This is a genomic window from Brachybacterium huguangmaarense, assembly GCF_025725725.1.
In the GTDB taxonomy this organism is placed as follows: domain Bacteria; phylum Actinomycetota; class Actinomycetes; order Actinomycetales; family Dermabacteraceae; genus Brachybacterium; species Brachybacterium huguangmaarense.
In genome coordinates, this window is sequence record NZ_CP107020.1 from 2,557,749 (window position 1) to 2,614,481 (window position 56,733).

53 protein-coding genes, 1 tRNA gene and 1 riboswitch (2 of these 55 running past the window's edge) are annotated in these 56,733 nt (G+C 73.7%); of the genes, 43 read left to right on the forward strand and 11 right to left on the reverse strand.

The window, feature by feature from the left end:
• From sucB to BRM3_RS11750, 3 genes are all read right to left on the reverse strand, one after another.
• Window positions 1-384: the 5' portion of a 2-oxoglutarate dehydrogenase, E2 component, dihydrolipoamide succinyltransferase gene (gene sucB / locus BRM3_RS11740; protein ID WP_263593488.1), read on the reverse strand. It extends 1,407 nt beyond the left edge of the window; only the first 384 of its 1,791 coding nucleotides appear in the window; the start codon lies at window positions 382-384; the stop codon falls past the left edge of the window.
• 25 nt (window positions 385-409) lie between these two features.
• Window positions 410-1,819 (reverse strand): dihydrolipoyl dehydrogenase, encoded by a 1,410-nt coding sequence (lpdA, locus tag BRM3_RS11745; RefSeq protein ID WP_263593489.1) that lies wholly within the window; start codon window positions 1,817-1,819, stop codon window positions 410-412.
• A gap of 114 nt (window positions 1,820-1,933) precedes the next feature.
• Window positions 1,934-3,388 (reverse strand): leucyl aminopeptidase, encoded by a 1,455-nt coding sequence (locus BRM3_RS11750; protein ID WP_263593490.1) that lies wholly within the window; start codon window positions 3,386-3,388, stop codon window positions 1,934-1,936.
• A 115-nt stretch (window positions 3,389-3,503) separates the two neighbouring features.
• On the opposite strand from BRM3_RS11750, the gene BRM3_RS11755 reads away from it, so the two are divergent.
• The 10 genes from BRM3_RS11755 (at window position 3,504) to BRM3_RS15090 (ending at window position 15,842) form a co-directional block, all read left to right on the forward strand.
• Window positions 3,504-3,863 carry a hypothetical protein gene (locus BRM3_RS11755; protein ID WP_263593491.1) on the forward strand — a complete coding sequence of 120 codons (360 nt, stop codon included), beginning with the start codon at window positions 3,504-3,506 and terminating at the stop codon, window positions 3,861-3,863.
• The gene (locus BRM3_RS11760; RefSeq protein ID WP_263593492.1) at window positions 3,863-4,315 is read left to right on the forward strand and encodes a hypothetical protein; all 453 of its coding nucleotides are present in this window, start codon (window positions 3,863-3,865) and stop codon (window positions 4,313-4,315) included. The genes BRM3_RS11755 and BRM3_RS11760 overlap by 1 nt, the downstream gene beginning before the upstream one ends.
• A gap of 24 nt (window positions 4,316-4,339) precedes the next feature.
• The gene (locus BRM3_RS11765) at window positions 4,340-5,419 is read left to right on the forward strand and encodes a quinone-dependent dihydroorotate dehydrogenase (RefSeq protein WP_263593493.1); all 1,080 of its coding nucleotides are present in this window, start codon (window positions 4,340-4,342) and stop codon (window positions 5,417-5,419) included.
• A gap of 29 nt (window positions 5,420-5,448) precedes the next feature.
• Window positions 5,449-6,813 carry a replication-associated recombination protein A gene (locus BRM3_RS11770; protein WP_263593494.1) on the forward strand — a complete coding sequence of 455 codons (1,365 nt, stop codon included), beginning with the start codon at window positions 5,449-5,451 and terminating at the stop codon, window positions 6,811-6,813.
• 151 nt (window positions 6,814-6,964) lie between these two features.
• The gene (gene rpsD, locus BRM3_RS11775) at window positions 6,965-7,591 is read left to right on the forward strand and encodes a 30S ribosomal protein S4 (RefSeq protein WP_263593495.1); all 627 of its coding nucleotides are present in this window, start codon (window positions 6,965-6,967) and stop codon (window positions 7,589-7,591) included.
• A 114-nt stretch (window positions 7,592-7,705) separates the two neighbouring features.
• Window positions 7,706-10,396: an alanine--tRNA ligase gene (gene alaS, locus BRM3_RS11780; protein WP_263593496.1), complete on the forward strand. Its 2,691-nt coding sequence runs from the start codon at window positions 7,706-7,708 to the stop codon at window positions 10,394-10,396.
• Entirely contained in the window at window positions 10,393-10,947 is a 555-nt protein-coding gene (ruvX, locus tag BRM3_RS11785) for a Holliday junction resolvase RuvX (protein ID WP_263593497.1), read from the forward strand. The genes alaS and ruvX overlap by 4 nt, the downstream gene beginning before the upstream one ends.
• The gene (gene mltG / locus BRM3_RS11790; RefSeq protein ID WP_263593498.1) at window positions 10,944-12,140 is read left to right on the forward strand and encodes an endolytic transglycosylase MltG; all 1,197 of its coding nucleotides are present in this window, start codon (window positions 10,944-10,946) and stop codon (window positions 12,138-12,140) included. Before ruvX ends, mltG begins: the two co-directional genes overlap by 4 nt.
• On the forward strand, window positions 12,137-13,003 hold the full coding sequence (locus BRM3_RS11795; RefSeq protein WP_263593499.1) for a shikimate dehydrogenase family protein: 867 nt from the start codon (window positions 12,137-12,139) through the stop codon (window positions 13,001-13,003). Before mltG ends, BRM3_RS11795 begins: the two co-directional genes overlap by 4 nt.
• 142 nt (window positions 13,004-13,145) lie before the next feature.
• Window positions 13,146-15,842 carry a S8 family serine peptidase gene (locus BRM3_RS15090; protein ID WP_318152408.1) on the forward strand — a complete coding sequence of 899 codons (2,697 nt, stop codon included), beginning with the start codon at window positions 13,146-13,148 and terminating at the stop codon, window positions 15,840-15,842.
• A gap of 104 nt (window positions 15,843-15,946) precedes the next feature.
• Here the strand turns inward: BRM3_RS15090 and BRM3_RS11810 are convergent, their stop codons facing one another.
• On the reverse strand, window positions 15,947-16,420 hold the full coding sequence (locus BRM3_RS11810) for a tRNA (cytidine(34)-2'-O)-methyltransferase (protein WP_263593500.1): 474 nt from the start codon (window positions 16,418-16,420) through the stop codon (window positions 15,947-15,949).
• 127 nt (window positions 16,421-16,547) lie between these two features.
• Between BRM3_RS11810 and BRM3_RS11815 the strand changes: the two genes are divergently transcribed.
• Window positions 16,548-16,633: transfer RNA gene (locus BRM3_RS11815), tRNA-Leu, on the forward strand.
• A gap of 288 nt (window positions 16,634-16,921) precedes the next feature.
• Here the strand turns inward: BRM3_RS11815 and BRM3_RS11820 are convergent.
• Window positions 16,922-18,181, reverse strand: coding sequence for a YibE/F family protein (locus tag BRM3_RS11820; RefSeq protein ID WP_263593501.1), 1,260 nt, complete (start codon window positions 18,179-18,181; stop codon window positions 16,922-16,924).
• 78 nt (window positions 18,182-18,259) lie between these two features.
• Between BRM3_RS11820 and BRM3_RS11825 the strand changes: the two genes are divergently transcribed.
• From BRM3_RS11825 to BRM3_RS11835, 3 genes are read left to right on the forward strand one after another with little or no spacing between them, the layout of a single operon-like run.
• Window positions 18,260-19,522, forward strand: a complete 1,263-nt coding sequence (locus BRM3_RS11825; RefSeq protein ID WP_263593502.1) for a phospholipase D-like domain-containing protein — start codon at window positions 18,260-18,262, stop codon at window positions 19,520-19,522.
• A 14-nt stretch (window positions 19,523-19,536) separates the two neighbouring features.
• Complete coding sequence (locus BRM3_RS11830; protein WP_263593503.1) at window positions 19,537-20,499, forward strand: Gfo/Idh/MocA family protein; 963 nt, start codon at window positions 19,537-19,539, stop codon at window positions 20,497-20,499.
• The gene (locus BRM3_RS11835; protein ID WP_263593504.1) at window positions 20,490-21,467 is read left to right on the forward strand and encodes a Gfo/Idh/MocA family protein; all 978 of its coding nucleotides are present in this window, start codon (window positions 20,490-20,492) and stop codon (window positions 21,465-21,467) included. Before BRM3_RS11830 ends, BRM3_RS11835 begins: the two co-directional genes overlap by 10 nt.
• A 37-nt stretch (window positions 21,468-21,504) precedes the next feature.
• Here BRM3_RS11835 and BRM3_RS11840 read toward each other — a convergent pair whose 3' ends face one another.
• Window positions 21,505-22,008: a prepilin peptidase gene (locus tag BRM3_RS11840; protein WP_263593505.1), complete on the reverse strand. Its 504-nt coding sequence runs from the start codon at window positions 22,006-22,008 to the stop codon at window positions 21,505-21,507.
• A gap of 75 nt (window positions 22,009-22,083) precedes the next feature.
• Between BRM3_RS11840 and BRM3_RS11845 the strand changes: the two genes are divergently transcribed.
• The gene (locus tag BRM3_RS11845; RefSeq protein ID WP_263593506.1) at window positions 22,084-22,605 is read left to right on the forward strand and encodes a DUF6328 family protein; all 522 of its coding nucleotides are present in this window, start codon (window positions 22,084-22,086) and stop codon (window positions 22,603-22,605) included.
• A gap of 21 nt (window positions 22,606-22,626) precedes the next feature.
• Here BRM3_RS11845 and BRM3_RS11850 read toward each other — a convergent pair whose 3' ends face one another.
• Window positions 22,627-22,863, reverse strand: coding sequence for a DUF5703 family protein (locus BRM3_RS11850; RefSeq protein ID WP_263595457.1), 237 nt, complete (start codon window positions 22,861-22,863; stop codon window positions 22,627-22,629).
• Between the two features lie 139 nt (window positions 22,864-23,002).
• Between BRM3_RS11850 and BRM3_RS11855 the strand changes: the two genes are divergently transcribed.
• The 3 genes from BRM3_RS11855 to mshC are packed head-to-tail and all read left to right on the forward strand — an operon-like array spanning window position 23,003 to window position 25,520.
• Complete coding sequence (locus BRM3_RS11855; RefSeq protein WP_263593507.1) at window positions 23,003-23,341, forward strand: DNA primase; 339 nt, start codon at window positions 23,003-23,005, stop codon at window positions 23,339-23,341.
• A gap of 6 nt (window positions 23,342-23,347) precedes the next feature.
• On the forward strand, window positions 23,348-24,226 hold the full coding sequence (locus BRM3_RS11860) for an undecaprenyl-diphosphate phosphatase (protein ID WP_263593508.1): 879 nt from the start codon (window positions 23,348-23,350) through the stop codon (window positions 24,224-24,226).
• A 25-nt stretch (window positions 24,227-24,251) separates the two neighbouring features.
• A complete protein-coding gene (gene mshC / locus BRM3_RS11865; RefSeq protein WP_263593509.1) occupies window positions 24,252-25,520 on the forward strand; it encodes a cysteine--1-D-myo-inosityl 2-amino-2-deoxy-alpha-D-glucopyranoside ligase in 1,269 nt (422 codons plus the stop codon).
• 34 nt (window positions 25,521-25,554) lie between these two features.
• On the opposite strand, the gene BRM3_RS11870 is transcribed toward mshC, so the two are convergent.
• A complete protein-coding gene (locus BRM3_RS11870) occupies window positions 25,555-26,445 on the reverse strand; it encodes a PAC2 family protein (protein ID WP_263593510.1) in 891 nt (296 codons plus the stop codon).
• Window positions 26,446-26,617: 172 nt separating this feature from the next.
• Here BRM3_RS11870 and BRM3_RS11875 point away from each other — a divergent pair, with 172 nt between their 5' ends.
• From BRM3_RS11875 to BRM3_RS11950, 16 genes are all read left to right on the forward strand, one after another.
• Window positions 26,618-27,709, forward strand: a complete 1,092-nt coding sequence (locus BRM3_RS11875; RefSeq protein WP_263593511.1) for a site-2 protease family protein — start codon at window positions 26,618-26,620, stop codon at window positions 27,707-27,709.
• Between the two features lie 101 nt (window positions 27,710-27,810).
• Window positions 27,811-28,914 carry a tRNA (adenine-N1)-methyltransferase gene (locus tag BRM3_RS11880; protein WP_263593512.1) on the forward strand — a complete coding sequence of 368 codons (1,104 nt, stop codon included), beginning with the start codon at window positions 27,811-27,813 and terminating at the stop codon, window positions 28,912-28,914.
• Window positions 28,915-28,951: 37 nt separating this feature from the next.
• On the forward strand, window positions 28,952-30,547 hold the full coding sequence (gene arc / locus BRM3_RS11885) for a proteasome ATPase (protein WP_263593513.1): 1,596 nt from the start codon (window positions 28,952-28,954) through the stop codon (window positions 30,545-30,547).
• Entirely contained in the window at window positions 30,540-32,270 is a 1,731-nt protein-coding gene (gene dop / locus BRM3_RS11890; RefSeq protein ID WP_263593514.1) for a depupylase/deamidase Dop, read from the forward strand. The genes arc and dop overlap by 8 nt, the downstream gene beginning before the upstream one ends.
• Window positions 32,267-32,455 (forward strand): ubiquitin-like protein Pup, encoded by a 189-nt coding sequence (locus tag BRM3_RS11895; RefSeq protein WP_263593515.1) that lies wholly within the window; start codon window positions 32,267-32,269, stop codon window positions 32,453-32,455. Before dop ends, BRM3_RS11895 begins: the two co-directional genes overlap by 4 nt.
• Before the next feature lie 4 nt (window positions 32,456-32,459).
• Window positions 32,460-33,818, forward strand: a complete 1,359-nt coding sequence (pafA, locus tag BRM3_RS11900) for a Pup--protein ligase (protein WP_263593516.1) — start codon at window positions 32,460-32,462, stop codon at window positions 33,816-33,818.
• Window positions 33,819-33,895: 77 nt separating this feature from the next.
• Window positions 33,896-34,834, forward strand: coding sequence for an FKBP-type peptidyl-prolyl cis-trans isomerase (locus BRM3_RS11905; RefSeq protein WP_263593517.1), 939 nt, complete (start codon window positions 33,896-33,898; stop codon window positions 34,832-34,834).
• A 30-nt stretch (window positions 34,835-34,864) separates the two neighbouring features.
• Entirely contained in the window at window positions 34,865-35,245 is a 381-nt protein-coding gene (locus BRM3_RS11910) for an FKBP-type peptidyl-prolyl cis-trans isomerase (RefSeq protein ID WP_263593518.1), read from the forward strand.
• Between the two features lie 10 nt (window positions 35,246-35,255).
• A complete protein-coding gene (locus BRM3_RS11915; protein WP_263593519.1) occupies window positions 35,256-37,361 on the forward strand; it encodes a primosomal protein N' family DNA-binding protein in 2,106 nt (701 codons plus the stop codon).
• A 50-nt stretch (window positions 37,362-37,411) separates the two neighbouring features.
• Entirely contained in the window at window positions 37,412-38,371 is a 960-nt protein-coding gene (gene fmt / locus BRM3_RS11920) for a methionyl-tRNA formyltransferase (protein WP_263593520.1), read from the forward strand.
• On the forward strand, window positions 38,368-40,002 hold the full coding sequence (locus BRM3_RS11925) for an RsmB/NOP family class I SAM-dependent RNA methyltransferase (RefSeq protein WP_263593521.1): 1,635 nt from the start codon (window positions 38,368-38,370) through the stop codon (window positions 40,000-40,002). Before fmt ends, BRM3_RS11925 begins: the two co-directional genes overlap by 4 nt.
• Window positions 39,999-40,670 (forward strand): ribulose-phosphate 3-epimerase, encoded by a 672-nt coding sequence (gene rpe / locus BRM3_RS11930; protein ID WP_263593522.1) that lies wholly within the window; start codon window positions 39,999-40,001, stop codon window positions 40,668-40,670. Before BRM3_RS11925 ends, rpe begins: the two co-directional genes overlap by 4 nt.
• A 76-nt stretch (window positions 40,671-40,746) precedes the next feature.
• Window positions 40,747-40,867, forward strand: a riboswitch (FMN riboswitch).
• A gap of 100 nt (window positions 40,868-40,967) precedes the next feature.
• Complete coding sequence (gene pnuC / locus BRM3_RS11935; protein WP_263593523.1) at window positions 40,968-41,672, forward strand: nicotinamide riboside transporter PnuC; 705 nt, start codon at window positions 40,968-40,970, stop codon at window positions 41,670-41,672.
• Between the two features lie 78 nt (window positions 41,673-41,750).
• Window positions 41,751-42,014 (forward strand): phosphoribosyl-ATP diphosphatase, encoded by a 264-nt coding sequence (locus BRM3_RS11940; RefSeq protein WP_263593524.1) that lies wholly within the window; start codon window positions 41,751-41,753, stop codon window positions 42,012-42,014.
• Window positions 42,015-42,120: 106 nt separating this feature from the next.
• Window positions 42,121-42,978, forward strand: coding sequence for an ATP phosphoribosyltransferase (hisG, locus tag BRM3_RS11945; protein ID WP_263593525.1), 858 nt, complete (start codon window positions 42,121-42,123; stop codon window positions 42,976-42,978).
• Between the two features lies 1 nt (window position 42,979).
• Window positions 42,980-43,450 carry a PH domain-containing protein gene (locus tag BRM3_RS11950; RefSeq protein WP_263593526.1) on the forward strand — a complete coding sequence of 157 codons (471 nt, stop codon included), beginning with the start codon at window positions 42,980-42,982 and terminating at the stop codon, window positions 43,448-43,450.
• A gap of 40 nt (window positions 43,451-43,490) precedes the next feature.
• Here the strand turns inward: BRM3_RS11950 and BRM3_RS11955 are convergent, their stop codons facing one another.
• The gene (locus tag BRM3_RS11955; protein WP_263593527.1) at window positions 43,491-44,609 is read right to left on the reverse strand and encodes a DUF3866 family protein; all 1,119 of its coding nucleotides are present in this window, start codon (window positions 44,607-44,609) and stop codon (window positions 43,491-43,493) included.
• Window positions 44,610-44,688: 79 nt separating this feature from the next.
• On the opposite strand from BRM3_RS11955, the gene BRM3_RS11960 reads away from it, so the two are divergent.
• The 9 genes from BRM3_RS11960 to BRM3_RS12000 all read left to right on the forward strand — a co-directional run bounded on the left by BRM3_RS11960 (window position 44,689) and on the right by BRM3_RS12000 (window position 55,616).
• Window positions 44,689-46,710, forward strand: a complete 2,022-nt coding sequence (locus tag BRM3_RS11960; protein WP_263593528.1) for a WYL domain-containing transcriptional regulator — start codon at window positions 44,689-44,691, stop codon at window positions 46,708-46,710.
• Between the two features lie 98 nt (window positions 46,711-46,808).
• Entirely contained in the window at window positions 46,809-47,114 is a 306-nt protein-coding gene (gene tatA / locus BRM3_RS11965; protein ID WP_263593529.1) for a Sec-independent protein translocase subunit TatA, read from the forward strand.
• Window positions 47,115-47,194: 80 nt separating this feature from the next.
• Complete coding sequence (gene tatC / locus BRM3_RS11970; protein WP_263593530.1) at window positions 47,195-48,061, forward strand: twin-arginine translocase subunit TatC; 867 nt, start codon at window positions 47,195-47,197, stop codon at window positions 48,059-48,061.
• Window positions 48,058-49,008, forward strand: a complete 951-nt coding sequence (locus BRM3_RS11975) for a diacylglycerol/lipid kinase family protein (protein WP_263593531.1) — start codon at window positions 48,058-48,060, stop codon at window positions 49,006-49,008. Before tatC ends, BRM3_RS11975 begins: the two co-directional genes overlap by 4 nt.
• Complete coding sequence (locus BRM3_RS11980; RefSeq protein WP_263593532.1) at window positions 49,005-51,872, forward strand: DEAD/DEAH box helicase; 2,868 nt, start codon at window positions 49,005-49,007, stop codon at window positions 51,870-51,872. The genes BRM3_RS11975 and BRM3_RS11980 overlap by 4 nt, the downstream gene beginning before the upstream one ends.
• Window positions 51,869-52,597 (forward strand): amidohydrolase family protein, encoded by a 729-nt coding sequence (locus BRM3_RS11985; RefSeq protein WP_263593533.1) that lies wholly within the window; start codon window positions 51,869-51,871, stop codon window positions 52,595-52,597. Before BRM3_RS11980 ends, BRM3_RS11985 begins: the two co-directional genes overlap by 4 nt.
• On the forward strand, window positions 52,594-54,255 hold the full coding sequence (lnt, locus tag BRM3_RS11990; protein ID WP_263593534.1) for an apolipoprotein N-acyltransferase: 1,662 nt from the start codon (window positions 52,594-52,596) through the stop codon (window positions 54,253-54,255). Before BRM3_RS11985 ends, lnt begins: the two co-directional genes overlap by 4 nt.
• Window positions 54,252-55,010 carry a polyprenol monophosphomannose synthase gene (locus BRM3_RS11995; protein WP_263593535.1) on the forward strand — a complete coding sequence of 253 codons (759 nt, stop codon included), beginning with the start codon at window positions 54,252-54,254 and terminating at the stop codon, window positions 55,008-55,010. Before lnt ends, BRM3_RS11995 begins: the two co-directional genes overlap by 4 nt.
• 72 nt (window positions 55,011-55,082) lie before the next feature.
• Complete coding sequence (locus tag BRM3_RS12000; protein ID WP_263593536.1) at window positions 55,083-55,616, forward strand: FxsA family protein; 534 nt, start codon at window positions 55,083-55,085, stop codon at window positions 55,614-55,616.
• Between the two features lie 109 nt (window positions 55,617-55,725).
• On the opposite strand, the gene BRM3_RS12005 is transcribed toward BRM3_RS12000, so the two are convergent.
• Together BRM3_RS12005 and BRM3_RS12010 are read right to left on the reverse strand one after the other, a co-directional pair.
• Window positions 55,726-56,076, reverse strand: a complete 351-nt coding sequence (locus BRM3_RS12005; RefSeq protein ID WP_263593537.1) for an RNA polymerase-binding protein RbpA — start codon at window positions 56,074-56,076, stop codon at window positions 55,726-55,728.
• Between the two features lie 101 nt (window positions 56,077-56,177).
• Window positions 56,178-56,733, reverse strand: the 3' portion of a protein-coding gene (locus tag BRM3_RS12010) for a glycerophosphodiester phosphodiesterase family protein (RefSeq protein WP_263593538.1). Its footprint extends 239 nt past the window's final position; only the last 556 of its 795 coding nucleotides appear in the window; its start codon lies beyond the right edge, outside the window; its stop codon occupies window positions 56,178-56,180.

The following is a 56,733-nucleotide window of genomic DNA, read 5'->3' on the forward strand; positions in this document are numbered from 1 at the left end:
GGCGGCGCCCGAGTCGGCCTGGCCCTCGCCAGGCTTGCTCTCGGAGCCCTGGGGCGCCTCCTCGTCGGTGGACGGGGCGGTCGTGTCGTCGGAGGCGAGGTTCTCGCCCGCGCCGCTGCCGGAGTCGTCCGCGGACGACGCGCCGGAGCCGTCGCCGATGACGACGAGGTCGGCGCCGACCTCGGCGTCCTCGTCCTCCTCGACGAGGATCTTCTCGATCGTGCCCGCGACGGGCGAGGGGATCTCGGTGTCGACCTTGTCGGTCGAGACCTCGAGCAGCGGCTCGTCGACCTCGACGGTGTCGCCGACCGCCTTGAGCCACCGGGTGACGGTGCCCTCGGTGACGGATTCGCCGAGGGCCGGCATCTTCACGGTTTCGGACATGGTGTTCTCCTCCTGCGGGGGCGGCTCAGGCGTGGGCGTGCAGCGGCTTGCCGGCGAGCGCGAGATGCGCCTCGCCGAGAGCCTCGTTCTGGGTGGGGTGGGCGTGGATGAGGGCGGCGACGTCCTCCGGGAAGGCCTCCCAGTTGACGATGAGCTGGGCCTCGCCGATCTGCTCGGACATGCGCGAGCCGATCATGTGGATGCCCACGACGGGGCCGTCCTTCTCGCGCACGAGCTTGACGAAGCCCTGGGTGCCGAGGATCTGGGACTTGCCGTTGCCGCCGAGGTTGTACTCGTAGGTCTCGACGCCGTCGTCCCCGAACTGCTCCTTGGCCTGCTTCTCGGTGAGGCCGACGGAGCCGAGCTGGGGCTCGCAGTAGGTCACGCGCGGGATGCCCGACTCGATGATCGGGGCCGGGTTCAGGCCCGCGATCTGCTCGGCGACGAAGATGCCCTGCTGGAAGCCGCGGTGGGCCAGCTGCAGGCCGGGCACGATGTCGCCGACCGCGTAGACGCCCTCGACGCTCGTCTGCAGGGTGTTCTTGTCGGCCAGGACGAAGCCGCGGTCCATCTCGACGCCCTGCTCCTCGTAGCCCAGGCCCTTGGTGTTGGGGCCGCGGCCGACGGCGACGAGCAGGTAGTCGCCCTCGAAGGTGGTGCCGTCGGCGAGGGTCACCGTGACACCGGAGTCGGTCTGCTCGGCCTTCTCGAAGAAGGTGCCGAGGGAGAACTTGATGCCGCGCTTCTTGAAGGCGCGCTCGAGTGCCTTGGACAGCGACTCGTCCTCGTTCGCGGCGAGGTGGGGCAGGCCCTCGACGATCGTGACGGACTCGGCGCCGAGCGACTTCCAGACGCTCGCGAACTCGACGCCGATGACGCCGCCGCCGAGGATGATCGGGTTCTTGGGCAGCTGCGGCAGCTGGAGGGCGACCTCGGAGTCGATGATGCGGCCGCCGAGCTCGAGGCCCGGGAGGGTCTTCGAGAAGGAGCCGGAGGCGAGGACGATGTTCGTGCCGGTCAGCTCGCGGGTGCCGCCCTCGGTCTCGACCGTGACGGTGCGCGGGCCGGTGAGGCGCCCGAAGCCCTCGACGTACTCGATGCCCTTGGCCGCCTTCACGAGGCCCTGGAGCCCCTTGTAGAGACGGCCCACGATCTTGTCCTTGAACTTCAGGACCGAGTCGACGTCGATGGACTCGACGTTCATGGTCACGCCGACCTCGGCGCCCTCGGCCGCGGTGTCGGCGACCTCGCCGACGTGCAGGAGGGTCTTGGTGGGCACGCAGCCGCGGTGCAGGCACGTGCCGCCGAGCTTGTCCTTCTCGACGATGGCGGTGCGCAGTCCCAGCTCGGCCGCCCGCAGCGCAGCGGCGTAGCCGCCGCTGCCGGCGCCCAGGATCACGAGGTCGAAGTTCTGGTCAGTGGTCTGTTCCGCCACGTTCGTGCTCCCTTGAGATGTGAGGGGATGTCGGGACCATGCTAGGGCACAACCTGCGCGCACGAACGCCCGTCCCCGCGTTCGGGTCCGGGGGTTCGTGCACCTGGGCGGCGGTCAGGCGGCGCGGTCGGCGAGCACCTGCAGCACGGTGCGCACGCTCATGCCCGTCGCCCCCTTGCCCATGTAGCCCAGCGGGCTCGAGGCGTAGGCCGGGCCGGCGATGTCGAGGTGGGCCCATTCGGTCTCGCCGACGAACTCGCGCAGGAAGATCCCGGCGGTCAGCGCGCCGCCGGCCCGGTCCCCGACGTTGCGGAGGTCGGCGACGAGGCCGTCGAGGTCCGCACGCAGCTCGGAGGGGAAGGGCAGCGGCCAGAACGGCTCCCCGGCGGCCTCGGAGGCGTCGAGGACCGTGCGGCGCCCCTGCTCGGTGCCCATCACGGCGGCCGTGCGCTTGCCGAGCGCGACCACGGCGGCGCCCGTGAGCGTCGCGACGTCCATGACCAGGTCGGGCGCGTCGGCGACCGCGTCGACGAGGGCGTCGGCCATGACCATGCGGCCCTCCGCGTCGGTGTTGAGCACCTCGACGGTGGTGCCGTTGCGCATTGTCACGACGTCGCCGGGGCGCTGGGCGCCGCCGCCGGGCAGGTTCTCGGCGAGCGCGAGGTAGGTGGTGACGTGCACGGGCAGGCCGAGGGCCGCAGCGGCGACGGTCGCCGACAGCACGGTCGCGGCGCCCGTCATGTCGGAGGTCATCTCGTCCATCCCGGCGGCCGGCTTGAGCGAGATGCCGCCCGAGTCGAAGGTGATGCCCTTGCCGACGAGCGCGACGTGCTGGGACGCGTCCGCGGGCCGGTAGTCCAGACGCACGAGGCGCGGCGGGCGCACGGAGCCCTGGCCGACGCCCACGATGCCGCCGTAGCCGCCCTCGTCGAGCTGGTGCTCGTCGAGCACGGTGACCTCGACGGGGAGGTCGGCGACCGCGGCGGCGGCGCGGCGCGCGAACTCCTCGGGGAACAGGAGGTTCGGCGGGGTGTTGACGAGGTCGCGCGTGAGGTTCACGGCGTCGGCCACGATCCAGGCGCGGTCGAGCGCACCCTGGACGGTCGACGCGTCCTGGGCGCCGAGCACCTCGACGCGCTCGAGCGCGGACCGGGCGTCCGCGGTCTTGTGGGCGGTGAAGGCGTAGGCGCCCAGCAGGGCGCCCTCGGCCGCGGCGGCGAGCTGCTCGTCGGACGCGCCGGGCACGGCGAGCGCGGCCGAGCCGGAGCCCGCGAGCGCACGGGTCGCGGCGCCCACGGCGCGTCGCAGGTCCTCGGCGGGCACGTCGGCCAGCGCGGAGGCGCCGAGACCGGTGAGGACCACCGAGGCGGCGGCCAGTCCCGCGGGGGCGGGGATGCGGCGCACCTCGTCGAGGGTGCCGCGCAGCCCGATCGCGCCGGCCACGGCGGTCAGGGACTCGGGACCCAGCACGCGGGGGCCGGCGTCGCCGTGGCCCGTGAGGACCGGGAGGATGAGGACATCGGCGGTGACGTCCTCGACGGATGTCGAGGTCAGAGAGATATCAGCCATGCGTTTATCGTAGGGGAGGCTGTCGGCGCCCGGGTCCCGGGGAGACGGCCGCCGGTCGCGGATCCGTCGGCCGGCTGGCGCACGAGGTCCTGCGGGGCGGGAGCGGACGGTCGATGTGACGGTGCTCGTGATCGCGACGTACGTCGTGTGCGCCCTGACGGCGCTGCTCGGCGTCTACTACGTCGTCAAAGATCTCGCCGCGGACCTGGTCCTGCTCGGGGGCTGCGCGCTGCTGCTGATCGTCTGGGGCGTGCAGGCGTCCGTGCTGGCCGTGCACGATGCGACCGGCGGCGTCGTCGAGGACCCGATCACCCTCTACGGCTACCTCCTGAGCGGCATCGCCCTGCCCGCGGCGGGGATCTGGCTGGGCTTCGGAGAGCGCAGCCGCTGGGGGAGCGCGGCGATCCTGATCGTGGCCGTGACCATGGCGGTGCTCGAGCTGCGCCTGCCCCAGATCTGGCCGGGAGGCTTCTGATGACCCGACGTCCCACCCGCGCCCCGGCACGCCGCGGCGAGCGCGGCTTCGCGACCGTCCTGATCGCCCTGTACGGCGTGCTCGCCTTCGCCGCGACCGGTCGCGCGGTCTACGAGGTCGCCGTCAAGTTCGGCGAGGCCCCGCTCTCGTATGTGCTCTCGCTCGTCTCCGCGGTCACCTACGCGGTCGTGACGGTGCTGCTCGTGCGCCGCGGCGGAGACTCCCGCGCGGCGCTGTACGTGTGCCTCTTCGAGCTCGCGGGCGTGCTCGTGGTCGGCACCCTCACGGTCGCCGCTCCCGGCCTCTTCCACGCCCACACGGTGTGGTCGCAGTTCGGCGTGGGCTACGGGTTCTTCCCGGTGCTCCTGCCCGTCGTCGCGATCTCCTATCTCCTGTGGCGTCGCCGCGCCGTGCGCGCCGGGCTCGGGGACGGACGGCCCGTCCGGGCCTGAGACGCCGTGACGTACCGTGAGCGCGTGAGCCGCAGCCCCTATCGCGTCCTGTTCGACCTCGTGCTGTCCCGCCTCGATCCCGAGCGCGCCCACCACCTGACCGTCGACGCGCTGCGCGCCGCCCAGGCGGTGCCCGGAGGGCGCGCCGTGCTGCGCCGCGTGTTCGGCCACGGCACCGGCGACGCCGCGCCCCGCACCGTGCTGGGCGTCCGCCACGGCAACCCCTTCGGCCTCGCCGCGGGCTTCGACAAGGACGCCGAGGTCGCCCTCGCGCTGCTCGACCTCGGCTTCGGCCACGTCGAGGTCGGCACCATCACCCCGCGCCCCCAGAGCGGCAACGACCGCCCCCGCTCCTTCCGGCTCGTGCCCGACGAGGCGCTCATCAACCGGATGGGCTTCAACAACGAGGGAGCCGAGGCGGCGGCGCGACGCCTGCGCCGCGTCCGCGCGACCCGCCGGGGCCGCGACGCGGTGATCGGCGTGAACATCGGCAAGAACAAGACGACGCCGCCCGAGCGCGCGGCCGACGACTACCGGATCGGCGCCCGCGTGCTCGGGCCCTCCGCGAGCTACCTCGCCATCAACGTCTCCTCGCCCAACACGCCCGGTCTGCGGGACCTGCAGAGCGTCGACGCGCTGCGCCCGATCCTGCGGGCGGTCACCGAGGAGGCCGCCGTGGTCGGCCGCCGGCGCGGGCGGGCTCTCCCGGTCCTGGTCAAGATCGCCCCCGACCTCCACGACGAGGACCTCGTGTCGATCGCCGAGCTGGTCCAGGAGGTCCCGCTCGCCGGCGTGATCGCGACGAACACGACCATCGCGCGGCCCTCCTCGCTGCGCACCGACCGCAAGCGCGTCGAGGCGATCGGCGCGGGCGGCCTCTCGGGCCCCGTGCTCGCCGACCGCTCGCGCGCCGTGCTGAAGCTCCTGCGGGACGCCCTCGGCCCCGACCCGGTCCTGATCAGCTGCGGCGGGGTCACGACCGCCGAGGACGTCCAGGAGCGCCTCGAGGCGGGCGCCGACCTCGTGCAGGGCTACACGGCGCTCATCTATCAGGGGCCGTCGTGGCCGGGCAGGATCGCGCGCCGGCTGCGCCCCGCGCCCTGAGCGTCCGACCCCGCGCCTACCCTGGAGACATGGACGACGACCTGTTCTCCCTGGCCGGCGACGCGCCGGCACCGCGCACCCTCGGCGATCGCAACCGCGACCACCGGGCGCCGCTCGCGGTGCGGATGCGGCCCCGCAGCCTGGACGAGGTCGTCGGCCAGCACGCCGTGGTCGGCGAGGGCTCGCCGCTGCGGAGGCTGATCGCCGCCGACGACTCCCGCACCTCACCGGCCTCCGTGATCCTGTGGGGGCCGCCCGGCACCGGCAAGACGACGCTCGCTTACGTGGTGGCGGCGTCCGGCGACCGGGAGTTCGTCGAGGTCAGCGCGGTGCTCGCGGGCGTCAAGGACATCCGCGAGGTGGTCGACGCGGCACGTCGACGGCTGCGCACGACCGGGCGCGAGACCGTGCTGTTCGTCGACGAGGTGCATCGCTTCTCCAAGTCGCAGCAGGACGCGCTCCTGCCGAGCGTCGAGAACCGCTGGGTCACCCTCATCGCGGCCACCACGGAGAACCCGTACTTCTCGGTGATCTCGCCCCTGCTGTCCCGCTCGATCGTGCTGACGCTCGAGTCCCTCGACCGGGAGGACCTCGACCGTCTCGTCGATCGCGCCCTGGGCGACGAGCGCGGCCTGGCCGGGGCCGTGACACTCACCGACGCGGCGCGCGAGGCACTCCTGCGCCTCGGGGGCGGTGACGCCCGGCGCATCCTCACCTCGCTCGAGGCGGCCGCCGCCGCGGTGCTCATGGACGGCGGCACCGAGATCGACGACGAGGCCCTCGCCAAGGCCGTCAACGTCGCCTCGATCCGCTACGATCGCGCCGGCGACCAGCACTACGACGTGACGAGCGCGTTCATCAAGTCGATGCGCGGGAGCGACGTCGACGCCGCCCTGCACTACCTCGCACGCATGATCGTCGCGGGCGAGGACCCCCTGTTCATCGCCCGTCGCGTGGTGATCGCCGCGAGCGAGGAGGTCGGCATGGCCGATCCCACCGCGCTCCAGGTCGCGGTCGCCGCGATGCAGGCGGTCCAGAACATCGGCATGCCCGAGGGGCAGCTGGCCCTGGCCCAGGCGGTCATCCACATCGCGACCGCCCCGAAGTCCAACGCCGGGACCGTCGCGATCTCCGAGGCGATCGCGGACGTGCGGGCCGGGCGTGGCGGGGCGGTGCCCGCGCATCTGCGCGACGCCCACTACTCCGGCGCCACGAAGCTCGGGCACGGCTCGGGCTACACGTACGCCCACGACGCTCCCCACGCGGTCGCCGCCCAGCAGTACGCCCCCGACGACCTCGTGGGCACGGACTACTACCGGCCCAAGCCCTACGGGGCGGAGGCCGACGTGACCCGGCGCGTCGAGGTCCTGCGGCGCATCACCCGGGGCGGCTGACTGTCCTGGTGCCGGGTGATGCACTCCACAGCGGCGCGCACGTGACCTGCGGCGTCGTCGGTTGAGCGGGGCAGGGGCGTCCGGTAATGTTCCCGGATGAATCCGCGGCTGCCTTTCTTGGATTCATTGCGTTCGAACAGAGGTTAACTTCGTGACCAACGTCACCCGTGCGCGTCGTCAGGCGCGCCTCTCCCGAGCCCTCGGGCTCCCGCTGACCCCGAAGTCCGTCAAGTACTTCGAGAAGCGCCCGTACCCCCCGGGCGAGCACGGCCGTGCCCGTCGTCGGACCGAGTCCGACTACGCCGTCCGTCTCCGCGAGAAGCAGCGTCTGCGCGCCCAGTACGCGCTGCGCGAGAAGCAGATGCATCGCGCCTACCTGGACGCCCGCAAGGAGTCCGGCCTGACCGGTGAGTCGATGGTCGAGCTGCTCGAGATGCGTCTGGACTCCCTCGTGCTCCGCTCGGGCTTCGCCCGGACCATCCTCCAGGCCCGCCAGGCCGTGACCCACCGTCACGTGCTCGTCGACGGCAAGATCGTGGACCGCCCCTCCTTCCGCGTGAAGGTCGGCCAGACCATCCAGATCAAGCCCAAGAGCCAGGCCATGGAGCCCTTCCAGATCGCCGCCGAGGGGGGCAACGCCGACGTGCTCGCGTCGACCCCGTCGTACCTGTCGGTCGAGCTCCCCGAGCTCAAGGCGAAGCTCGTCTCCCGTCCCAAGCGCGCCGAGGTCCCCGTGACCTGCGAGGTGCAGATGGTCGTGGAGTACTACGCCCGCTGATCCCAGCATCATCGGCGAGAGCCCCGGCAGCCGTACTCCGGTACGCTGACCGGGGCTTTCGCGTCCACCACGCCCCGCACGCCCCTCGCCAGGGCACCAGGAAGGACAACCCTCATGCGCACATCCGAGGTCCGCCGTCGCTATCTCGACTTCTTCGCGAAGAAGCGCCACGAGATCGTGCCCAGCGCCTCGCTGGTCTCCGCGGACCCGTCGATCCTGTTCACCGTGGCCGGCATGGTGCCGTTCATCCCCTACATCGTGGGAACCGAGCGCGCCCCCTGGCCGCGCGCCGCGAGCGTGCAGAAGTGCATCCGCACCAACGACATCGAGAACGTCGGGCGCACGACCCGCCACGGCACGTTCTTCCAGATGGCGGGCAACTTCTCCTTCGGCGACTACTTCAAGGAGGGGGCCATCGACTTCGCGTGGGAGCTGCTGACCTCCTCCCTCGAGGACGGCGGCTACGCCCTGGACGGCGACCGCCTGTGGGTCACCGTCTGGGAGCACGACGAGGAGTCCTACGACGTGCTCACCCGCAGGATCGGGATGGACCCGCGCCACATCGTCAAGCTCACCCGCGAGGAGATCTTCTGGTCGACCGGGCAGCCCGGCCCCGCCGGCCCGTGCGCCGAGTGGCACTACGACCGGGGCCCCGAGTTCGGCCCCGAAGCGGTCGGCGGCACCGTGGACCCGGGCGGCGACCGCTACCTGGAGATCTGGAACCTCGTGTTCGACCAGTTCCTGCGCGGCGAGGGCTCCGGCAAGGACTACCCGCTCCTGGGCGACCTCGAGCAGACCGCGATCGACACCGGGCTGGGCATCGAGCGGCTCGCCTACCTGCTCCAGGGCAAGAACAACATGTACGAGATCGACCAGGTCTTCCCGGTCATCGAGAAGGCCCAGGAGCTGACCGGCAAGGTCTACGGACGCGGCGGCGAGGACGACGTGCGCCTGCGCGTCATCGCCGACCACGTGCGCAGCGCCATGATGCTCGTCTCCGACGGCGTGCGCCCCGGCAACGAGGGCCGCGGCTACGTGCTGCGCCGCCTGATCCGTCGTGCGGTGCGCTCGATGCGCCTGCTGGGCTACGACCGCCCGTCGATGTCCGAGCTGCTGGGCGTCTCCGTGCGGGTGATGGCCGAGTCCTACCCGAGCCTCGAGACCGACTTCGCGCGCATCTCGGACGTCGTCCTCGCCGAGGAGGACGCGTTCCGCCGCACCCTCGAGACCGGCACCGCGATCTTCGACCAGGTCGCCGGCGGCGTGAAGTCCTCCGGCGGCGCGACGGTGTCCGGCCAGGACGCGTTCCGCCTGCACGACACCTACGGCTTCCCGATCGACCTGACCCTCGAGATGGCCGAGGAGGTCGGGCTCCGGGTCGACGAGGAGGGCTTCCGCTCCGCGATGGCCGAGCAGCGCGACCGCGCCCGCGCGGACGCGGCCTCCAAGAAGACCGGCCACACCGACACGGCGCTCTACAACCAGCTGCTGAGCGCGCGCGGCGGCGAGAGCGTGCCCTTCCTCGGCTACACCGACGACACCGCGGCGGCCACCGTCGAGTCGGTGCTGCTGGACGGCCGGCTGGTCCAGCGCGTCGAGGCGCCCGCCGAGGTCGAGGTGATCCTGGACCGCACCCCGTTCTACGCGGAGATGGGCGGCCAGCTCGCCGACCGCGGCCGCATCTCCCTCGAGGGCGGCGGCATCGTCGAGGTCGACGACGTGCAGGCTCCGATCAAGGGGCTGACGGTGCACCGCGGCCGCCTCGTCGAGGGCGCCCTCGAGCAGGGCAGCCCCGCCATCGCGAGCATCGACGTGATGCGGCGCGGCGCGATCGCGCGCGCCCACACCGCGACCCACATGGTCCACAAGGCCCTGCGCGAGGAGCTCGGCGAGAACGCGACCCAGGCGGGCTCGGAGAACTCGCCGGGACGTCTCCGCTTCGACTTCCGCTTCGGCTCGTCCGTGCCGCGGTCCTCCCTCGAGCAGGTCGAGGGGCGCGTCAACACGCTCCTGCAGGACGAGCTCGAGGTCACCGATCAGCAGATGCCGATCGACGAGGCGCGCGCCGCAGGGGCGATGGCCCTGTTCGGCGAGAAGTACGGCAACGTCGTGCGCGTCGTCTCGATCGGCGGGGACTGGTCCAAGGAGCTGTGCGCGGGCACGCACGTGCGCTCGACCGGCTACCTCGGCACCGTCCAGCTCATGGGCGAGGCGTCGATCGGCTCGGGCGTGCGGCGCATCGACGCCCTCGTCGGCCAGAACGCCTACCGCTTCCAGGCCAAGGAACACGCGCTCGTCTCCCAGCTCAGCGAGCTGATGCGGGTGAGCGCCGACGACCTGCCCGAGCGGGTCCGCTCGCTCACCCAGCGCGTCAAGGACATGGAGAAGCAGCTCGCCGCGATGCGCGGCGCCCAGCTGCAGGCGCAGGCGGGCACGCTCGCCGCGCAGGCGATCGAGACGGCCGGCGTCCGCCTGCTCGTGCACGACGCCGGTGAGGGCGTGGGCGCGGGGGATCTGCGCACCCTCGTGACGGACCTGCGGTCGCGGCTCGGCGACGACCTGCCCGCCGTGGTCGCGGTCGCCGGGTCCGCCGACGGCCGTGCCGCGCTCGTGGTCGCGACCAACGCTCCGGCGCGCGAGGCGGGCCTCGCGGCCGGCGCCCTGCTGCGCACGGGCGCCGAGGCGATGGGCGGCCGCGGCGGCGGCAAGGACGACCTCGCCCAGGGCGGCGGCGGAGACCCCGAGCGCTCCGGCGCCGCGCTCGACGCGGTGCGCGCGGCCGTCACGGCGGCAGGGGAGCGGTGACCGGCACGGCGCACGAGGCCGGCGGCGCCCCGGCACGCTTCACGCGCCTGGGCGTCGACGTGGGCGACGTGCGCGTCGGCCTGGCCCGCAGCGACCTCGACGGGCTGCTCGCGACGCCCGTCGAGACCCTCGCGCGACCCGACGCGGCGCGTCGCGTCGCCGAGGTCGCGGCGGCCGAGGAGGCGCGTGTCATCATGGTCGGGCTGCCGCGCTCCCTCGACGGTCACGAGGGCCCGGCGGCGCACAAGGCGCGGAGCTTCTGCGACGAGCTGGCGCCCGCGCTGGACGCGGTCGGCAGCCCCGCCGCGATCCGCCTCATCGACGAGCGTCTGACGACGGTGTCCGCGCATCAGGCGCTGCACACCTCGGGCCGGCGCGGGAAGAAGCACCGCAGCGTGGTGGACCAGGTCGCGGCAGTCATGATCCTGCAGCAGGCGCTCGACGCCGAGCGGGCGACGGGACGCGAGGCCGGTGAGACGTTCGTCCGCACCCCTGCCGGTGCGGACGCCCCTTCCGCGGGGACGAGCCCCCAGGACCAGGAGACCGCATGACGAACGACGACGAATCGCTGCTGGACGAGCTCGCCGGCGCCCACGACGGGGACCACCACGACGAGCACGACCAGCACGAGGACGGCCACGCCGCCCCGGCCAGGGGCCGGCGCCGCGGCGACCGGCATCGTTCGCCCCTGCGCGCGATCCTCCCCGTCCTGCTCGTGGTCGTCGTGCTGCTCGGCGCCGGCATCGGCGGCGTCTACGGCTACCGGTGGGTCACCGGCAACGTCTCCGTGCAGAAGGAGGAGACCGACTACCCGGGCCCCGGCACGGGCGAGGCGACGATCGTCGTGCACGACGGCGACTCCGGCGGCGACATCGCCAAGTCCCTCGTCGAGGCCGACGTCATCAAGTCGACGGGCCCGTTCACGACGCAGTTCGCCAACAGCCCCGACGCCTCCTCGATCTCCCCGGGCACCTACCGGCTCAAGAAGCAGATGAGCTCCTCGGACGCCCTCAAGCTGCTGCTGGATCCGTCGAGCCGGGCCGGCACGCGCGTGACGATCCCCGAGGGCATGCGCATGTCGGCGATGTTCGAGAAGCTCTCGTCGTCCACGGGCATCCCCGTCGCCGACTTCGAGGCCGCGATCAAGGACTACACCGCGCTCGGCGTGCCCGCGAACCCCGCCAACAGCCCCGAGGGCTACTTCTGGCCCGGCACCTACGACGTGCCGGAGGACGCGACCGCGGCCGACGTGCTCACGATGATGGCCGGGCGCATGCAGGACGAGCTCGCCAAGCGCGGCGTCAAGCCCGAGGACGAGCACCGGGTGCTGACCCTCGCCTCGATCGCCGAGAAGGAGGCCCGGTCCTCCGACGACTACGGCAAGGTCGTCCGCACGATCGACAACCGCCTGGCGGGCGTGGGCGAGGCCGGCGGCAACCCCATGCGCCTCCAGCTCGACTCGACCGTCGCGTACGCCTCGGGCAAGAACACGATCTCGACGACGCCCGAGGAGCGCGCCTCGGACTCCCCGTACAACACGTACGTGCACGACGGCCTCCCGATCGGCCCCATCTCCAACCCGGGCGGTGCGACGATCGACGCCGCGCTCAACCCGCCCGACGGCCCATGGCTGTACTGGGTCACCGTCAACACCGACACCGGCGAGACCAAGTTCGCGGCGACCAAGACCGAGCACGACGCCAACGTCCGGGAGTGGCAGGAATGGGCCAAGACGAAGGGATGAGCGTGCCGCGGACGCCCGCCGCTCCGCGGCGCTTCGCGGTCGTCGGCTCGCCGATCGGCCATTCCCTGTCGCCGGTCATGCATCGCGCCGCCTATGCGGCCCTCGGCGTCGAGGACGCCTCCTACGACGCCCACGACGTGCCCGAGGGCCATCTCGCGGCCTTCCTCGAGGGGCCCGTGGGGGAGGACCTGACGGGCCTCAGCGTGACGATGCCGCTCAAGCGCGAGGCCTTCGCGATCGCGACGGAGCGCGATGCGACGGCCGAGGCGCTCGGCATCGCCAACACGCTCGTGCGCCGCGCCGACGGATCCTGGCGCGCCGAGAACCACGACGTGCACGGGATCGTCGCCGCCATCGCCGGCCTCGGGGCCCCCGCTCCGAGGACTGCGACGGTGATCGGCTCGGGGGCCACCGCGCTCAGCGCCGTCGCGGCCCTCGCCGAGCTCGGCGCGCACGACCTCTCCCTCACCGCCCGCCGGGAGGCGGCCCTCGAGCCGCTCGTCGCGCACGCGCGCGCCCTCGGCATGCGGACCCGGATCGAGCCCTGGGCCACGCGCACACGCACCCTCGAGGTCGACGCGGCCGTGTGCGCCCTGGCCCTCCCCGGCGCCCAGGACCTCGCCCGCGAGCTGCGGGAGGACCCCGCCGCGCCCCGTCCGGCCGTGCTCATGGACGTGCTCTACGACCCGTGGCCCGCCCCTGTCGCCGCGGTCCTCGGACGGCGCGGGAGCGCCGTCGCGAGCGGCGTCGACATGCTCGCCCATCAGGCACGACGACAGGTCGAGTCGATGCTGCCGGTGCCGCGCGCCCCCCTCGAGCCGATGCTCGAGGCGGCCTGGGCCGCGCTCGCGGCGCGCGCCTGACGCCGGGTCACGAAAGGGCAAAGACTCGGGCGAGGCGGTCCCCGCTCCGGCCGATCCGTGGTGTGATGCCGAGCACGTGCCTGTCCTGCGACGGGCGCTCCCGGGTCCCCCCGCCCGGGTCTCATCCCCCAGGAGACTCCTCATGTTCGGACATCCCGTGCGCCTCGTGCGCAGGCAGCGCCGAGGCGCCCTCGCGGCCGTCGCCGGCGCCGCCCTGATCGCGGCGGGCCTCGTCGCGCCGCCCGCCCTCGCCGAGGACGACGTCACCGACCTCGGCACCGCCTCCGACCACGGCGCCGAGGCGCCCGCGCTCGACGACACCCGCCTCGACGGCTCCGACACGGCCGTCAGCGGCAAGTACCTGGTGCAGGTCGCCGGGAGCCCCGAGGCCCAGGGCGGCGCCCGCTCCCGCCTGCAGTCGGCCCAGCGCGACGTCGCCGACGACGCGGAGGCCGCCGGCATCGACCTCGCGGTCGAGACGACCTACACCCGCGCCTGGAACGGCATGGCCGTCGCGGTCGACGACGCCGACGTCGGCAAGCTGCGCGCCCTGCCGGGCGTCGAGGGCGTGTTCCCCGTGCTCCAGGTCGCCCTGCCCGACGAGCACGACGCGTCCCCGCAGGACGAGTACGCCAATGCCATGACCGGCGTCGACCAGGTGCAGAAGGTCGACGGTCTCGACGGCAGCGGCATCACCGTCGGCATCATCGACTCCGGCGTCGACTACAACAACCCGGACCTGGGCGGCTCGGGCACCGACGACGAGCGGCGTGACTTCCCCAACGCGCGGGTCACGATGGGCTACGACTTCGTCGGCGACGACTACGACTCCTCCCAGGACGGCGCCGCGCACGCCCCGCGACCCGACGCCTATCCCGACGACTGCGGCGGCCACGGCTCCCACGTCGCCGGGATCGTGGGCGCCGAGGGCGAGGTGACGGGCGTGGCCCCGCACGTCTCGCTCGCCTCCTACCGGATCTTCGGCTGCGAGGGCACGTCGAGCTCCGACGTCATCCTCGCGGCGATGGACCGCGCGTACGCCGACGGCGTCGACGTGGTCAACATGTCCCTCGGCGCCTCGTTCATGACGTGGGGCGACTACCCGACGGCGCAGGTCGCCGACGAGCTGACCGCCAAGGGCGTCGTCGTGGTCGTCTCCGCGGGCAACGAGGGGGAGTCCGGGACCTTCTCGGGCGGCGCCCCCGGTGTCGCCTCGGACGTCATCACGGTCGGCTCGGTCGAGAACTCCCACGCCCGCAGTCCGTACTTCACGGTCGGCAAGACCAAGATCGCGTACACCGCCGCCACGGCGGCGCCGGCGCCGCCCACGAGCGGCAAGGCGCCGCTCGTGTCCGCCGGGCCCGAGTCCGCGGACGCGGCGGCTCCCGTGCTGGGCTGCGACCCGGCGACCGTGCCCCGGGCGACCGGCACGAAGCAGGCGCTGCTCGTCAAGCGCGGCACCTGCTCGTTCTACGACAAGGCGAAGAACGCCCAGGACGCCGGCTACGCCGCGCTCGTGATCCACAACAACAGCGCCGGCGTGATCGCCGCGACCGTCGAGGGCGCCGAGCCCATCACGATCCCCGTCGTGACCATCACGCAGGCCGACGGCGCGCTCCTGCAGGAGCGCATCGCGTCCGGCTCGCCGAAGCTCACGTGGGCCGCCGACCAGGTGGTGCTGCCCAACGCGGGAGCCGGTCTGATGTCGTCGTTCTCGTCCTACGGCCTGACGGCGGACCTCACCCTCAAGCCGGACCTCTCGGCCCCCGGCGGCCAGATCTGGTCGACGCTCCCGCTCGAGGAGGGCGGCCACGGCTCGATGTCGGGCACCTCGATGGCGGCACCACACGTCGCGGGCGCCGCGGCGCTCCTGCTGCAGGAGCACCGCGCATGGAGCCCCGCGCAGATCAAGGGCGCGCTCGTGAGCACGGCCGACCCCATGGACTGGTCGCTCGAGCCCGGTGCCGGCTACCTCGAGCCGGTGCACCGTCAGGGCGCCGGGCTGCTCGACATGGTCGAGGCCGCCGCGACCTCGACCTCGATCGCACAGCCCACCGTCTCCCTCGGCGACAGCGCCGACGGCGGCCACAGCGTGACGGTGCGCGTGCGCAACGACGGGGACACCCCGAAGACCTACAGCGTCGGCGTGCGCCAGGGGGTCGCGACGGGCGGCTCCACGAGCGACCCGAGCTTCGAGGTCGCCGACGCCTCGGTGCGTCTGTCGGCCCGGACGATCACCGTCCAGCCCCACCGCGCCGAGCCGATCACCGTGCGCATCAGCGAGGACTTCGGCGAGGACGGCATCATCTACGGCGGCTGGATCGAGCTGACGAGCGCCGACGAGGATCTCTCGGTGCCGTTCGCCGGGCTCTCGGGCTCCTACAAGAAGCTCACGGTGCTGACCGACCAGGGCATCGGCCTGCCGTCGCTCGCGAGCGCGGACGCCGCCGGCGATCTCTCGCTCGTGGGGGAGGGCGCGACCTTCACGATGAGCGGGAACGACGTGCCCCACCTCGTCTACCACCTCGAGTACCCGGCCCGCCGCATGGAGGTCGTGGCGTACCACGCCAAGGCCGACGGCACGAAGGGCAAGCTCGTGAACCCCGCCGTGGGGCAGGTCGCCTCCGAGGACTTCCTGGGCCGCGACACCGACTACGAGGTGTTCTCGTGGGACGGCTCGTACCCGAACAAGAACGACAAGCTCAAGCAGGTCAAGGACGGGCAGTACATCCTCGAGCTGCGCGTGCTGAAGGCCTCGGGAAGCGCGTCCCGGGCCAAGGACTGGGAGGTGTGGACCTCTCCGGCGTTCACCGTCCAGCGCGGCGGCGACCAGCAGTGACGGCAGCAGGCAGGTGACGGCAGCGGGCGCCTGAGCGCCTGCTGCCGGACTTGCCCGTGGCGGCGGCAGGGGGAGCCCGGCTCCGCCTGCTGCCGCCGGCGCGTTCAGGCGGCGGGGCCCGCTCCCGCGTAGCCGAGCTGACGCCACGCCTCGTAGACCGCGATCGAGGCGGCGCCCGCGAGGTTCAGGGAGCGGCGGGCGGGCAGCATCGGGATCCGCACCCGGGCGGTCACGCGCGGGTGCGCCATGACGTCCTCGGGCAGTCCCGTGGGCTCGGCGCCGAACAGCAGCACGTCGTCCTCGCGATAGGCGACGTCGGCGAAGGAGAGCTCGGTGTGCGAGGTGAAGGCGAACACGCGCGCGCCGGGCACCGCGTCGAACGCGGCCTCGATGTCCGCATGCACGGTCGTGCTCGCGAGATCGTGGTAGTCCAGGCCCGCGCGGCGCAGCTTGGCGTCCTCGAGGTCGAAGCCGAGCGGCTCGACGAGGTGGAGATGGCAGCCGGTGACGGCCGACAGACGGATCGCGTTGCCGGTGTTCCCGGCGATCCGGGGCTCGTGGAAGATGACGTGGAGCATGCCCCGATCCTCCCATGACCAGGCGCGATGTGATGGTCTTCACTGTCTGCGCGCTCGGGCCCTCCCTGGTGCGGGACCGCCCCGGGGGCGTGCTAAAGTCGTGGAGTCGCACGGCGTGCGGCCACCTGTCCGGGTGGCGGAATAGGCAGACGCGCTAGCTTGAGGTGCTAGTGCCCGTATTAGGGCGTGGGGGTTCAAGTCCCCCCTCGGACACCGATGTGGGATCGTGGAATGCGATTCGCACGAAGGGCCCCGGTTCTCACCGGGGCCCTTTCTCGTGCGCCCTGGATCATTGCGAGGGGTCGGCGGTGAACTCGGCCGGGACCGGGCCGATCGGTGCTGTGAGGCCGCTCGCGGACCGTGGTCGCACGATGACGGTCCGCCAGCGGGATCTCCCTGCGCCCAGCCCCTCGGCGGGGCACCGACGTGCCTGTCGAGAGGCCTCGCCGATCGCGGCGTGAGCTGACCCCCAGCACCGCGGCCGCAGCACCGCGCCTCGGCTCAGTACCGGGCCAGGCGCTCCTCGATGCCGACCCGGGCCTCGCGGCGGCGCGACGGCGTGCTGGCCAGGAGGGCGGCGACGGCCGTCGTCAGCGGGATCGCGAGCACCAGGCCGATCGACGCGACGAGGGTGCGGAACACCTCCGCGGCGATCTCGCCCGAGGCGAGGGTGTCGAGCAGGGAGCGGTCGATCGTCGAGGCCAGCAGCAGCACGGGCAGCGCGGAGCCGATGTAGGCGTACGCGAGGGTGTAGACCGTCGAGGCGATGTGGTCGCGGCCGATGCGCATCGCCGAGGCGAAGACCTCCCAGCGCGAGCCGTCGGGCATCGCCGCGCGCAGCTCCCACACCGAGGAGGCCTGCGTGATCGTGACGTCGTTGAACGCCCCGAGCCCGGAGATGATGACCCCGGTCAGGAACACCGCGGCCAACGAGATGCCGGGGTCGGCGCCGAACAGCATCTGGGCGGTCTCCTCGTCCGAGCCGGTCATGCCCGCGGGCCGGCTCGAGACCAGCGCGATGAGCACCGTCACCGCGACGCCCCCGAAGGTGCCGATGAGCGCCGTGGTCGTGCGGATCGACACCCCGTGCGCGATGTAGACGCTCGGGAAGATCATCGCCCCGGCCGCGACGAGCGCCACGAGCACCGGGTCCTCGCCCGCGAGGATGGCCGGCAGCAGGAACCAGACCACGATCGCGACGCCGACCGCGAGCCCCACGACCGCCCGCAGCCCGTTCCCACGCGCCACCACGGCGACCACCACGAGATAGGCCAGGAACAGCAGCGCGAGAGGGATCGTGCGCTGGTGGTCGAAGTAGGTGTAGATCGGGGCGGCGGGCTCCTGCGGCGACGCGGAGACGTTGTCGCCCTCCTCGTCGTCGCCGATGGCCGCGGCCGCGTCCTGGATCGACAGGACCCGGATCCGGTCCCCCTCGTGGAGCGACGCCATCACGTCCGGCGTCACCTCCACCTGGATCGACTCGTCGTGGATGGCGGCGGACCGGCCCACGACCGTGACCGTCGAGGAGGTCGAGGGGTCCGTCGTGTCCGGGACGTCGGTGACCGTCGCGTCGAGCAGCTCGGCGCCCGGGGCCAGCAGCGCGCTGCGCGGCACGTCCGAGCTGTGCGGCCACAGACGGATCAGCCCGACGAGGGTGCCGGCGAGCAGCGCGAGCGCGATCAGGACGATGATGAGGCGGGAGGCGCGCGACGCGCGCACCGGCGCGGTGGAGCCGTGAACGTGTGAGTGGCCAGTGCCCATGGCGGCCAGGGTAAGCGCACGACGGGGTCGCCGAGACCACGCCGCCACGCCGGCTCGTCCAGCCCGTAGGCTGGCACGATGACGAATCCCCCCAGCACCGCCCTGGCCCGAGCACGCCGATTCGCCGCGAGGACGGCCCTGGTCGGGGCCGGGAGCCTGCTCGCCGCGCAGCTCGCGGTGGTCGGGACCCTGGGCACGGTCGACGCCGTCAAGGAGCGCGGGCGCAAGAAGCGCGACGCCCCGCGCCCGGGCACCTTCCACGCGCAGGTCGAGGACTCAAGGCTGAGCGTGTACACCTCGGGCGACACCCTGTACGACGACATGATCGAGGCGATCGACGCCGCGCAGACGTCGATCCAGTTGGAGACCTTCATCTGGAAGGGCGACGAGATCGGCCAGCGCTTCCTCGACGCCTTCAACCGCGCCGCCGACCGCGGCGTGCGCGTCCATGTCATCTACGACGGCTTCGCGAACCTCGTCGTGCGCCCCTCCTTCTTCCGGCAGTTCTCCGACCGGGTCGACGTGTGGCGCATGCCCGTGGTGCGGTGGCGGTTCTGGCAGGGCGTGATCCGCCACACCGGCGTCAACCACTCCAAGATCCTGGTCGTGGACGACGCGATCGCCTTCGTCGGCGGCTACAACATCGGATCCCTGTACGCCCGTCAGTGGCGCGACACGCACGTGCGCGTGGTCGGGCCCGCCGTGTGGGGGCTGCGCAACTCGGTCTCCCGCAAGTGGAACGCCGACCGCCGCCGCGACGACCAGATCGCCTGGGTGCCCGCCCACAGCTGGGAGCCCGAGGTCCGGGTCGCCTCGAACGTGCCCCTCCAGCTCGTCTACCCGATCCGCGGCCTCTACCTCACCGCGATCGAGCAGGCTCAGCACCACATCTACATCACGACCCCGTACTTCGTGCCCGACCAGCAGATCCTCGCCGCGCTCGTCGACGCCGCGCGCCGCGGGGTCGACGTGCGGGTGATCCTGCCCAAGGAGTCCAATCACATCGTGGCCGACTGGGTGTCCCGCGGCTTCTATGGGGAGATGCTCGACGCCGGGATCACGATCCTGCTCTACCGGGCCGCGATGATCCACGCCAAGACCGCGACGATCGACGGCCAGTGGTCCACCGTGGGCACCGCCAACATCGACCGCCTCTCGCTCTCCTTCAACTACGAGACCAACGTCGAGATCATCGATGCGAGCTTCGCCGCCGAGATCGAGAAGATCTTCGCGGCCGACTCGGAGCACTGCGACGTGCTCACCTCGCCCGACTGGCGCGACCGTCACCCGATGGCACGGGTCGCCGAGGCGATCCTGTCGCCGCTGCGCACCCTGCTGTGAAAGGCTCATCCACCATGGACCTGCGTGTCGGCATCATCGGGACGGGCGGGATCTCGCACGCCCATGCCCCCGGCTGGACCGAGATCGGCGCCGAGCGGCACTGCTACAGCGTCGCGGGCGCCCCGGCGTTCGCGGAGCGCTTCGGCGCGACGGTGCACGACACGCTCGAGAGCCTCCTGTCGGCGGTCGACGTCGTGGACGTCTGCACTCCGACCGCGACGCACCCCGAGCTCGTGCACGCGGCCCTCGACGCCGGTCTGCACGTCGTCTGCGAGAAGCCGCTCGCCCTCACGGGCGAGGACGCGCACGCCATGGTCGAGCACGCCGAGCGGGCGGGCCTGCGGCTGCTGCCCGCCCACGTGGTGCGCTACTTCCCGCAGTACGCCGCCGCCCGGCGGGCCGTCGACGAGCACCGGATCGGCAGGCCCGCGGTGCTGCGCTTCGAGCGCACCGGGTCCTTCCCGACCCAGCCGTGGTTCGGCGACGAGTCGCAGTCGGGCGGCATCGTGATGGACCAGATGATCCACGACATCGACCAGGCCCTGTGGTTCGCGGGTCCGGCGACGAGCGTGCACGCCCGCCAGTCCGTCGCCCCGTCCACCGACACGGTGCGCACGGCCCACGTGATCCTGACCCACGCCTCGGGGGCGATCAGCCATTGCCGCGGTCTGTGGGGCGCCCCCGGCACGGCGTTCCGCTACACCTTCGACATCGCGGGGGAGACCGGGCGGCTCCGGTACGACTCCGCGGCGGACGCGGGCATCGAGTTCGATGCGGTCGCCGCCGCCCGCCGGGACACGGGCGACGGGTTCCTGCCCGACGTCGAGACGATGCGCAGCCCGTACGTCGAGGAGATCGTCGAGTTCGCCGCGGGCGCCGGCGCCCGGGTGACGGCCGCCGACGGGGCACGCGCGGTCGACGTCTCGCGAGCGGCCCTGGAATCCCTGCACACCGGACGGAGCGTCGCATGCCGCTGAAGATCGCGATCATGAGCTGCGCGCACCCGCACGCGGCCGGGTACACGGCGCACCTCGAGGGACGCGAGGACGTCGACGTCGTCGTCGCCGATCCCGACGGCTTCGCCGACGTGCCCGCCGCGCGCGTGGTGGGGACCGTCGACGAGGCGTGGCGGGCCTGGCCGGAGGGCCCGGACGCGATCGTCGTGACGAGCGCGAACGCCCACCACCGCGACCTCGTGCTCGAGGCCGCGCGGCGCGGCGTGCACGTGCTGTGCGAGAAGCCCCTGGCCACGTCCGTCGCGGACGCCGAGGCCATGGTCGAGGCGTGCCGCGAGGCCGGCGTCGTGCTCATGACGGCCTTCCCCGTGCACTTCGCGCCCGCCGTCGCGGCGCTGCGCGGCGCGATCGAGGACGGCTCGCTCGGCGAGGTCATCGGCTTCACCGGCACCAACAACGGCAAGCTCCCGAGCGGCCGGGACTGGTTCACCGACGTCGACCTCGCCGGCGGCGGCGCCATGGTCGACCACACCGTGCACCTGGCCCAGATCCTCGACACGATCATGGGGCCGCCCGCGAGCGTGTACGCGACGACCAACCGCATCCTGCACGCCCCCCGCGCAGGCGAGGGCGCGGAGACCGGCGGCCTGGTCACGCTCACCTATCCCTCGGGCGTGGTCGCCACGATCGACTGCTCGTGGTCGCAGCCGGACGACGCCCCCACCTGGGGCGGCCTCACGCTGCAGGCCGTCGGCACGGGCGGCCAGCTGCAGATCGACGCCTTCGCCCAGCACGTCGGCGGCCCGGGCACCTGGATCCCCTACGGCGTCGACACCGACGCGATGCTGCTCGACGCCTTCGTCGACGCCGTGCGGTCGGGTGAGACGGCCGAGCCCTCGGGCGAGGTCGGGCTGCGGACCGTGCGCGTGGTCGCCGCCGCGCAGGAGTCGGTGCGGACCGGCCAGGTGGTCGAGCTGCCCGGCGCCTGAGCCGGGCCGGAGGCCCTCCTCGCGCGAGAGGCCCTGCTCACCCCGCCCCGAGCGCGGCGCGCACGAACGGGGCGCCGACCAGGCCGAGCAGGGGAGCGGAGAGCAGCACGGGCCCGTAGGCGAAGCGCGCGCTCGCGTCCCGGGTGGCCGCGAGCAGCACGATCCCGACCGCCCCGCCGACCACCGCGATGCCCAGCAGGGCCGCGACGAGCACGTCCCAGCCCAGGGCCGCGCTCGTCGCGAGCGCCGCGGGCGCCGTCTTGGCATCGCCCATGCCGAGCAGCTGCGGGCCGACCGCCGCGATCGCGAGACCCACGAGCGCCGCGACCAGCCCGATCGCGATCGCGAACAGCACCGCCGGGCGCGCGGGCGCCGCGAGAGCGGCCGTCGCAGCGAGCACGAGCAGCACGCTCGCGGTGAGGCTCCCCACGAGGCGGTTGGGCAGCCGGTGCTCGCGCACGTCGACGACCGAGAGCGCGACCGCGTGCGGCGCGTACACGACGAGCAGCGCGACGACGGCGAGCAGGGGCAGGGCGGCCACGGCCCGATTCAAACAGACCGGGCCGTCCGCGCGGGCACGCTGTGGACGAGCGAGGGCCTCCCTACACTGGCCGCCATGGCATCCCATGACGACCGCGGGAGCGAGGACGCCCGCCGCGACGCCGCGGCCCCGCCGCCGCACTACGAGCGCGACGAGCCCCGGTCCGTCCAGCTGGACCGGAACTGGAACGAGCTGCTGCAGGAGATCCGGGTCCTCCAGACCAGCTCGCAGATCCTCGCCGCCTTCCTGATCGTGCTGCCCTTCCAGTCGCGCTTCGACCAGCTCGACGCCTTCGAGGTCGGCTGGTACCTGGGCCTGCTCGTGCTCGCGCTCGTCATCGTCGCGCTGCTGCTGACGCCCGTGAGCGTGCACCGCGCCCTGTTCCGCCGCCTGGAGAAGGACGAGATCGTCGATGCCGCCAACCGGGTCGTGCGGGTGGCCCTCGTGCTGCTCGCCCTCCTGCTGGTGGGAGTGGCCGTGCTCATCTTCGGCTTCGTGCTCGGGCTCGGGGCGGCCGCGATCGCAGGCGGCGCCCTGCTCGTGCTCGCGCTCGGCCTGCAGCTGCTCTACCCCCGGATGCTGCGCCGCGGGCGTTGACCGGCAGCGGCCGCGCCGATCTCAGAACAGGTCGACGGCGTCGAGCGTCGAGCGCACCCGGATGATCCTCCGGCGCAGCCACACCTTCTTCTCGCCGCCGATGTACACCCGTGTCCGGGCGAGCTCCCAGCGCCCGTACTCGGCCTGCTCGGCGAGGTTCGAGCGCACCGACGCGAGGGACTCCCGGCGGGGGATCGTCACGATCTGGTACTCGTAGTCCTCCGAGGTGCGGCCCTTCTCGACCGGCAGATCCGGCATGCCGGAGGGCGAGGAGAGGACCTGGACGGCGGCGCGCGGGTAGCGCTGAGGTGACGAGGTCACGAGCGGGGGTCTCCTTTTCCCGACGACGGGTGCGGTGGCTGTCCATTGTGCGCCCCGACGGGGTAGGTTTCCCACCATGAACACGGATCCGCGGACCGCCCTCGCAGCCCTGATCAACGCCCTCGAGCGCCACTACGAGGCGAGCGCCGCCTCGCGCGGGGACGACGACCCCGCGCTCGACGCGGCGACCGAGCAGCTGACGACCGCGTTCGACGCCTACGACGACGCCCTCTTCGAGGCGTACGACGTGGCGACCCCCCTGATCGTCTTCGACGGCGACGACGAGGACGATGAGGAGGACGACGACGAGTTCGACGACTTCGACGATCTGGACGACGAGGACGACGACCTCGACGACGACGAGCTCGAGGACGATGACGACTTCGACGACGAGGACGACGACGACCAGCGCTGATCGCCCATGACCCTCCTCACCGCCGTCCTGCTCGGCCTCGTCCAGGGCCTGACCGAGTTCCTCCCCATCTCCTCGAGCGCGCACCTGCGCGTCGTCGGCGAGCTGCTGATGCCGGGCCGCGAGCCCGGCGCCGCCTTCACCGCGATCATCCAGCTGGGCACGGAGACCGCCGTGCTCCTGTACTTCTGGCGCGACATCGTGCGCATCATCTCGCGCTGGTGCCGGGCGCTCGTCGGCCGCCTCCCGCAGTCGGACCCCGACGTGCGCATGGGCTGGCTCGTCATCATCGGCTCGATCCCCATCGGGGTGCTCGGCCTCCTCTTCGAGGACCAGATCGACCACTCCCTGCGCAACCTGTACATCACCGCCGTGATGCTCATCGCCTTCGGACTCCTGCTCGGCGCCGCGGACCGCTTCGCGCCCCAGAAGAAGGAGCTCACCGACCTGACCGTGCGCGACGGCGTGCTGTTCGGCTTCGCGCAGGCGCTCGCGCTGATCCCGGGCGTCTCGCGCTCGGGCGGCACCATCACCGCGGGCCGCCTGCTCGGCTACGAGCGCCCCGCCGCGACCCGGTACGCCTTCCTGCTGGCCGTGCCCGCCGTGTTCGCCTCGGGGCTCTACAAGGCCTACCAGGAGGTCCCGCCGCTGCTGAGCGCCGACGGTCGGGCCGCGGCGGCCGCCGCCGGGGAGCCCTCGCTCGTCGCGATCCTGGTCGCGACCGTCGTCTCCTTCGGCGTGGGCTACGCCGTGATCGCCTGGTTCATGCGCTTCATCGAGCACCGCTCGCTCGCCGTGTTCGTGATCTACCGGGTCGCCGCCGGGGTGCTGCTGCTCGTGCTGCTCGGCAGCGGCGTGATCGACCCGCTGGCCGGCTCGACGTCCTGAGTCCGCCGACGGCTAGGATCGACCGGTGATCGCCTGGACCAGCCCTGCCGTCGAGCCCCTTCCCGCGAGCGGAAGGCTGCCGCGCCTGCACGACACCCGCACCGGTGAGGTGCGCGAGGTGAGACCGCTCGTCGAGGGCCACGCCCGGCTCTACGTGTGCGGCATCACCCCCTACGACTCGACCCACCTCGGCCACGCCGCGACCTACCACGCGGCCGACCTCATGCGCCGGGCCTGCCTCGACACCGGCCTCGAGGTCTCGTTCGCCGAGAACGTGACCGACGTCGACGACCCTCTGTTCGAGCGCGCCGACCGCGACGGCGTGCACTGGGAGGACCTCGCCCGTGAGCAGTCCGAGCTGTTCGCCGGCGACATGGAGGCGCTGCGGATCATCGCTCCCGACACCTACCGCTCCGTCTCCGAGGCGATGGACGAGATCGTCGCGACCGTCACCCGCATCGTCGAGCGCGGCCGCGCCTACCAGGTCCCGACGCCCGAGGCCGAGGGCGACGACTGGTACCACGACCTCTCGATCGACGGCACCCTCGGCGACGTGTGCGGATGGGACCGCGAGCAGATGGCGGCGGTCTTCGCCGACCGCGGCGGGGACCCCGAGCGGGCCGGCAAGCGCGACGCCTTCGACCCGCTCCTGTGGCGCGCCGCCCGCGAGGGCGAGCCGTCGTGGGACGCCCCGGTGCTGGGCCGGGGACGCCCGGGCTGGCACGTCGAGTGCGTGTCGATCGCCGAGGAGGGGCTCGGCCTGCCCTTCGACGTGCAGACCGGCGGCAGCGACCTGATCTTCCCCCACCACGACATGAGCGCCTCCCATGCCGCCGCGCTCGGCTCGGGCTTCGCGACCGTCTACCCGCACGCCGGCATGGTCGCCTACGAGGGCGAGAAGATGAGCAAGTCCCTCGGCAACCTCGTGTTCGTCTCCCGACTGGTCGCCGCGGGCGTCGACCCGATGGCGATCCGCCTGGTGCTCATGGCCCACCACTACCGCAGCGACTGGGAGTGGACCGACGACGAGCTCGTCACCGCCCAGCTCCGGCTCGACGCCTACCGGGCGGCGGCCGCCGCGGAGGGCGCCGCGGACGCGACCGTCGTCGAGCAGCTGCGCGACGCGCTGCGCGACGACCTCGACACCCCGCGCGCCCTGCGCATCCTCGACGCGTGGGCCGAGCGGGTGCGCTCGGGCTCCGCCGCCGGGCCGCGGCAGACGGGCACGCAGGCCGCCGAGGACGTGGCCGCCGCGCTCGACGCCCTCTTCGGCATCGCGCTGGCCACCGCCTGAGGCGGACCATCTGTCACCGCGCGGTGCGGCGACCTCACTCCTCGTCGCGGCGGCGCCGCAGGAATTGCTCGAACTCGCGGGCGATCGCGTCGCCCGTCGCGTCCGGGAGCTCGGCCGCGTCCTGCGCGCGCTCGAGCCGCTGCACGTACTCGGCGACGTCGGGATCGGTGCGGGCGAGCTCGTCGACGCCGCGCTGCCACGCCGCGGCCTCCTCCTCGAGGTCGCCGAGCGGGACGGGGGAGGCGATCTCGCGCTGGAGCTCCCGCACGAGCGCGAGCACCGCCTTGGGCGAGGGATTCTGCGAGACGTAGTGGGGGACCTGCGCCCACACCGTGACGGCCCGCAGCTGCGCGGTCACCGCCATCCGGCCGAGCACCGAGGGCACCCCGATCGGCCCCTCGTAGGCGTCCTCGCCCGCGGGCTCGTCCAGATCCGGCTCGTCGGACGACGACACCGGCAGGGGACGCGTGTGCGGGGCGTCGGCGAGCAGCGCGCCGAGCGTGACGACCGTCGACACGTCGTGGCGGATCAGCAGCTCGATCACCTCGGCGCAGAAGGTGCGCCACCGGGTCGAGGGCTCCGGCCCGCGGACCACGACGATCTCCGGTCCGCGCGGCGGCGTCACCAGGTCGAGCTCGGTGTCGGGCCATTCGATCACCCGGGTGCCGTCCTCGCGCGTGGTGAGCAGAGGACGGTTGACCTGGAAGTCGACGTACTCCTCGGAGGCGACGGTCGCGAGATGACGGTGGGGCCAGACCTCGAGCAGGTGCTCGATCGCCCCGGTCGCCGCCTCGCCCGCATCGTTCCAGCCGCTGAACGCCGCGACCGCGATGCGACCGGGCGAGGAGCGGGCGTCGTCCGCGGGGGTCGGCACGTCCTGGGGATCCGGGTGGCCGGAGTGGTCCGAGCCGTCCGCACCTGGCATCTGCATCCCTTCTCACGCCTCCATCCGTCGCGCACGGGCGCGATCCGACCCGGTCATCATAGGCCCGCAGGGCGCGCCCCCGGGATCCTCCCGGACGGCACGGCTATGCTCGCCGCGCCGACGCGCGGCGCTCCGCCGTCGCGTCCGCCGCCGTCTCGAGAAGGGTCCGTCCATGAGTGCTCCCACCCTGAGGATCGGGGCCCTGCCGCCGATCCAGGTCTCCGGGGGCACCCTCGTCACGGTCGCCCTGCTCGCGGTCATCGTGTACCCCGCGCTCGCGGCCCGGGGCGACCTGGGCCCGACGACGGCCCTGACCGTGGCCGTGCTCATCGGGGTGTTCGTGATCGTCTCGGTCCTGCTCCACGAGGCCGCGCACGCGCTGACCGCCCACGCCTTCGGCGCTCGCGTCGAGCACATCGCGCTGACCCTGTGGGGCGGGCACACCCAGTACCGGGCCGGGGCGATGGGGTCCTTCGCCTCCGCCGTCGTCTCGCTCGCCGGCCCCGCGACCAACGCCGTGCTCGCGCTGCTCGCGACCGCGCTCGGCCCCCTCGTCGCGGCCCAGCCGGCGCTCGCGGTGTTCGTCGCCTACGGGGGCATCCTCAACTGGGGGCTCGCGATCTTCAACCTCCTTCCCGGCCTGCCCATGGACGGCGGACGGGCCGTCGAGGCCATCCTGGGCGGCGTGCTGCGCCGCCCCGCGCTCGGCACCCGCATCACCGCCTGGATCGGACGCGCCATCGCCGTCGCCGTGCTCGTGATCCCGCTCGTCCGCCTCGCCCGCAGCCCCGGCTCGGTGGACCTGCTGCTGCTCGTGTGGGCCGTGATCATCGGCACGACCCTGTGGCAGGGTGCGACCGCCGCGCTGCGCGGAGCCCGCCTCGAGGGGCGCATGCAGGAGCTCGATCCGACGAGCCTCGCCCGCCCGGTGCTCGTCGTGCCCTCGGGCACTGCGCTGTCCGAGCTGCCCGCCGGCATCGACCCCGGAGCCGTGCTGGTCCTCGACCCCGACGGCCAGGGCCGGGCGCTCGACCCGACCGCGCTCGCCTCCGTGCCCCCGGCCGCGCGCGGCGCCACGCCCGTCGGCGCCGTGAGCCGCGGCATCGGCCGCGTGGTCGCGGTGCCCGCCGACATCGCGGGGGCGCTGCTCGTCGAGCAGGTGATGGACGACCCGCGCTCCCTGCGCCTCCTGGTCGACGCACAGGGCCGCCCGCGGGGCCTGCTGAGCCCCGACGACCTCGCCCGCCACCTCCAGCAGCGCTGACGGCGGCGGGAGGGGGGCGCGCCCCGAGCCGGGCGCGAGCGCGTTCTGCCACGAGATGAGCGCCGCCGCCTCGTCCGCGCCGCGCACCTAGACTGGTGAGCATGACCTCACCTGCCGGCGACCCCTCGCACCCGTCCGCCGCGACCGCCCCGGGCGCCGCCGCGGAGACGACCCTCGCGTCGCCCGAGACCGCGCCTGTCGGCCCCCGCCTCGACCGCACCGGACCCTTCGTCGTCGGCGACAAGGTCCAGCTCGCCGACGCCAAGAACCGGCTGCACACGATCACCCTCAAGGACGGCGGCCAGTTCCACAGCCATCGCGGCGTGCTCCACCACGACCTGCTGATCGGCGCGGAGGACGGCACCGTCGTCGAGGACTCCCAGGGCACCCGGTACCAGGCGCTGCGCCCCCTCTACAGCGACTACATGCTGTCGATGCCGCGCGGCGCCGCGATCATCTACCCCAAGGACAGCGCCCAGATCCTCATGTGGGGGGACATCTTCCCCGGCGCCCGCGTGCTCGAGGCCGGCGTCGGCTCGGGCGGCCTGACCACCGCGCTGCTGCGCGCCGTCGGCCCGGACGGCAGCGTGCACTCGATCGAGCGCCGCGGCGAGTTCGCCGAGGTCGCCCGCGAGAACGTCGAGACCTACTTCGGCGGACCGCACCCCGCGTGGACCCTGAGCCTCGGCGACTTCCAGGACACCGCCCTCGAGCTCGCCGCCGACGGCCCGTGCGCCGACCGCGTCGTGCTCGACATGCTCGCCCCGTGGGAGTGCGTCGACGCCGCCGCGACGGCGCTCGTCTCGGGCGGGGTGTTCCTCGCCTACGTCGCCACGGTCACCCAGCTCTCGCGCACCGCCGAGGCCCTGCGCGACCACGGCGAGTTCACCGAGCCGTCCGCGTGGGAGTCGTTCGTGCGGCCGTGGCACCTCGAAGGGCTCGCCGTGCGCCCCGAGCACCGCATGAACGCGCACACGGGGTTCCTGCTGACCGCGCGCCGTGCCGCCCACGGCGTCCAGGCGCTCACCCGCAGCCGGCGCCCCGCCCCCGGCTCCCAGCTCGCCGAGGAGCTCGCCCACCCCGACAACGACGGCTTCGGCGGCTCGGACACGACCTGGACCGCGGAGGACCTGGGGGAGCGGGGCGTAACCCCCCGCAAGGTCAAGCGGGCCCTGCGCGACATCCGCCAGGGCCGCGACCGCTGAGACACGCCGCCCCCATCCCGCACATCATCGTCGAAGAATGAGCATCGTGAAGACCTATCAGGACCTGACCACCGAGCTGGAGAAGTACGCCGCGCAGAACGACCGCCTGGTTGCGAGCCTCCGCTCGGCGCGTGCCCAGATCGTGCAGCTGCGGTCCGACCTCGAGCGCATCGGCGACCCGCCCAACTCGTACGCGACGTTCCTGCGCGCAGCCGAGGGGACCACGGTCGACGTGCTGCACAACGGCCGGCGCCTGCGCATCGCGACGAGCGCCGAGCTCGACCTGCCCGCGCTCGTGCCCGGCACCGAGCTGCGGCTGAACGAGTCGCTCGTCGCGGTCGAGGCCGTCGCCCGGCAGGACGCCGGGAGCGTCGTGACCGTGCTCGAGGATCTGCCCGACGGTCGCGTCCTGGTCCAGGTCGCGAGCGAGGACCAGCGAGCCCTGCGGCGCTCGGGCGAGCTCGCCGACGTGTCCCTGCACCCCGGCGACCACGTGCTCGTCGACCTCAAGTCCCAGATGGTGCTCGAGGAGATCGAGCGCGCCGAGATCACCGACCTCGTGCTCGAGCAGATCCCGGACATCTCCTTCGAGGACATCGGCGGCCTGGCCGAGCAGATCGAGACCATCCGCGACGCCGTCGAGCTGCCGTTCCTCCACCAGGGCCTGTACCGCGAGTACGGGCTGCGCCCGCCCAAGGGCGTGCTGCTGTACGGCCCGCCCGGATGCGGCAAGACGATGATCGCCAAGGCCGTCGCCCACGAGCTCGCGGTCCGCTCCGCCGAGGCGCGCGGGGTCGACGCCGCCGAGGCGCTGCGCGGCAGCTACTTCCTCAACGTCAAGGGCCCCGAGCTGCTCAACAAGTACGTCGGCGAGACCGAGCGGTCCATCCGGCTCGTGTTCGAGCGCGCCCGCGAGCGGGCGAGCGCCGGCAACCCCGTCGTGGTGTTCTTCGACGAGATGGAGTCGCTGTTCCGCACGCGCGGCACGGGCGTCTCGAGCGACGTCGAGACGACGATCGTGCCCCAGCTGCTCGCCGAGATTGACGGCGTCGAGAGCCTCGAGAACGTGATCGTGATCGGCGCCTCCAACCGCGAGGACATGATCGACCCGGCGATCCTGCGCCCCGGCCGCCTCGACGTGAAGGTCCGCGTGCGCCGCCCCGACGCGGGCGCGGCCCGCGAGATCCTCGCCCTCTACCTCGACGAGCGGGTCCCGTTGCGCGAGGACGCGACGGCGCTGCTCGACCTCGCGATCGAGCTGATCTACGCCGACGGACCCGCGACCGCCTTCGTGCGCCTGGACTACTCCGACGGGAGCAGCGAGGTCCTGCACTTCAAGGACTTCGTCTCCGGCGCTACCCTGCGCAACATCGTCGACCGGGCGAAGAAGAACGCGGTCAAGGACTTCCTCGCCACGGGCGTGGCCGGGATCTCCGGAGCCCACCTGCGCGCCGCCGTCGAGGACGAGTTCGCCGAGAACGAGGACCTGCCCTCGGGCGCCCACCCGGACGACTGGGCGCGTATCTCCGGGCGGCGCGGCCGCCGCGTCGAGCAGGTGGCGCCGCTGCACGGCGCCCTCGACGAGCTGCCCGGCGTGGGCGCCTCGAGCGACGCGGAGACGATCGATGCCTGAGCCGCGGTCCGACGCCCGCCTCACGACGCGCCGTGTGATGGGCATCGAGACGGAGTTCGGGGTGCTGCACGCCGACGCCGCCCAGCGCGCCGAGCCGGCCGCGACGTCGGCGATCATGCTCTCCCACCTCGCGGTCGGCGCCTACGCGCTGCTCGGCGACGACCCCGCCCGCCGCGGTCGCCGCGTGCGCTGGGACTACGGCGACGAGACGCCCCTGCGGGACGCCCGCGGCTTCGAGCTGACGCGCGCCGCCGCGCACCCCACCCAGCTCACCGACCAGGTGCGCGACGCGCACGTGCCGATGATGGACGTGCCCAGCGTGGACGCCGACGCGCCGCTCCCGGCCCGCGAGGAGGCGCCCGAGGGCGACGACTCGGCGATCCTGGCCTGGGCCGTGCGCCGCTCGGTCGGCAACGCCGTGCTCTCCAACGGCGCCCGCCTCTACGTCGACCACGCCCACCCCGAGTACTCCTCGCCCGAGGTCACGTCGGCCCGCGAGGGTCTCGTCTACGACCGCGCGGGCGAGCTCATCGCGGTCGAGGCGATGCGCCGACTCGACGCCGCCGAGCGCGTGCCCTCGGTCGTGCTGTACAAGAACAACACCGACTCCAAGGGCGCCTCGTACGGCACCCACGAGAACTACCTGCTCGACCGCGACATCCCCTTCGGGGGCGTCGTCGAGGCGCTCGTCCCGTTCTTCGCGACGCGCGCCGTGATCACGGGCTCGGGCCGGGTGGGGATCGGCACCCGCGGGCAGCAGCCCGGCTTCCAGATCTCCTCGCGCGCCGACTTCTTCGAGGCCGAGGTCGGTCTCGAGACGACCCTGAACCGCCCGATCGTCAACTCGCGCGACGAGCCCCATGCCGACGCCCGGCGCCACCGGCGCCTGCACGTCATCATCGGCGACGCGACCCTGGTCGAGACCGCCACCTACCTCAAGCTCGGCATCACGAGCCTCGTGCTCGCGGCGCTCGAGGCCGAGCACCGGGACGGGACGGCGATCCTCCCGCGGATCTCGCTCGCCGACCCCGTCGAGGCCGTGCACGCCGTCAGCCACGACCCGACGCTGCGCGTCACGGTCGCCACGACCGACGGCGAGCAGCTCACGGCGCTCCAGATCCAGCGTCGCTACGCCGAGGCGATCGCGGCGCACGCCGACCGGTCGGACCCGGAGACCGCCGACGTCCTCGCCCAGTGGACCGAGCTGCTCGACCTGCTCGCGGAGGACCCGCGCCGTGCCGCCGATCGCGTCGAGTGGGCCGCCAAGCTCACCCTGCTCGACGGCTACCGCCAGCGCCACGGCCTCACCTGGGACGACCCGCGCCTGATGATGATCGACCTGCAGTTCTCCGACCTGCGCCCCGAGCGCAGCCTGTACGCACGGCTGCGCGCGGGGGGATCCGTCCGCACCCTCGTGGCAGACGAGGAGGTCGCGCGGGCCGTCCACGAGCCGCCCGCGACCACGCGCGCCCACCTGCGCGGCGCGCTCATCGCGGCCCATCCCGACGCCGTCACCTCCGCCGGCTGGGACGTCCTCACCCTCGCGGGCGCCACGAGCGGAGCCCGGCTGCGCCTGGCCGACCCGCTCCTGGGGAGCGCCGACTGGTGCACGGAGCACGGCATCGACCCCTCGTCCGACCCCGACACGGTGCTCGCCGCCCTGCGTCGCGCCGTCGCGGACCCGCCCTCCATCCACCACCCCCGACACGAGGAGCAGTCATGACCCAGCAGTCCCTGAACGGCCCCGGCCCCGGCGACGACGAGGAGACCGGCGACCTCGCCGCGGGCGCCGGCCAGACCTTCGCCTCCGCCCAGGCGAGCGACGACCTGCTCGACGAGATCGACTCCGTGCTGGAGTCCAACGCCGAGACCTTCGTGCGGTCCTTCGTCCAGAAGGGCGGCCAGTGAGCCGATGAAGCGTCGCGTCGGAGGTCTGGAGACCGAGTACGGGCTCGTGTGCGTGCGTGCGGACGGCCAGCGGGCGCTCGAGCCCGAGGCGGCCGCGCGCGAGCTGTTCCGCCCCGTGGTCGCGATGGGCCGCTCCTCGAACGTGTTCCTGCGCAACGCCGCCCGGCTCTACCTCGACGTCGGCTCCCACCCGGAGTACGCGACCGCCGAGTGCGACGACTGGTGGGACCTCGTCGCGCAGGACCGCGCGGGCGAGCGGATCTTCGCCGACTACGCGCATCAGGCCAACGAGGCCCTCGCCGCGCGCGGCGAGGACGCCCGGATCCACCTGCTCAAGAACAACGTCGACTCCGCGGGCAACTCCTTCGGCAGCCACGAGAACTACCTCGTGGACCGGCGGGGCGAGTTCACCCGGCTGCCCCAGCACCTGCTGCCCTTCCTCATCACCCGCCAGATGATCACGGGCGCCGGCGGCGTGGTGCGGGACGACGACGGAGCCCGCTTCGTGTTCTCGCGCCGCAGCGACCACATGTGGGAGGCGGTGTCCTCGGCCACCACCCGCACGCGCCCCATCATCAACACGCGCGACGAGCCACACGGCGACGCGACCCGCTTCCGCCGCCTGCACGTGATCGTCGGCGACTCGACGATGTCCGAGGTCTCGACGTGGCTGCGCTTTGCCACGACCGACCTCGTGCTGCGCCTCATCGAGTCCGGCCGCACCCTGCAGGACCTGCGCCTGGCCGACCCGATCGCCGCGATCCGCGCCGTCTCGCGCGACCTCACGGGCCGGGCGCCCGTGGCCCTGGCCGACGGCCGGACCATGACCGCCCTCGAGATCCAGCACCGCTGCCTCGACCAGGTGCGCGCGGTGGCCGACGACGCCGACGCCGAGGTGCTCGCGACCTGGGAGCGCGCGCTCTCGGACGTCGAGACGGGCGACCTCTCCTGGGCCGCGACCCATCTCGACTGGGCCATCAAGCAGCGCCTGCTCACGACGACCGCCGAGCGCCGAGGCCTCACCCTCGACTCCGCGCAGATCCAGCGCCTCGACCTCGCCTACCACGACATCGACCCCGAGCACGGGCTCTTCTACGCGCTCCAGCGCCGCGGGGGCGCCCCCTCCGTGCTCGACGAGGACCGCATCGACCGGGCCCGCACGACCGCCCCCGCCACGACCCGCGCGCACCTGCGCGGGCAGGTGGTCACGGCCGCCCAGGACCTGGGGGTCGACCACGTCGTCGACTGGACCACGATGCGCCTCGCCCGCGCGGGCGCCATGCCGGTGCAGGTGCTCGACCCCTTCGCGACGGCGTCGGAGGCGGTCGACGCCCTCCTCGCCGAGATCCGCGCCACCGCCTGACCCCTCCTGCTCCCGCCGGACCGTCAGGGTCCCCGCGTAGTCTGTCCCGGCCCGCCCACCACCGAAAGGCCCTCTCCGTGATCCGTCGCCGGACCCTGCTCAGCTCCGCTCTCGCCGCCGGCGCCGCCCTCGGCCTCGCCGCGTGCGGGAGCGAGGGCGCAGACGACGCCGCCTCGACCTCCGCCGGCTCGGACGGCGACGTGCTGTCCCAGGTCACCTTCGGCGGCGAGCCGGGCGCCGAGCCCACCGTCAGCTTCACCGCCCCGCTGAGCTTCACGAGCACGGCCTCGCGCATCGTCACCCCGGGCGACGGCGACGCGATCGGCGAGCGCGACATGCTCGCGCTGCAGACCATGCTCGTCAACGCGGCGGACGGCTCGACGCTCCAGTCCTCGTGGCAGGGCGCGCCCGCGAGCTATCTCGCCGTGAACGGAGAGGGCACCGACAAGGACACCGCCGCGTTCCTGCAGAGCGCCACGATCGGCAGCCGCATCGCGATGCTCGGCTCCGTGCGCAGCCAGTCCGGCGCCTCCTACGACGTCATCCAGGTCTCCGACATCGTCTCCAAGGCGCTCACGCGCGCCGAGGGCGCCCCGCAGCCCGTACCGGAGGGCATGCCCGCCTTCACCCTCGCCGACGACGGCGCCCCTGCGCTGAGCGGCACCCCCGACATGGCCGTGCCCGACACGACCGCCCAGGCGGTCACGATCGTCGGCACGGGCGCGGAGACGGCCGCCGGTGACGCGCTCGCGATGCACTACACGGGCTGGAAGCTCTCCGACGGCACCCAGTTCGACTCCTCGTGGGCCCGCGGCGCACCGTTCGGCTTCACGCTCGGTCAGGGCCAGGTCATCACCGGCTGGGACGAGAGCCTGGTCGGCAAGACCGTCGGCAGCCAGGTCCTGCTCGTGATCCCGCCCGCGGAGGCCTACGGAGGCCAGGACAACGAGCTGGCCGAGGAGACCCTCATCTTCGTCGCCGACATCCTCGGCGCGACCGCCCCCGCCGGGTCCTGACCCCGGCCCCACCCCTTCGAAAGGAACCCCATGGACCGCAGCAAGCCCGAGATCGAGTTCCCCGGCACGGACACCCCGACGGAGCTCGTCGTGATCGACGAGATCGAGGGGGAGGGCGAGGAGGCCCGCCGCGGCGACGTCGTCGACGTGCACTACGTGGGCGTCTCCCACGGCAGCGGTGAGGAGTTCGACGCGTCCTGGAACCGCGGCGAGCCGCTGCGCTTCCAGCTCGGCGTCGGCCAGGTCATCGCCGGCTGGGACCAGGGCGTCCAGGGCATGCGGGTCGGCGGCCGTCGCCGCCTCGAGATCCCCGCCCACCTGGCTTACGGGGACCACGGCGCCCCGCCCGTGATCGCCCCCGGCGAGTCGCTCGTCTTCGTGTGCGACCTCGTCGACGTGCACCGCCGCTGAGCCCTCCGGCATGACCGCGCAGGACCAGGAGGGCCTCTTCGGCGACCCCGCCGATCAGGCCCTCCGTCTGCGCACGACCGCGGGCTTCGACCTCGCCGACAGCGATCCCGTCGCCGAGGTCCGCCTGCTGGGCCCGCTGCCTCACCTCGACCGGCCCTTCGAGTACGCGGTCACCGCCGAGACCGCCGCCGCGGCGCCCGGCATGCGCGTCAAGGTGCGCTTCTCCGGGCAGGAGATGGACGCCGTCGTGCTGTCCCGACGCACGACGCCCACCACCGACCGGCCGCTCGCCCCGCTGCGACGCCTCGTCTCCGAGGACGTCGTCCTCAGCCCCGCCCTGCTGCGGGTGTGCGCCGACGTCGCCGAGCGCTACGCGGGCACTGTCGGCGACGTGCTGCGCCTGGCCCTGCCGCCGCGCCACGCGCGCGCCGAGAAGGCCGACCGGGCCGCCGCGGCCCGCGAGGCCGAAGGAGACGCGGAGGCGACGGAGGCGGCGGAGGCGTCTGACGAGAGCTCCACGCCCGAGACGGCGGCGCCCGACGACGAGCACCCCGCGCCGCCGTCCGCGATGGCCCGCTACCCGGGGCTCGCCGCCCTCATCGCGCGGGCGGGGTCCGCGGAGGGGCCGGTGCCCCGCGCCGGCATCGTGCTCGAGCCCGTGGACGCCTGGACGGACGTCACGGCGGACGCGATCGGCGCTCTCGCCCCCGGCCGCGGCGCTCTCGTGGTCGCCCCCGACCAGCGCGACGTCTCGCGCCTGAGCGCCGTCCTGACGGGCCGCGGCATCGACCACGAGGTGCTCGGGAGCTCCGACGGCCCCGAGCGCCGCTACCGTGCGTTCCTGCGCATCCTGCGCGGCGCGTCCCGGATCGTGATCGGCACCCGCTCGGCCGCCTTCGCCCCCGTGCACGACCTGGCCCTCATGATCCTGTGGGACGCGGCCGACGACCTGCTCGAGGAACCCCGCGCCCCGTACCCGCACGCCCTCACGGTCCTGCAGTGCCGGTCCTCGGAGGAGCGGGCGGCCCTGCTGCTGCTGTCGAGCTCGCTCCCGGCGACCGCCGCGGCGCTCGCCGAGCACGGCTATCTGCGCCCTCTCGAGCCCGTCCCCGCGCCGCTCGTCACGGTGCGTCCCCGGATCCAGGCGATGGACGACTACCTGCGCGAGCGGGAGGGCCCCTCGGGACGCTCCCGGCTGCCGAGCGAGGCGATGCGCCTGATCCGCACCGCCCTGGACCGGGGCCCGGTGCTGGTCCAGGTGCCCCGCAGCGGCTACGTGCCCGCGATCGCGTGCAGCTTCTGCGGCACCCGCTGCGTCTGCCCCACGTGCTCGGCGCCGCTGTCGCTCACCGGTCGCGGCGGCCCGCTGCTGTGCCGCGTGTGCGGGCGCCGCGAGGACGGCTATCGCTGCCCCGAATGCGACCGCACCCAGGTGCGCGCGGTCGTCATCGGCTCCTCGCGCACCGCGGAGGAGCTGCGACGGGCCTTCCCCGAGGTGCCCTTCCGGGTGGCCGGGGGCGCGCACGGCGCCGTCGCCGACGACGACGTGCCCGACGGCGCGATCGTGGTCGCGACCCCGGGCGCCGAGCCCGCGCCCGCCGCCGGCTACGCGGCGGCGCTCCTGCTCGACGCCGACGCGATGCTCGCGCGCGCCTCCTACGACGCGGACGTCGAGGCCGTGCGCCGATGGAGCAACGCGATCGCCCTGGTCCGCACCGCCGACGACGGGGGAGAGGTGCTCGTGGTCGGCACCTCCACCCTCCCGGCCATCCGCGACCTCGTCGCCCACCGCTCGCGCGTGTTCCTCGACCGGGTGCTCGCCGACCGCCGCACGCTCGACCTTCCCCCCTTCGCCAAGGTCGCCGAGATCACGGGCGACCGCGAGGCGTGCCGCGGCTTCCTCGCCGACGCCGCGCTGCCCGAGGGCACCGCCGTGTTCGGCCCCGTCGACGTCCCCCTGGACGACGACCGCATCGCCTCGCGCGCGGTGGTCCGGATCGAGGCGGCGCGCTCCCGCGAGCTGCTCGCCGCGCTGCGCGCCCAGGTCGCGGCCCGCAGCGCCCGCAAGGCCTCTGGGCAGCTGCGCGTGCGCGTCGACCCGCCCGACGTGTTCTGACCCGCCGGCCCTCCGAGGCCGCCCCACGCCGTCACTAGGATGGACGCATCATGCGCCTGATCTTCGCCGGAACCCCCGACGCCTCCGTCCCCTCCCTGCGCGCCCTGCTCGCGGGCCCCCACGACGTCGTCGCGGTGCTCACCCGCCCCGACGCCCCGACGGGCCGCGGGCGCCGCCTGACCCCGAGCCCCGTGCGGGTCGTCGCCGAGGAGGCCGGGATCGAGGTCCTCACCCCGCGCACCCTGCGCGACGAGCAGATCCAGCAGCGGCTGCGCGAGCTCGAGCCCGACGCCGCGCCCGTCGTCGCCTACGGCGCGATCGTGCCACCGGGCGCCCTCGCCATCCCGCGCCACGGCTGGATCAACCTGCACTTCTCGGCGCTCCCGCGGTGGCGCGGCGCCGCCCCCGCCCAGCGCGCCGTGCTCGCCGGCCAGCACCACACGGGCCTGACCACGTTCCGCCTGGACGCCGGGCTCGACACGGGCGACGTGCTCGCCGTCGAGGAGACGGAGATCGGGGACACCGAGACCGCCGGCGAGCTGCTCGACCGGCTCGCGGTCACCGGCGCCGGGCTGCTCGCCCGCTCCCTCGACGCGATCGCCGACGGGAGCGCCCGCTTCACCCCGCAGAGCGAGGACGGCGCGAGCCACGCCGCCAAGCTCACCGCCGCCGAGGCCGTGATCGACTGGAGCCGCCCCCGCGAGCAGGTGAGCGCCCACATCCGCGGCATGAGCCCGCAGCCCGGGGCCTGGACCCTGCTGCGCGGGGACCGCACCAAGATCCTCGGCGTGACCGCGCAGACGCCCCCCGAGGACCTGCGCCTGGCCCCCGGCGCCCTGCACCCCACCAAGCGGGCTCTGTTCGTGGGCACCGGCACCGAGCCGCTCGCCCTCGGCACGATCTCCTCGCCCGGGCGGCGCCCCCTCGCCGGCGCCGACTGGGCGCGCGGCGCCGCCCTCGAGCCCGACATCCGCTTCACGACCCCCGAGACCGAGCAGGAGACCCGATGAGCCCGCGTGAGGACCAGCGTGGCCGCCGCGGCGGCCACGACGACGGCGGCCGCCCCGCGCGCCGCGGAGGACGCGACGCCCAGGGCCGCGAGCGCTCCGGCTCGCGCGGCGGCGGGGGACCGCGCCGCGGCTGGTCCGAGCATCGGCCCTCCGAGCGCTCCCGCACCGCGACCGCGCCGCGCCTCGCGGCCTACGAGGCCATGCGGGCCGTCGCGGACGACGACGCGTACGCCAACCTCGCCCTGCCCCGCATCCTGCGCCGTCACCGTCTGCACGGTCGCGACGCCGCCTTCGCGACCGAGCTGTTCTACGGCACCCTGCGCGCCCAGGGGCGCCTCGACGCGATCCTGCAGGCGTGCATCGACCGCCCCCTCGACGCCGTCGAGGACACCGTGCGCGACGTGCTCCGCCTCGGCGCCTACCAGCTGCTGGACATGGAGGTCGCGCCGCACGCCGCGACCTCGGAGACGGTGGCCCTGGCCCGCCAGGTGGTCGGCGCCGGCGCCGCCTCCTTCGTCAACGCGATCCTGCGCCGCGTCGGCGAGCGCACGCGCGAGCAGTGGCTGGCCGAGGTCGCCCCGCCGCGCGAGGACGACGAGGCCGCCCACCTCGCCGTCGTGCACTCCCACCCGGTGTGGGTGGTGCGCGCCCTGCGGGACGCGCTCGCGGCCCATGGCCGCGACCGCTCGGAGATCGACGCGCTGCTCGCCGCCCAGAACGCCGCGCCGTCGGTCTCCCTCGTCATGCGTCCCGGGCTGACCGATCTCGAGGAACTCATCGACGACGGCGCCGCGGCGGGCTCGCTGTCCCTGTTCGCCGCCGCGTGGCCCTCGGGCGACCCGGGCGGCATCGACCCCGTCCGCGAGGGACGCGCCGCCGTGCAGGACGAGGGCTCCCAGCTCATGGCGCTCGCCCTCGCGCTCGGCGCCGACGACCTCGTGCTCGGCGACGACGGGCACTGGCTGGACCTGTGCGCCGGCCCCGGCGGCAAGACGGCCCTGCTCGGCGGGCTCACCGTCGACCACGACGCCGACTTGCTCGCGGTCGAGGTGCAGCCCCACCGCACCGAGCTCGTCGACCGCGCGGTGCGGACCCTCGTCGAGGCGGGAGCCGACATCACGACCCGCACCGCCGACGGGCGCACGATCGGCGCCGAGCTGCCGGGCGCCTTCTCCCGCGTGCTCGCCGACGTGCCGTGCTCGGGGCTGGGAGCCCTGCGCCGCCGCCCGGAGTCCCGCTGGCGGCGCACGCCCGGCGACATCGGCCACCTCGGCGTGCTCCAGCGCGAGCTGCTCACGAGCGCCCTCGACGCCGCCGCTCCCGGCGGCGTGGTCGCCTATGTGACCTGCTCGCCCCACGTCGCCGAGACCCTGCTCGTGGTCGCGGACGTCCTGCGCCGCCGCGACGACGTCGAGCAGCTCGACGCGCGCGAGGCCGTGCGCGCCGGGGTGCGCGAGGAGGCGCGCGACCTCGACCTCGGCGCCGGCCCGAGCGTGCAGCTGTGGCCCCACGTGCACGGCACCGACGCCATGTTCCTCGCCCTGCTGCGACGGCGCGGCGGCGAGGGCTCGGCGTCCGCGACGCCGCCGACCGAGACCATCGACGACCCCGCCCAGGAGGCCCGGCCATGACCGCACCCGTGTCCATCAACCCCAGCGTCCTCAACAGCGACTTCATGCGCATCGGCGAGGAGCTCGACCGCATCGCCGACGCCGATCGCGCGCACATCGACGTCATGGACAACCACTTCGTCCCCAACCTCACGTTCGGGCCGAGCATGGTCGAGCAGATGGCGCGCCGCAGCCCCATCCCGCTCGACGCGCATCTCATGATCGCCGACGCCGACCGCCACGCCGTCGCCTACGCCGAGGCGGGCGCGGAATCGGTCACCTTCCACCTCGAGGCGGCGCAGGCCCCCGTGCGCCTGGCCCGCGAGCTGCACCGGGCGGGCGCGAAAGTCGGCGTCGCCCTGCGGCCCGCGACCCCCGTCGACCCGCTCCTGGACATCCTCGCCGAGTTCGACATGGTCCTGGTCATGACGGTCGAGCCCGGCTTCGGCGGCCAGAGCTTCCTGCCGTCGATGCTGCCCAAGATCCGCCGCGTGCGCGAGGCGGCGGGCACCGCCGGGCTCGAGCTGTCCGTGCAGGTCGACGGCGGCATCAACCGCACCACGATCGAGCAGGCCGCCGAGGCCGGCGCCGACGTGTTCGTCGCGGGCTCGGCCATCTACACGGCCGACGACGCGGCGGCGGAGATCGGCGCCCTGCGCGAGATCGCCGCGCGCCACCTCCACGTCTGAGGCGCCGCCGTCCGGCCGCCGGACCGCCGAGGGGACCTTCGTCCCGCCGGGCGTACGATGACGTCGTCACATCAGTGACGTGCTCCGGGGTCGGTGAAAGTCCGAGCCGGCGGTGATAGTCCGCGACCCGCACCCGTGCGGTGGAGCCGGTGGAACTCCGGCACCGACAGTCAAAGCCTGGATGAGAGGCGCACGTCCTGCTCGCCGTCGTCGGCGCGCCCTCGCGCGTCCGGCCCGACGGCGCGCCGGATCCTTTTCTCCCCGGAGCCACTGCTCCCGGTCGACGGAAAGGACATCATGGGAATCCTGCAGTGGCTCTTCGACGCCAAGATCGAGTTCGGACACGGCCAGTTCATCCTCTGGCGCGAGGTCCTCGGAAACCTCTTCGGGCTGCTCAGCGCGCTCGGAGGCATGCGGCGCAAGGTCTGGGCCTGGCCGCTCGGCATCATCGGCAACCTCCTCCTGCTCACCGTGTTCCTCGGCGCCGTGTTCGGCACCCCCAACCCGGTGAACCTGCTCGGGCAGGCCGGACGCCAGGTGATGTTCATCATCACGAGCGTGTACGGCTGGTACCGCTGGCGCCGTGCCAGCCAGGGCGGCGGCAGCGCGGTCGAGCCGCGCTGGGCCTCGTGGGGCACGCGCGCGCTCCTCGTGGTCGTGCTCGTCGCCGGCACCGCGCTGCTGACCCCGCTGTTCGGGGCGCTCGGCTCCTACCCGCCGGTGTGGGCCGACGCCTGGATCTTCATGGGCTCGCTCCTGGCCACCTACGGCATGGCCAAGGGGTGGACGGAGTTCTGGCTGATCTGGGTGGCCGTCGACATCGTCGGCGTGCCGCTGCTCGTGTCCGCCGGCTACTACGCGAGCGCGCTCATGTACGTGTTCTACGGCTGCTTCACGCTCACCGGGTTCTTCGTCTGGTGGCGGGTCAACCGCCGCGAGCGGGTCTCGGTCGAGACGGCCATGCCCGATCCGCGCGTGAGCCGCGAGCAGCTCCCGCGCTGAGGCCCGGCGGCGGGCTCCGGCGGCGGGGCGGGCGAGACGTGCGCCCGGTCCCGCCGCCGGAGCCGATACCCTGAGGGCGTGAAGGATTTCGAGGCGCTGTTCGCCCAGCTGCAGGAGACCGCCCGCACCCGGCCCGAGGGCTCCGGCACCGTCCGGGAGCTCGACACGGGCGTGCACGGCATCGGCAAGAAGATCGTCGAGGAGGCCGCCGAGGTGTGGATGGCCTGCGAGTACGAGACGCATGACGACGCCGCCCTCGAGATCTCCCAGCTGCTCTACCACGTGCAGGTGATGATGATCGCCAAGGACATCTCGCTCGAGGACGTCTACCGCAAGCTCTGAGGGCCCCACCGCCCCGTGCCATGGGCGCCCCGCCCCATCCCCTCATCTCTCGTCTCTCCCCCTCTTCCGACCGACCCGGCCGCGCCCCGCGGCCCCAGGAGGATCTGTGCTGCGCATCGCCGTCCCGAACAAGGGCGCCCTGTCCGAGCCCACCGCCGACCTGCTGCACGAGGCGGGCTACCGCCGCCGCACCTCGCTCAAGGAGCTCGTGCTGGTCGACGAGGAGAACGACGTCGAGCTGTTCTTCCTGCGCCCCCGCGACATCGCGGTGTACGTCGGCTCCGGCACGGTCGACGTGGGCGTGACCGGCCAGGACATGCTCGCCGACTCGCGCACCGCGGCCGACGTGCTCATGGAGCTCGGCTTCGCGCGCTCGACCTTCCGCTTCGCCGCCGACGCCGACGACCTGCGTGACGTCGGCTCGCTCGACGGGGCCCGCATCGCCACCAGCTACGAGAACCTCGTGGCCGACCATCTCGACGCGCTCGGCATCACCGCGACCGTCGTGCACCTCGACGGCGCCGTCGAGAGCTCGATCCGCCTGGGCGTCGCCGACGTCATCGCCGACGTCGTCGAGACCGGCACGACCCTGCGCCAGGCCGGGCTCGCGACCTTCGGCGAGCCCATCATGACGAGCCAGGCCGTGCTGTTCTCCCGGCCCGGGCTCGAGCTCGACGCCGCGGGCCGCCGTTCCCTCGAGGTCCTCGTGCGCCGTCTGCGCGGCGTGCTCGTGGCCCGCCAGTACGTGCTCATCGACTACGACATCCCGACCGCCCTCGTCGAGCGCGCCGTCGAGGTCACCCCCGGGTTCGAGTCGCCCACCGTCTCGCCGCTGCACGGCCGCGACTGGTCGGCCGTGCGCTCGATGGTCGAGCGCCGCCTGACCAACCAGGTGATGGACGACCTGTACGAGCTCGGCGCCCGGGCGATCCTCGTGACCCCGATCCAGGCCTGCCGGATCTGACATGGCCCCACCCGCTACGCCCGCACCCGCCGACGAGCCCGAGACGATCGTGTTCCGGCCCCGCCTGGCACGGCTCGTGGGCCTCGGCGTCGGGACCTTCGTGCTGGTCGCGATGCTGATCGCCGCGGTCGTGCTGTTCGAGGCGTTCACCCTCGCCGACAGCGTCGGCTTCGCCGCGCTCGGCATCGCCATCTGGTACTTCTGCTACCGCGAGGCGACCGTGCGGGTGACGGCGCGGCCCGACCGCCTCGTCGTCCGCAACCTCTTCACGACCCGCGAGCTCGAGTGGGCCGAGGTCGTCGCGGTGAGCTTCCCGCAGGGCGATCCGTGGGCGCACCTCGACCTGTCCGACGGCGACACGATCGCCACCATGGCTCTCCAGCGGGCCGACGGGGAGCAGGGCATCGCAGGCGCCCGCCGCCTGGCCGGCCTGGTCCACGAGCGCGGCGAGGCCGCGGGGCCTGCCGCCTGAGCTCCGGCTGCTGAGCGCCTCGTCCCCTGAGCACCTCGTCTCAGGGCGCGAGCTGGGCCGCGGCACGCCCCGCGAGCGCGGCGTAGACGAAGGCGTTGGGGTCCTCGTCGAGACCGCGCCCCATCGTGGAGAGCGTCACGGGGAACGACTCCAGCTCCTCCCAGAGCCCGTCGGGGTCGACCTCGCGCACCTCGTGCCGCAGACCGCGTGCCGCCGCCGGCGCGATGACAGTCTCTTCCAGCTGTTCTCGCACGATCGGATGGAAGACGGTGTGGAGAGCGGCGGGCCAGACGCCGAAGGTCGTGGGCACGTGCACGAGACGCCCGTAGGTGGTCGCGCTGTGGTGGGAGAGCCCGAGGTGCCGGTCGCGGGGATCGGCGTCCGAGACGCGCAGGGCCCCGATCGGGCGACCGCCGAGCGCGCCGGCGGCGTTGAGCACGTCGGCGGCCTGGAGCCCCGAGAAGCCCCAGCCGGTGCCGGTGCCGAGGTTGCCGGGGCCCTGGATCGCGATCGCGACGTCGGCGCCGACCACGTGGCGGGCCCCGAGCAGGGCCGAGGGGACGCTGACGGCCTCGAGGTCGCCGCCGAAGGCCTGCCCCGCGCTCACGCATGCGGCGAGGAGACCGGCCTCGCGCAGCGCGGCGACGGTCCGCGAGTACCAGGCCGGGAGCGCGGCCCCGTCGGTCAGCACGTAGGCCACGCGCGCCGCGGGCCTCGTGGCGCGGATGCCCGCCACGATCGCGGGCAGCGAGGAGTGCAGGTCCGCGGCCACCACCGACATGCCCGCGAGGTCGTCGGCCGCGCACATCGTCGCGTAGTGCTGCGAGGCGGGGTCGTCGATCGCGTCGACCATCACCTGCCCGGGCGTGTAGCGCGCCTTCATCATGTGGGCGGCGCCGACCGGGATCCCGTCGCTGCGCGCACCCGGGGCGTCCGGCCGGGCCACGACCAGGGCGTCGCCGCCCGTGCCCAGGTCGCGCCGCAGGGCGTTGGTGTTCAGCAGCACCGTCTCGCCGACCGCAGGGGAGCCCAGCAGCTCGGTGTAGGCGAGCGCCCTCAGGCTCTGCCCCGATCCGTCGTCGAGGGCCACCCGCATCCGGACCACGCCGGGCCAGGAGTCCACCAGCTCGCGGACCGTCCCGCGCTCCCACCGCATCATGGGGACCAAGCCTAGGGGCATCCCCACCGACCCCGCGCGTCGGCCCGCGGCCGTCCCCGCCGCTCGCTACCCTGGCCGGGTGCCTGCTCCCCGTGGCGTCGAACGCCTGCTCAACGTGATCATGACGATCGGCTCGCGCCGCCGGATCACGCGGGAGACCCTGTTCGAGGTCATCCCCGAGTACGCGGGCGCGACCTCGAAGGAGGCGGCCGAGCGCATGTTCGAGCGGGACAAGGCCGAGATCCTCCAGCTCGGGCTCGACCTGCGGACCGAGGTCGACGCGTGGGACGAGTCGGTCGTCCACTACCGCATCGCGCGCCGCGACGACCTGCCGGCCCTCGACGTCACGGCCGCCGAGTACACGGTGCTGCTCGCCGCCTCGCGCGCGTGGGACGAGACGACCGCCGGGGGAGCGGCCCGCCGCGTGCGCGCGAAGCTGCTGAGCCTGGGCCAGGACACCGACCCCGACCTCGTGCGACGCACGCCCCAGGGGGCCGTCGAGTCCCTGCCGGTGCTCGCCCCGCTGCTCGAGGCCGTCACCACGGCCCGCACCGTGTCCTTCCGCTACCGCGCCGCCTCGGGGCAGGCCACCGAGCGCCGCGTCGAGCCGTGGATCGTGGGCGTCGTGGACGGCCGCTGGTACGTGCTCGGCCACGACCTCGACCGGGACGCCCGCCGGCTCTTCCGGGCCTCGCGCATCGAGTCCTTCCCTCGGGTCGGGGGCCGGCGCACCCGCCCCGTGCCGCGCGACGTGACGCTCGCCGACGCGATCTCGGGGAGCGGCGCCGCCGACGACGAACGCGCCGAGGCGGTCCTCGACATCGTGCCCTTCAAGGCCCTCGCCCTGCGTGACGCCGCGGGGGCCGACGTCGAGACGCGCCGCGTCGCGCTCCCGGACGCCACCCGCACCGTCGCCCGGCGCCAGGTGCTCGGCGCCGCCCGCTGGGTGACCCTCGAGCGCCCCGCGGCGTGGCGCGAGGAGCTCCGCGCGACCTTCGGACACATCGCCGAGCTGCACGCGCCCGCCCCCGGGGACCCGGCCGAGCTCGTCGCCGCCTCCACGGCGCGGCCCCGCGCGGCCATCCAGGCGCGCCCCTCGAGCACCGACCATCTCTCGCGACTGATCTCCGAGGCGGCGTACGTGCTGTCGCGGGGCGAGGCCTCGCTCGCGGCGATGGCCGCGGAGTTCGGCATCGACGAGGAGCGCCTCGTGGCCGACCTGCAGATCCTCTTCGTGTGCGGGGACCTTGGCGCCGGCTGGGAGGACCTCATCGACGTCGAGTGGGAGGACGGCTGGGTGCGCGTGCACAACGCCGACGCCCTCGACGGCCCGCTGCGCCTGACGGCGGCCGAGGTGACGGCGCTGCTCGCGGGGCTGGCCGCCCTGAGCCCCGCCTCGGGCGACGAGGCGAGCGTGGTCGCGAGCGCACGTCGCAAGCTCGCGGCCCTCGTGCGCGACGACGCCGCCGAGCCGGACCTCGACCTTCCCGTGACCGCCGCCGAGGAGGCGGCGGACGGCCCAGTGGACCTGAGCCGCGGCGAGCGCATCGTCGCCGACGTCCAGCGCGCCCTGGCCGGCGAGGACCGGATCGTCATCCGCTACTCGCCCCCCGACCGTCTGGGCACGTCGGTGCGGCGGATCCGACCCGTCCGCCTCGAGACCACCACGGGCCGCGCCTACGTGAGGGCCGAGGACGAGACGGCCGCGGGAGAGCGCACGTTCCGCCTCGACCGGATCGTCGAGGTTGTGGGCGCAGATGAGGCCGTCGACAGCGCCGCAGCACCCGCGGACCCCGACCGCGACGTGCCCGGCCGGGCCGAGCCGAGCCCCCGCCCGGCCGAGGCCTGGCTGCGTCTCGAGCCCTCCGCGGCCTGGATCGCGGAGGCCTTCGACGCCGCCGAGGTGCGGGACCTCGCCGACCCCGAGCCGGGCGGCGTGCTGGCCCGTCTCGGGGATCCCGTGCGCTCGGCGCTGCTCGACGCCGTGATGGAGGCGGCGGGTGCCGCCGAGTTGCTCGCGCCACGCGACCTCAGAGATCAGATCGTGACCGTGGCGCGCGAGGCCGAGTGCCGCCACAGGGCCGCGGAGCCGGTAGGCTGAGGCCGTTCCGCGCGGGGTGCCATCGGTGAATCCCCAGGCGCATGTGGAACCATGCTGGAGCCGCCCGTCTGCGGCCACCGACGAAAGGAACTTCAACCATGGGTGCTCTCAAGCCCTGGCACATCATCGTCCTGGTGCTGCTCGTGCTGCTGCTGTTCGGCGCCGGCAAGCTGCCGAGCCTGGCCCGCAACGTCGGCAAGTCGATGCGCATCTTCAAGAGCGAGGTCGAGGAGCTCCGCGGCGACGAGAAGCCGGAGGACGAGGACGACGTCGTCGACCGTCGTCCGTCCACCACGAGCCGTGACCGCGACGCCGACCGCCGCGACCGCGAGTACGACGCCCGCTCCGAGGCCGAGCGCGAGCGGGTGCACGCGCGCGACGAGGACCCCTACCGCCGCGACTGAGCCGACGGCTCGATCCTCAGCTGTGACGGGTCCGGGTGCGAGGCGCCCGGACCCTCGACGTACGGAAGAAGTGGACGCCCGTGGCGCGTGAGAAGAAGAGGCGCCGCCCCAAGGACCCCGAGGGGCGGATGTCGCTCGGTGAACACCTCACCGAGCTGAGGAACCGGCTCGTCTGGTGCGCACTGACGATCGTCGCGCTCAGCGTCGTCGGCTGGTTCATCTACCCGTGGGTGTTCGAGTATCTGCAGCACCCCTTCGTCGAGGCCCGCAGGCTCGGGCTCAAGGCGAGCATCAACTTCAACGGCGTCGGCAAGGGCCTGAGCGCCCAGCTCGCCATGTCCGCGTACATCGGCCTCATCCTGTCCTCGCCGATGATCATCTTCCAGGTCTGGCGCTTCGTCACGCCCGGCCTGCACAAGAACGAGCGACGCTACACCCTCGGCTTCTTCGGCTCGGCCGTGCCGCTGTTCTTCATCGGCTGCACCGCCGGCTACTTCATGATGAACAAGGCCGTGCCGATCCTCATGGAGTTCACGCCCAAGATCGAGGGCGTCCAGCAGATCATCGACTACAGCGACTACCTGACGCTGCTCGTGCGGACGGTCCTCGCCTTCGGCATCGCCTTCACCCTGCCCGTCGTGCTCGTGCTGCTGAACTTCCTGGGGATCCTGCCCGGCCGCTCGATGCTCAAGGCCTGGCGCTGGGTCACCCTGGTGTGCTTCGCCTTCACCGCGATCATGGTGCCGACGCCGGACCCCTTCACCATGATCTTCATGGCCCTCCCGATGGTCGCCCTGTACTTCGCCGCGGTCGCGATCTCGATCGTGCACGACCGCCGCCGCGCCAAGGCGCTCGACGACATCCCCGATGACCGGGCCTCCGTCATCGACGACGAGGTCGAGCCGATCGAGGCCCCGAGCTCCCTCGACGAGGTGGATGGCCGGTGAGTCGACTGCGCGTCGGGCTCCTCACGAACCCCACCGCCGCATCCGGCACCGCACATCGGGTGGGCCGTCACGTCGCCCATCTGCTCCGCCTCGCCGGGATCTCGGTGGTCGACGTGAGCGGACCTACCGCCCACATCGCGCACGCCCGCGCCGTCGTGCTCCGTGACACCCTCACCGCGCTCGTCGTGGTGGGCGGGGACGGCACGATCTCGCTCGGCGCGGACGTCGTCGCCGGCACCCCGGTGCGCCTCGGCGTGGTCCCCGCCGGCTCGGGCAACGACTTCGCCCGTGCCCTCGACCTGCCGGTCGGCGCGCCCGAGGAGTCCGTCCGCCGCATCCTGCAGGCCATGTCCCGCCCCGTCGTCGCGATCGACGCGATCGAGATCTCCTCCGCCCTCGAGGACGGCCCGCCCAGCCGCTCGCTCGCCGTCGGCAACCTCTCGCTCGGCTTCGACGCGCTCGTCAACGCGCGCGCCAACCGCGCCCGCCGCCCGGGCTCCGCCCGCTACACCGTGAGCGTCGTGCAGGAGCTGCGCCGCTTCTCGCCGATCCCGTACTGGATCGAGGTGGACGGGGGAGAGCGCGAGGAGGTCGACGCGTCGCTGCTCACGCTGTGCAACACGGGCGTGTTCGGCGGCGGCATGCGGCTCGTGCCCGATGCGCGCGTCGACGACGGCGCCCTGCGCCTGGTCACCCTGGCCGGCCTCGGCCGCGCCGACCTCGTGCGGTTCTTCCCCCGCGTCTACCGCGGCACGCACACCGACATCGCCGGCTTCGACGTCCGGCGCGTCCGCGAGATCACGGTGGGGCTGCGCGACGGCAGGTCCCTGCGCACGTACGCCGACGGCGACCCCCGCGCGCTGCTGCCCGTCACGGCCCGCGTGCTGCCCGGGGCGGTGCGCATCCTGACCGAGCTCCGGGCGCCCGCCGGATCGGCCTGCCCGTGAGCTCGCCGTCCGAGCAGTACGCGAGCTGGAGCGCGCAGCAGCGTCTCGAGCACACCGAGCTCGCCCGGTTCCGGGCCCGCTTCGGCTTCGACCTCGACCCCTTCCAGGTGGACGCGTGCAGCGCCCTCCAGGACGGCCGCTCGGTGCTCGTCGCGGCGCCCACCGGTGCCGGCAAGACGGTCGTGGGGGAGTTTGCGGTCCACCTGGCCCTCGCGGCAGGGCGCAAGGTCTTCTACACGGCGCCCATCAAGGCCCTGTCCAACCAGAAGCACGCCGAGCTGTCCGCCTGGCTCGGGGCCGACCGGGTGGGGCTGCTCACGGGCGATCTCTCGCTGCGCCCCGAGGCGGACGTGGTCGTGATGACCACCGAGGTCCTGCGCAACATGCTGTACGCGCAGTCCTCGACCCTCGACAACCTCGGCTTCGTGGTGATGGACGAGGTGCACTACCTCGCCGACCGGCTGCGCGGGCCCGTGTGGGAGGAGGTCATCATCCAGCTGCCGGACACCGTCCAGCTGGTGTCGCTCTCGGCGACGGTATCCAACGCCGAGGAGTTCGGCGCCTGGCTCCACGAGGTCCGCGGCACGACCGCGGTGATCGTCTCGGAGACGCGGCCGGTGCCGCTGTGGCAGCACGTCGTCGTCGACGGCGAGCTCGTGGACCTGTTCGTCGACCGCACCGGGCGTCCCGTCGTGTCCCACGGTCCCGGCGCGCGCACCGAGCGGGTCGTGAACCCGGCGCTCGAGCACCTGCCCTCCGTGCGCGCCGAGATCGGCGGCCACGGCGGATCCGGCCGCTCGGCCGCCGGCCCCGGCCGGTCCGGGCGGCGCGGCACCCAGGGGCGTCACCGCCGTCGCGGGCATCCCCAGCGTCAGGAGGCGCCACGGGGCGGTCGCCCGCACGGCGGGGGAGGAGCGCTCCAGCGGGCGCCGCGGCGCCCCGATCTCGTCTCCCTGCTCGACGACGAGGGCCTCCTGCCCGCGATCTTCTTCATCTTCTCGCGCGCCGGCTGCGACGCCGCCGTGCGCCAGTGCACGATGGCCCGTCTGCGCCTGACGAGCCCCGAGGAGCAGCGCACGATCCGTGCCGTGCTCGACGAGCGGCTCGCCCAGATCCCGTACGAGGACGAGGACGTGCTGCAGATCCCCGCCTTCCGCCGCGCCGCGGAGAACGGCTACGCCGCCCACCACGCGGGCATGCTGCCGATGCTCAAGACGGTCGTCGAGGAGCTGTTCGCGGCCGGCCTCGTCAAGGCGGTGTTCGCGACCGAGACCCTCGCCCTCGGGATCAACATGCCCGCCCGGTCCGTCGTGCTCGAGAAGCTGTCGAAGTTCAACGGCGTCGAGCACGCCGACCTCACGCCGGGGGAGTACACGCAGCTCACGGGCCGCGCCGGGCGTCGCGGCATCGACGTCGAGGGCCATGCGATCGTGGTCGCGGGTCCCGGCTTCGACGCCGACGCGGTCGCGTCGCTCGCCTCGCGCCGCACCTACCCGCTGCGCTCGGCGTTCCGCCCCACCTACAACATGGCGGTCAACCTCCTGGACCGCTACGATGCGCGCACCGCGCGCGAGAGCCTCGAGATGTCCTTCGCGCAGTTCCAGGCCGATCGCGCCGTGGTCGGCCTCGCCCGCCGTGCCCGCGAGCTCGACGACACGATCGAGGCCTACGCGGGCGCTCTGCGCTGCGATCGCGGCGACATCCACGAGTACGCCGAGATCCAGGCCGCGATCACCGAGCGCGAGAGGACGCTGGCCCGGGAGCGCGCCGCGGGGGACCGCGAGCGCACCCGCTCGGCCCTGCGCTCGCTGCGGCGCGGCGAGGTCGTCGCCCTGCCAGGCGGGAGGCGCCAGGGCTTCGCGGTCGTGGTCTCGGTGGATCGCGACACCCTGGGCGGCCCCGAGGCTCTCGTGCTGACCACCGAGGGCCGTCTGCGCACGCTCCGCTCCGCCGACGTGCCGAGCCCCCCTGCCGTGATCGACACCCTGCGCATCCCCGCGCCCGACCGGCTGCGCAAGCCCAAGATCCGCAAGGACACGGCGGCCGCGCTGCGCGAGCGCCTCGCCGGGCGCCACGACGACCCGCGCGAGTCGGTGCGCCGTCCCGGTCGCGCCCCGTCGACGGCGGCCCGCGACGAGGAGCTGCGCGCGCTGCGGGAGCGTCTGCGCGAGCACCCGTGCCACGACTGCCCCGACCTCGACGCCCACCTCCGCTGGATCTCGCGCATCCGCTCCGTCGAGAAGGACCGCGCGTCCGTCATGCGACGCGTCGAGGGGCGCACCTCGAGCCTCGCGCGCCAGTTCGACCACGTGTGCGCGCTCCTGACCGAGCTCGGCTATCTCACGGGCGACGACGAGGACCTCCACCCCACCGAGAGCGGGCGCCGCCTGCGCCGCCTGTTCTCCGAGCGCGACCTCCTCGTGGCCCAGTGCCTCGAGGCGGGCGCCTGGTCGACCCTCGACGCGCCCGCCCTCGCGGCGATGGTCTCGACCGTCTGCTACGAGGCGCGACGCGACGGCGTCGACGGCGCCGAGCTGCCCGCGGACCCCGCCTTCGTCCATGCGCTCGAGCAGACCCAGCGGCTGGGCGAGCAGCTCGCCGCCGCGGAGCGCCGCCACGGCCTCGAGGCCACGGCCGCGCCCGACGCGGGCATCGCCGCGATCATGCACCGCTGGGCCCTCGGGGAGCACTACGCGGCCGCCGTCGGCGCCACCGGCCTGCCCGCCGGCGACTTCGTGCGCCAGTGCCGGCAGGTCATCGACCTGCTGGACCAGCTCGTCCCCCTTCCCGCCATCGGGCCCGTCGCCCGCACCGCCATCGACCGCGTCCGCCGCGGCTTCGTCTCCCAGGAGATCGACCTGTGACCACTCAGCTGTACACCGGCATCATCCTCTACTCGGCCCAGGACCCGGAGGCCACCGCCCTCCTGGTCGACGGCGACACGATCGCCTGGATCGGTCCCGAGGACAGCGCCCTGACCCTGTTCGGCGACGCCGAGCGCCACGCGTGGGAGCTGTCGCTCGTGACGCCGTCGTTCGTCGACGTGCTGCCGACGGTCGACGGCTCCGCCCCCGCCGAGGACTGGCTCGAGGCGGCGTACGCGCGTGGCGTGACCGCGGCCGTGCCGGGAGCGGCGGGCATGCGCGACGGGGTGCTCGCGGTCGCCCCCGCCGCCGCACCAGGCACGCCCTATCTCGGGCTGCTCTCCGAGGGCACCCCGCTCGCCTTCGGCTCGGGCGGTCCCGAGCACGCCGAGCCGTGGTCCTGGGTGCGGGCGGCCGCCCACGAGGGGCCCGAGACCCAGCGCATCAGCGATCGTGCCGCCTTCCTCGCGGCCACCCGCGGCGGGCGACGCCTCGCGGGCATCCCTCACCCCGGGTCGCTCGTGCCCGGCGCCCCGGCGACCTTCGTCGTGTGGGAGCCGTGGGACCTGACCGTGCGCGGCCAGGACGAGCGCATCCAGACCTGGTCGACCGACCCCCGCTCGCGCACACCCATGCTGGCCGACCTGACCGAGGGCGCGCCGCGCGCCCTGCGCACGGTGGTCGACGGCCGCATCGTGTTCGACCGCGCCGCGGAGGCCTCGTGACGACGACCGCGCACCGGCGTCGGCGCCGCGGCCGCGACGCCGACGCGGACGTGCAGGGCGCCGCCGACGGCGCGCGCGGGAACCGCGGCACGATCCGCGCCACGCCCTGGCCGGTCGCCCTCGTGCTCGCGGTCGCGGGCGGCCTCGCCGCCTGGCTCGCGTTCCCCCCGTACGACCTCTGGTTCCTGCTGCCGATCGCCCTGGCCGCGCTCGACGCCGCGATCCTCGTGCGTCGCGCCGCGCTCGCGGGTCTGCTGGGCCTGATCTGGGGCTTCGCCTTCTTCCTGCCGCTGAGCCAGTGGGCCAACATCTACGCGGGCCTCGCGCCCTGGGCGGCCCTGGCCGTCGTCGAGGGCCTCTTCTTCGCGCTCTACGCCCTGCTCGCGCGCGCGGTCCTGATCCGGCGCGGGGTCGGGCTCTCGGGCTCGCTCGTCGTCGCGTGCCTGTGGGCGGGCGTCGAGGCCCTGCGCTCGCACGTGCCGTGGGGAGGTCTGCCCTGGGGGGCGTCGGCCTTCGCGCTCCAGCACTCGCCGCTGCTGAACCTGGGCCCCTGGATCGGCACCGCGGGGCTCGCCGCCGTGGTGGCGCTCGTGGCCCAGCTGCTGCTGGCCGGAGCGCTCGCGCTGCTCGGGCGCCGCCCGGGCCGTCGGGCCCTGCGCGGCCTCTGGCCGGTCGGGACCGCGGCGTTCGTGGTGCTCGCGTGCCTCGTGGTGCCGTCGCCGCCCAACCCGCGCGTCGAGGGCGACTCCACGATGCGGATCGCGGGGATCCAGGGCAACACGCCCCGGATCGCGGCCCAGGACCTGACCATGCCCGACGAGATCTTCCCGCACTCCCTCGAGCTGACCTCGCAGGCCGCCGCGGACGCCCGGGCCGACGCCGAGCCCCTGGACCTGGTGGTCTGGCCGGAGGGCTCGGCCGGCTGGGACCTCGAGCACGACCCGGCGGGGGCGGCCGCGGTGACCGCCGCGGCCGCCGACGTGCAGGCGCCCCTGCTCGTCGGCACCCAGACCCCCGGCCCCGACGAGACGCGCTACAACATGTCGCTGCTGTGGACCGCCGAGGGCACCGTCGCCCAGAGCTACGCCAAGCGCCATCCGGTGCCCTTCGGCGAGTACATTCCCGCGCGCGGGCTCATCCGCCACCTGAGCGACAAGGTCGACCTGGTCTCGCGGGACATGCTGCCGGGCGACCGGGTGGGCGTCATGGACGTCGACGGGCGTCGGGTGGGCGTGCTCATCTGCTTCGAGATCGCGTACGAGAACCTCGTCCAGGACACCGTCGACGCGGGTGCCGACGTGATCGTCGTGCAGACCAACACCGCCCTGTTCGGCGACTCCGACGAGGCCGCCCAGCAGCTCGCCGAGGCGCGCGTGTTCGCCGTCGTGAGCGGGCGCAGCGTGGTCCAGGTCGCCACGGTGGGGGAGTCGGCGATCATCACCCCGGACGGCCGCGACCTCGCGCGCACCGGGCACTGGGTGCCCGGCACGGTGACGGCCGACGTCCCCCTCTACGCCGGCATCACCCCGGCCATGGCCGCGGGCCCCTGGATCGCGATCGCCCTCGGCGCGCTCGGCGCGGCCGGTCTGCTGCTGTCCCTTCCCCGTCGCGCGCGCGTGCTCGCCGCGCGACCCGTCCCGTCCCGGAGGACTCGATGACCGACGCCCCCCGCATCCTGGTCGTGATCCCGACCTACGACGAGCGCGAGGCCCTGCCGGGCACCCTCGCCCGGTTGCGCGCCGCCGTGCCCCGCGCTGACGTGCTCGTGGCCGACGACGCCTCGCCGGACGGCACCGGGCGCTGGGCCGACGAGCGCGCCGCCGAGGACCCGGCCGTGCACGTGCTCCACCGCCGGGGCAAGGAGGGCCTCGGCCCCGCCTACCTCGCCGGGTTCCGCTGGGGCCTCGAGCGCGGCTACGAGGTGCTCGTCGAGATGGACGCCGACGCCTCCCATCGTCCCGAGCAGCTGCCCGCCCTGCTCGAGGCCGTCGCCGCCGGCGCCGACCTCGCGATCGGCTCCCGCTGGGTCCGCGGCGGCCGGGTCCACCGGTGGCCGCTGCGACGCCTGCTGCTCTCGCGCGGCGCCAACGTCTACACCCGTCTGGCGATGGGGCTGCCCGTGCACGACGCGACCGCGGGCTTCCGCGCCTTCCGCGCCGACCTCCTCCGGTCGCTCGTCGGGGAGGACATCGCGAGCCACGGCTACTGCTTCCAGGTGGACATGACCCGGCGCAGCGTCGCCCACGGCGCCCGCATCGTCGAGGTCCCGATCGACTTCGACGAACGCGTCGAGGGCGTCTCGAAGATGAGCTCGTCGATCGTCACCGAGGCGCTCGTCAAGGTCACCGTGTGGGGCCTCCAGCACCGCACCCAGCGCCTTCTCGGACGCCTGGGCTACCGTGGGCGGAGCTGACACGTCGATGCGCAGGACCGGGTGACGTCCCCTGCGTCACCCGCCGCACGACATCGCAGGTGAGAGGGAGCCATGAGCAGGAGCGACGACGACACGCGCGAGGCACGCGGCGCGACCCTGGTGCCGCTCGGCATCATCCTGGTCGGGATCGTCGAGCTCGTGGGCCTCGCCCTCCTGGGCTCCTACACGTCGCTGTGGTGGGTCCTCGGGGTCATCCTCGTCGGCTGGATCGTGGGCCTGGCGCTCCTGGTCGCCGCGGGGCAGCAGTCCTTCGTACGGCTCCGCTCGCTGATCCGCGCGGTCCGCGGCCGCGGTGACGTCAAGGACCACATGAGCCGTCCCGCCTTCACCCTGCTCGCGGCGCTGTGCTTCTTCTTCCCGGGCCTGCTGACGGACCTCATCGGCCTCGTCCTGCTGGTCACGCCCGTGCAGAAGCGCGTCGCGCGCACAGTCGGGCTCTCGTCGCCTCCCGGAGCCCGGCGGGTCCTGTACCGCAACTCCCGCGGCGGCGTGATCGACGGCGAGATCGTGGTCGAGGCCGAGCGCACCGACCGGGCACGCCCCGGCAGCTCGCCCGACGAGCCGCCGGTCATCACCCAGGACTGACCGCCGCAGGGCCGGCCCGGCGGCACCGGGCCGCCCGCACGGACGACGACGCCCGGTCCCTCTCGCGAGGGACCGGGCGTCGTGTTCTCCCGGCGTGGCCGGGAAGGCGTCAGAGGGTGCGGCTGGAGTGCAGACGACCCGCGCGCAGCAGCTCGAGGCGCTGGTCGAGGAGGACCTGCAGGTCCTCCTCGCTGCGGCGCTCGAGCAGCATGTCCCAGTGCGTGCGCTGAGGCTTGCCGGGCTTCTCCTCGGGCTTCTCGTGATCCCGCAGCACCGCGGTCGCGCCGCAACGGCACTCCCACGTGGCGGGGACGTCGGCCTCGACGGAGAACGGCAGCACGATCGTGTGGTTGTTGGGGCAGTCGTAGACCGCCTCCTGACGCGGGGCGGCGAGGACTCCCTCGTCGGTCTCCATGCTGAGCGATCCGAGGCGCGTGCCTCGCAGGCTGCGACTGTTCATGCGGCGATCGGCCTTCCTGACGATGTCGATGGTGGTCCGGTATCTGCAACCCCGCGGCGGGGAGGATTGTTCCCCGCGGCCGGGGCGCGTGGCGCGGGCCCTCAGCGGCCGAGCAGGCGCGCGAGGAGATCGGACCGATTGGTCACGATACCATCCACCCCCAGCTCCACCAGCTCGCCCATGGCCTGCTCGTCGTCGATCGTCCACACGTGGACCTCGCACCCGGCGCGGTGGGCGAGCGCGATCGAGCGCGGGCTCACGATCGGGTATCCGCGGTGGCGCCTCGGCACCTGGAGCGCACCGTACGGGCGCAGGAGCGCCGTGACCGACCGCTGGGGCGCGCCCGTGGCGAGCAGTCCCAGGAACGCGGCGATCGTGCCCACGGAGGGGCTGCGCATCGGCGTGACGCCCGTCAGGCGCCGCACCGCGCGGACCGCGGCGGCGGCCGTGCGCCCGTCGAAGCTCGTGACGCACACCCGGTCCGCGCTGCCCGTGCGGGCGATCGCCTCCGCGGCGGGGACGACGGCCGCGCGGGTCTTGACGTCGATGTTGACGGGCACGTCGAAGCCGCCGAGCACGTCCTCGAGGCGGCAGAGGGGCGCCAGGCCGGCCACCCGGAGGCCGGTCGCCTCGGCCGCGCGGAGATCGCCCACGCGC

Bases quoted from the DNA above. Each gene is read 5' to 3' on its own strand.
- BRM3_RS11750 (WP_263593490.1), bottom strand. From the start codon at position 3,388: ATGGCTGATATCTCTCTGACCTCGACATCCGTCGAGGACGTCACCGCC.
- BRM3_RS11760 (WP_263593492.1), top strand. From the start codon at position 3,863: ATGACCCGACGTCCCACCCGCGCCCCGGCACGCCGCGGCGAGCGCGGC.
- BRM3_RS11770 (WP_263593494.1), top strand. From the start codon at position 5,449: ATGGACGACGACCTGTTCTCCCTGGCCGGCGACGCGCCGGCACCGCGC.
- alaS (WP_263593496.1), top strand. From the start codon at position 7,706: ATGCGCACATCCGAGGTCCGCCGTCGCTATCTCGACTTCTTCGCGAAG.
- mltG (WP_263593498.1), top strand. From the start codon at position 10,944: ATGACGAACGACGACGAATCGCTGCTGGACGAGCTCGCCGGCGCCCAC.
- BRM3_RS11795 (WP_263593499.1), top strand. From the start codon at position 12,137: ATGAGCGTGCCGCGGACGCCCGCCGCTCCGCGGCGCTTCGCGGTCGTC.
- BRM3_RS15090 (WP_318152408.1), top strand. From the start codon at position 13,146: ATGTTCGGACATCCCGTGCGCCTCGTGCGCAGGCAGCGCCGAGGCGCC.
- BRM3_RS11810 (WP_263593500.1), bottom strand. From the start codon at position 16,420: ATGCTCCACGTCATCTTCCACGAGCCCCGGATCGCCGGGAACACCGGC.
- BRM3_RS11820 (WP_263593501.1), bottom strand. From the start codon at position 18,181: ATGGGCACTGGCCACTCACACGTTCACGGCTCCACCGCGCCGGTGCGC.
- BRM3_RS11825 (WP_263593502.1), top strand. From the start codon at position 18,260: ATGACGAATCCCCCCAGCACCGCCCTGGCCCGAGCACGCCGATTCGCC.
- BRM3_RS11830 (WP_263593503.1), top strand. From the start codon at position 19,537: ATGGACCTGCGTGTCGGCATCATCGGGACGGGCGGGATCTCGCACGCC.
- BRM3_RS11835 (WP_263593504.1), top strand. From the start codon at position 20,490: ATGCCGCTGAAGATCGCGATCATGAGCTGCGCGCACCCGCACGCGGCC.
- BRM3_RS11845 (WP_263593506.1), top strand. From the start codon at position 22,084: ATGGCATCCCATGACGACCGCGGGAGCGAGGACGCCCGCCGCGACGCC.
- BRM3_RS11850 (WP_263595457.1), bottom strand. From the start codon at position 22,863: ATGCCGGATCTGCCGGTCGAGAAGGGCCGCACCTCGGAGGACTACGAG.
- BRM3_RS11855 (WP_263593507.1), top strand. From the start codon at position 23,003: ATGAACACGGATCCGCGGACCGCCCTCGCAGCCCTGATCAACGCCCTC.
- BRM3_RS11860 (WP_263593508.1), top strand. From the start codon at position 23,348: ATGACCCTCCTCACCGCCGTCCTGCTCGGCCTCGTCCAGGGCCTGACC.
- BRM3_RS11870 (WP_263593510.1), bottom strand. From the start codon at position 26,445: ATGCCAGGTGCGGACGGCTCGGACCACTCCGGCCACCCGGATCCCCAG.
- BRM3_RS11875 (WP_263593511.1), top strand. From the start codon at position 26,618: ATGAGTGCTCCCACCCTGAGGATCGGGGCCCTGCCGCCGATCCAGGTC.
- BRM3_RS11880 (WP_263593512.1), top strand. From the start codon at position 27,811: ATGACCTCACCTGCCGGCGACCCCTCGCACCCGTCCGCCGCGACCGCC.
- arc (WP_263593513.1), top strand. From the start codon at position 28,952: ATGAGCATCGTGAAGACCTATCAGGACCTGACCACCGAGCTGGAGAAG.
- dop (WP_263593514.1), top strand. From the start codon at position 30,540: ATGCCTGAGCCGCGGTCCGACGCCCGCCTCACGACGCGCCGTGTGATG.
- BRM3_RS11895 (WP_263593515.1), top strand. From the start codon at position 32,267: ATGACCCAGCAGTCCCTGAACGGCCCCGGCCCCGGCGACGACGAGGAG.
- pafA (WP_263593516.1), top strand. From the start codon at position 32,460: ATGAAGCGTCGCGTCGGAGGTCTGGAGACCGAGTACGGGCTCGTGTGC.
- BRM3_RS11910 (WP_263593518.1), top strand. From the start codon at position 34,865: ATGGACCGCAGCAAGCCCGAGATCGAGTTCCCCGGCACGGACACCCCG.
- BRM3_RS11915 (WP_263593519.1), top strand. From the start codon at position 35,256: ATGACCGCGCAGGACCAGGAGGGCCTCTTCGGCGACCCCGCCGATCAG.
- fmt (WP_263593520.1), top strand. From the start codon at position 37,412: ATGCGCCTGATCTTCGCCGGAACCCCCGACGCCTCCGTCCCCTCCCTG.
- BRM3_RS11925 (WP_263593521.1), top strand. From the start codon at position 38,368: ATGAGCCCGCGTGAGGACCAGCGTGGCCGCCGCGGCGGCCACGACGAC.
- rpe (WP_263593522.1), top strand. From the start codon at position 39,999: ATGACCGCACCCGTGTCCATCAACCCCAGCGTCCTCAACAGCGACTTC.
- pnuC (WP_263593523.1), top strand. From the start codon at position 40,968: ATGGGAATCCTGCAGTGGCTCTTCGACGCCAAGATCGAGTTCGGACAC.
- BRM3_RS11950 (WP_263593526.1), top strand. From the start codon at position 42,980: ATGGCCCCACCCGCTACGCCCGCACCCGCCGACGAGCCCGAGACGATC.
- BRM3_RS11955 (WP_263593527.1), bottom strand. From the start codon at position 44,609: ATGATGCGGTGGGAGCGCGGGACGGTCCGCGAGCTGGTGGACTCCTGG.
- tatA (WP_263593529.1), top strand. From the start codon at position 46,809: ATGGGTGCTCTCAAGCCCTGGCACATCATCGTCCTGGTGCTGCTCGTG.
- BRM3_RS11995 (WP_263593535.1), top strand. From the start codon at position 54,252: ATGACCGACGCCCCCCGCATCCTGGTCGTGATCCCGACCTACGACGAG.
- BRM3_RS12000 (WP_263593536.1), top strand. From the start codon at position 55,083: ATGAGCAGGAGCGACGACGACACGCGCGAGGCACGCGGCGCGACCCTG.
- BRM3_RS12005 (WP_263593537.1), bottom strand. From the start codon at position 56,076: ATGAACAGTCGCAGCCTGCGAGGCACGCGCCTCGGATCGCTCAGCATG.